General features: G+C 32.8%; 46 protein-coding genes and 2 tRNA genes (1 of these 48 cut by a window edge). 20 read left to right on the top strand and 28 right to left on the bottom strand.

Features of this window, described 5'->3' with window-relative positions:
• Both RT99_RS25725 and RT99_RS15780 read left to right on the top strand, forming a co-directional pair.
• A partial coding sequence (locus RT99_RS25725) for a DUF6370 family protein (RefSeq protein WP_042565722.1) occupies positions 1 to 149 on the top strand: 149 nt, incomplete at its 5' end.
• A complete protein-coding gene (locus RT99_RS15780; protein ID WP_042565721.1) occupies positions 149 to 724 on the top strand; it encodes a Crp/Fnr family transcriptional regulator in 576 nt (191 codons plus the stop codon). The genes RT99_RS25725 and RT99_RS15780, both read left to right, overlap by 1 nt.
• A gap of 79 nt (positions 725 to 803) precedes the next feature.
• Here the strand turns inward: RT99_RS15780 and aceA are convergent, their stop codons facing one another.
• Positions 804 to 2,084: an isocitrate lyase gene (aceA, locus tag RT99_RS15775; protein ID WP_042565720.1), complete on the bottom strand. Its 1,281-nt coding sequence runs from the start codon at positions 2,082 to 2,084 to the stop codon at positions 804 to 806.
• A 129-nt stretch (positions 2,085 to 2,213) separates the two neighbouring features.
• Entirely contained in the window at positions 2,214 to 3,815 is a 1,602-nt protein-coding gene (aceB, locus tag RT99_RS15770; RefSeq protein ID WP_042565719.1) for a malate synthase A, read from the bottom strand.
• A 206-nt stretch (positions 3,816 to 4,021) separates the two neighbouring features.
• Here aceB and RT99_RS15765 point away from each other — a divergent pair, with 206 nt between their 5' ends.
• The 3 genes from RT99_RS15765 to RT99_RS15755 all read left to right on the top strand — a co-directional run bounded on the left by RT99_RS15765 (position 4,022) and on the right by RT99_RS15755 (position 7,383).
• Positions 4,022 to 5,503, top strand: a complete 1,482-nt coding sequence (locus RT99_RS15765) for a helix-turn-helix domain-containing protein (protein ID WP_042565718.1) — start codon at positions 4,022 to 4,024, stop codon at positions 5,501 to 5,503.
• Positions 5,504 to 5,981: 478 nt separating this feature from the next.
• Complete coding sequence (locus RT99_RS15760) at positions 5,982 to 6,698, top strand: pirin family protein (protein ID WP_042565717.1); 717 nt, start codon at positions 5,982 to 5,984, stop codon at positions 6,696 to 6,698.
• Positions 6,699 to 6,849: 151 nt separating this feature from the next.
• Positions 6,850 to 7,383 carry a YceI family protein gene (locus RT99_RS15755; protein ID WP_042565716.1) on the top strand — a complete coding sequence of 178 codons (534 nt, stop codon included), beginning with the start codon at positions 6,850 to 6,852 and terminating at the stop codon, positions 7,381 to 7,383.
• A 165-nt stretch (positions 7,384 to 7,548) separates the two neighbouring features.
• On the opposite strand, the gene RT99_RS15750 is transcribed toward RT99_RS15755, so the two are convergent.
• Complete coding sequence (locus tag RT99_RS15750; RefSeq protein WP_042565715.1) at positions 7,549 to 8,412, bottom strand: helix-turn-helix domain-containing protein; 864 nt, start codon at positions 8,410 to 8,412, stop codon at positions 7,549 to 7,551.
• A gap of 144 nt (positions 8,413 to 8,556) precedes the next feature.
• Between RT99_RS15750 and RT99_RS15745 the strand changes: the two genes are divergently transcribed.
• Together RT99_RS15745 and fabD are read left to right on the top strand one after the other, a co-directional pair.
• Positions 8,557 to 8,919, top strand: a complete 363-nt coding sequence (locus RT99_RS15745; protein ID WP_042565714.1) for a DUF983 domain-containing protein — start codon at positions 8,557 to 8,559, stop codon at positions 8,917 to 8,919.
• A gap of 73 nt (positions 8,920 to 8,992) precedes the next feature.
• Positions 8,993 to 9,868 (top strand): ACP S-malonyltransferase, encoded by an 876-nt coding sequence (gene fabD / locus RT99_RS15740; protein ID WP_035651657.1) that lies wholly within the window; start codon positions 8,993 to 8,995, stop codon positions 9,866 to 9,868.
• A gap of 102 nt (positions 9,869 to 9,970) precedes the next feature.
• Here the strand turns inward: fabD and RT99_RS15735 are convergent, their stop codons facing one another.
• The 3 genes from RT99_RS15735 to RT99_RS15725 all read right to left on the bottom strand — a co-directional run bounded on the left by RT99_RS15735 (position 9,971) and on the right by RT99_RS15725 (position 12,599).
• The gene (locus RT99_RS15735; protein ID WP_042565713.1) at positions 9,971 to 10,189 is read right to left on the bottom strand and encodes a hypothetical protein; all 219 of its coding nucleotides are present in this window, start codon (positions 10,187 to 10,189) and stop codon (positions 9,971 to 9,973) included.
• A 149-nt stretch (positions 10,190 to 10,338) separates the two neighbouring features.
• Positions 10,339 to 11,352, bottom strand: coding sequence for a UDP-glucose 4-epimerase GalE (gene galE, locus RT99_RS15730; RefSeq protein ID WP_042565712.1), 1,014 nt, complete (start codon positions 11,350 to 11,352; stop codon positions 10,339 to 10,341).
• Positions 11,353 to 11,468: 116 nt separating this feature from the next.
• Complete coding sequence (locus RT99_RS15725; protein WP_042565711.1) at positions 11,469 to 12,599, bottom strand: DegT/DnrJ/EryC1/StrS aminotransferase family protein; 1,131 nt, start codon at positions 12,597 to 12,599, stop codon at positions 11,469 to 11,471.
• Between the two features lie 137 nt (positions 12,600 to 12,736).
• Between RT99_RS15725 and RT99_RS15720 the strand changes: the two genes are divergently transcribed.
• On the top strand, positions 12,737 to 13,966 hold the full coding sequence (locus RT99_RS15720; protein WP_042565710.1) for a 3-deoxy-D-manno-octulosonic acid transferase: 1,230 nt from the start codon (positions 12,737 to 12,739) through the stop codon (positions 13,964 to 13,966).
• A 348-nt stretch (positions 13,967 to 14,314) separates the two neighbouring features.
• Positions 14,315 to 14,539 (top strand): hypothetical protein, encoded by a 225-nt coding sequence (locus tag RT99_RS15715; protein WP_042565709.1) that lies wholly within the window; start codon positions 14,315 to 14,317, stop codon positions 14,537 to 14,539.
• 211 nt (positions 14,540 to 14,750) lie between these two features.
• Here the strand turns inward: RT99_RS15715 and RT99_RS15710 are convergent, their stop codons facing one another.
• The 4 genes from RT99_RS15710 to mutS form a co-directional block, all read right to left on the bottom strand.
• Positions 14,751 to 15,128, bottom strand: coding sequence for a hypothetical protein (locus tag RT99_RS15710; protein WP_042565708.1), 378 nt, complete (start codon positions 15,126 to 15,128; stop codon positions 14,751 to 14,753).
• A gap of 164 nt (positions 15,129 to 15,292) precedes the next feature.
• A tRNA-Leu gene (locus RT99_RS15705) sits at positions 15,293 to 15,378 on the bottom strand.
• Between the two features lie 14 nt (positions 15,379 to 15,392).
• Positions 15,393 to 15,465 (bottom strand) — tRNA-Gly (locus RT99_RS15700).
• Between the two features lie 148 nt (positions 15,466 to 15,613).
• A complete protein-coding gene (gene mutS / locus RT99_RS15695) occupies positions 15,614 to 18,220 on the bottom strand; it encodes a DNA mismatch repair protein MutS (protein WP_042565707.1) in 2,607 nt (868 codons plus the stop codon).
• 155 nt (positions 18,221 to 18,375) lie between these two features.
• Here mutS and RT99_RS15690 point away from each other — a divergent pair, with 155 nt between their 5' ends.
• Positions 18,376 to 18,807 carry a DUF1573 domain-containing protein gene (locus RT99_RS15690; protein WP_042565706.1) on the top strand — a complete coding sequence of 144 codons (432 nt, stop codon included), beginning with the start codon at positions 18,376 to 18,378 and terminating at the stop codon, positions 18,805 to 18,807.
• Positions 18,808 to 18,883: 76 nt separating this feature from the next.
• Positions 18,884 to 19,414: an RNA methyltransferase gene (locus tag RT99_RS15685; RefSeq protein ID WP_042565705.1), complete on the top strand. Its 531-nt coding sequence runs from the start codon at positions 18,884 to 18,886 to the stop codon at positions 19,412 to 19,414.
• Positions 19,415 to 19,505: 91 nt separating this feature from the next.
• On the opposite strand, the gene folK is transcribed toward RT99_RS15685, so the two are convergent.
• The gene (gene folK, locus RT99_RS15680; RefSeq protein ID WP_042565704.1) at positions 19,506 to 20,639 is read right to left on the bottom strand and encodes a 2-amino-4-hydroxy-6-hydroxymethyldihydropteridine diphosphokinase; all 1,134 of its coding nucleotides are present in this window, start codon (positions 20,637 to 20,639) and stop codon (positions 19,506 to 19,508) included.
• Positions 20,640 to 20,776: 137 nt separating this feature from the next.
• Between folK and sppA the strand changes: the two genes are divergently transcribed.
• The 3 genes from sppA to RT99_RS15665 all read left to right on the top strand — a co-directional run bounded on the left by sppA (position 20,777) and on the right by RT99_RS15665 (position 26,505).
• Positions 20,777 to 22,534, top strand: coding sequence for a signal peptide peptidase SppA (sppA, locus tag RT99_RS15675; protein WP_042565703.1), 1,758 nt, complete (start codon positions 20,777 to 20,779; stop codon positions 22,532 to 22,534).
• Between the two features lie 7 nt (positions 22,535 to 22,541).
• A complete protein-coding gene (locus tag RT99_RS15670; RefSeq protein ID WP_042565702.1) occupies positions 22,542 to 23,489 on the top strand; it encodes an alpha/beta hydrolase in 948 nt (315 codons plus the stop codon).
• A 385-nt stretch (positions 23,490 to 23,874) separates the two neighbouring features.
• A complete protein-coding gene (locus RT99_RS15665) occupies positions 23,875 to 26,505 on the top strand; it encodes an AsmA-like C-terminal region-containing protein (protein ID WP_042565701.1) in 2,631 nt (876 codons plus the stop codon).
• A gap of 64 nt (positions 26,506 to 26,569) precedes the next feature.
• Here RT99_RS15665 and RT99_RS15660 read toward each other — a convergent pair whose 3' ends face one another.
• Positions 26,570 to 27,652, bottom strand: a complete 1,083-nt coding sequence (locus RT99_RS15660) for a glycosyltransferase family 9 protein (protein ID WP_042565700.1) — start codon at positions 27,650 to 27,652, stop codon at positions 26,570 to 26,572.
• A gap of 244 nt (positions 27,653 to 27,896) precedes the next feature.
• Positions 27,897 to 28,691: a DUF2797 domain-containing protein gene (locus RT99_RS15655; RefSeq protein ID WP_042565699.1), complete on the bottom strand. Its 795-nt coding sequence runs from the start codon at positions 28,689 to 28,691 to the stop codon at positions 27,897 to 27,899.
• A gap of 222 nt (positions 28,692 to 28,913) precedes the next feature.
• Between RT99_RS15655 and RT99_RS15650 the strand changes: the two genes are divergently transcribed.
• Complete coding sequence (locus tag RT99_RS15650; RefSeq protein WP_042565698.1) at positions 28,914 to 30,437, top strand: GH3 auxin-responsive promoter family protein; 1,524 nt, start codon at positions 28,914 to 28,916, stop codon at positions 30,435 to 30,437.
• A 239-nt stretch (positions 30,438 to 30,676) separates the two neighbouring features.
• On the opposite strand, the gene serB is transcribed toward RT99_RS15650, so the two are convergent.
• The 7 genes from serB to RT99_RS15615 all read right to left on the bottom strand — a co-directional run bounded on the left by serB (position 30,677) and on the right by RT99_RS15615 (position 34,845).
• Entirely contained in the window at positions 30,677 to 31,906 is a 1,230-nt protein-coding gene (gene serB / locus RT99_RS15645) for a phosphoserine phosphatase SerB (RefSeq protein WP_042565697.1), read from the bottom strand.
• Positions 31,907 to 32,132: 226 nt separating this feature from the next.
• On the bottom strand, positions 32,133 to 32,579 hold the full coding sequence (locus tag RT99_RS15640) for a VOC family protein (RefSeq protein ID WP_042565696.1): 447 nt from the start codon (positions 32,577 to 32,579) through the stop codon (positions 32,133 to 32,135).
• 48 nt (positions 32,580 to 32,627) lie between these two features.
• Complete coding sequence (locus RT99_RS15635) at positions 32,628 to 33,065, bottom strand: SRPBCC domain-containing protein (RefSeq protein ID WP_042565695.1); 438 nt, start codon at positions 33,063 to 33,065, stop codon at positions 32,628 to 32,630.
• Positions 33,066 to 33,072: 7 nt separating this feature from the next.
• Entirely contained in the window at positions 33,073 to 33,483 is a 411-nt protein-coding gene (locus tag RT99_RS15630; protein ID WP_042565728.1) for a VOC family protein, read from the bottom strand.
• 73 nt (positions 33,484 to 33,556) lie between these two features.
• The gene (locus tag RT99_RS15625; RefSeq protein WP_042565694.1) at positions 33,557 to 33,979 is read right to left on the bottom strand and encodes an SRPBCC family protein; all 423 of its coding nucleotides are present in this window, start codon (positions 33,977 to 33,979) and stop codon (positions 33,557 to 33,559) included.
• 29 nt (positions 33,980 to 34,008) lie between these two features.
• The gene (locus RT99_RS15620; RefSeq protein ID WP_042565693.1) at positions 34,009 to 34,419 is read right to left on the bottom strand and encodes an SRPBCC domain-containing protein; all 411 of its coding nucleotides are present in this window, start codon (positions 34,417 to 34,419) and stop codon (positions 34,009 to 34,011) included.
• Positions 34,420 to 34,434: 15 nt separating this feature from the next.
• Positions 34,435 to 34,845 carry a VOC family protein gene (locus RT99_RS15615; protein ID WP_042565692.1) on the bottom strand — a complete coding sequence of 137 codons (411 nt, stop codon included), beginning with the start codon at positions 34,843 to 34,845 and terminating at the stop codon, positions 34,435 to 34,437.
• Positions 34,846 to 34,975: 130 nt separating this feature from the next.
• Between RT99_RS15615 and RT99_RS15610 the strand changes: the two genes are divergently transcribed.
• Positions 34,976 to 35,941: a GlxA family transcriptional regulator gene (locus RT99_RS15610; protein ID WP_042565691.1), complete on the top strand. Its 966-nt coding sequence runs from the start codon at positions 34,976 to 34,978 to the stop codon at positions 35,939 to 35,941.
• A gap of 222 nt (positions 35,942 to 36,163) precedes the next feature.
• Here RT99_RS15610 and clpX read toward each other — a convergent pair whose 3' ends face one another.
• The 5 genes from clpX to RT99_RS15585 all read right to left on the bottom strand — a co-directional run bounded on the left by clpX (position 36,164) and on the right by RT99_RS15585 (position 41,342).
• Positions 36,164 to 37,396 (bottom strand): ATP-dependent Clp protease ATP-binding subunit ClpX, encoded by a 1,233-nt coding sequence (gene clpX, locus RT99_RS15605; protein ID WP_042565690.1) that lies wholly within the window; start codon positions 37,394 to 37,396, stop codon positions 36,164 to 36,166.
• A gap of 182 nt (positions 37,397 to 37,578) precedes the next feature.
• A complete protein-coding gene (clpP, locus tag RT99_RS15600; RefSeq protein WP_026985566.1) occupies positions 37,579 to 38,253 on the bottom strand; it encodes an ATP-dependent Clp endopeptidase proteolytic subunit ClpP in 675 nt (224 codons plus the stop codon).
• A gap of 487 nt (positions 38,254 to 38,740) precedes the next feature.
• Positions 38,741 to 40,063 carry a trigger factor gene (locus RT99_RS15595; protein WP_042565689.1) on the bottom strand — a complete coding sequence of 441 codons (1,323 nt, stop codon included), beginning with the start codon at positions 40,061 to 40,063 and terminating at the stop codon, positions 38,741 to 38,743.
• A gap of 113 nt (positions 40,064 to 40,176) precedes the next feature.
• Positions 40,177 to 40,524 (bottom strand): phage holin family protein, encoded by a 348-nt coding sequence (locus RT99_RS15590; RefSeq protein ID WP_042565688.1) that lies wholly within the window; start codon positions 40,522 to 40,524, stop codon positions 40,177 to 40,179.
• 53 nt (positions 40,525 to 40,577) lie between these two features.
• Complete coding sequence (locus RT99_RS15585; protein WP_042565687.1) at positions 40,578 to 41,342, bottom strand: alpha/beta fold hydrolase; 765 nt, start codon at positions 41,340 to 41,342, stop codon at positions 40,578 to 40,580.
• Positions 41,343 to 41,543: 201 nt separating this feature from the next.
• Here RT99_RS15585 and RT99_RS15580 point away from each other — a divergent pair, with 201 nt between their 5' ends.
• Positions 41,544 to 42,947: a hypothetical protein gene (locus RT99_RS15580; protein WP_042565686.1), complete on the top strand. Its 1,404-nt coding sequence runs from the start codon at positions 41,544 to 41,546 to the stop codon at positions 42,945 to 42,947.
• Positions 42,948 to 43,000: 53 nt separating this feature from the next.
• On the opposite strand, the gene RT99_RS15575 is transcribed toward RT99_RS15580, so the two are convergent.
• The 3 genes from RT99_RS15575 to RT99_RS15565 form a co-directional block, all read right to left on the bottom strand.
• Positions 43,001 to 43,852 (bottom strand): DUF4249 domain-containing protein, encoded by an 852-nt coding sequence (locus RT99_RS15575; protein ID WP_042565685.1) that lies wholly within the window; start codon positions 43,850 to 43,852, stop codon positions 43,001 to 43,003.
• 3 nt (positions 43,853 to 43,855) lie between these two features.
• Positions 43,856 to 46,135, bottom strand: coding sequence for a TonB-dependent siderophore receptor (locus tag RT99_RS15570; protein ID WP_042565684.1), 2,280 nt, complete (start codon positions 46,133 to 46,135; stop codon positions 43,856 to 43,858).
• A gap of 78 nt (positions 46,136 to 46,213) precedes the next feature.
• The gene (locus tag RT99_RS15565; protein WP_042565683.1) at positions 46,214 to 46,927 is read right to left on the bottom strand and encodes a pyridoxine 5'-phosphate synthase; all 714 of its coding nucleotides are present in this window, start codon (positions 46,925 to 46,927) and stop codon (positions 46,214 to 46,216) included.
• A 117-nt stretch (positions 46,928 to 47,044) separates the two neighbouring features.
• On the opposite strand from RT99_RS15565, the gene RT99_RS15560 reads away from it, so the two are divergent.
• The 3 genes from RT99_RS15560 to RT99_RS15550 all read left to right on the top strand — a co-directional run.
• A complete protein-coding gene (locus RT99_RS15560) occupies positions 47,045 to 47,704 on the top strand; it encodes a CBS domain-containing protein (RefSeq protein ID WP_042565682.1) in 660 nt (219 codons plus the stop codon).
• 94 nt (positions 47,705 to 47,798) lie between these two features.
• Complete coding sequence (locus RT99_RS15555; protein WP_042565681.1) at positions 47,799 to 48,686, top strand: NAD kinase; 888 nt, start codon at positions 47,799 to 47,801, stop codon at positions 48,684 to 48,686.
• A 173-nt stretch (positions 48,687 to 48,859) separates the two neighbouring features.
• On the top strand, positions 48,860 to 48,894 hold the start of the coding sequence (locus tag RT99_RS15550; RefSeq protein ID WP_042565680.1) for a DUF6089 family protein. It continues 649 nt past the right edge of the window; the window shows 35 of its 684 coding nt (coding positions 1-35); the start codon lies at positions 48,860 to 48,862; its stop codon lies beyond the right edge, outside the window.

Genomic DNA, 48,894 nt, shown 5'->3' with positions numbered 1-48,894 from the left:
ATTTTGTTGACGGAACAACAATTCATGATCACGGCGACGCACATGCTGAAGACGGATTTTGTAATGCTATTACAAAAGCTTCTGTAACGGGAACAATCGAAAAAAACCGTTTTAAAGCAACTTCATTCACTTTGATAAAAGAAAAATAATGGAGTTGATTCTTGAAAACATTGCTAAGCATGTTTCTTTAACAGCAGAGGAACAAGCGCTTTTTTTATCCAAATTAGAAACAAACATTTACAAACCTAAAACTATCTTATTGAATGCCGGCGAAATCTGCAAACATTCGTATTTTGTAAATTCAGGGATTTTAAGAAGTTTCAATATTAATGACAATATTGTTGAACATGTTTTATCATTTGCCTGCGAAGGCTGGTGGATGAGCGATATGTACAGCTTTTTTTCGCAAAAACCAGGACAGCTATTTATTGAAGTTTTAGAAGAAGCTGAAGTAGTTTCTTTATCCAAGGAAAATCAGGAACAATTGTATCTGGAGATTCCAAAACTGGAACGTTTTTTCAGGATTTTAATTGAAAACTCATTAGTTGCCAATCAGCAAAGATTAATGGACAACTTAAGTTTACCAGCCGAAGAAAGGTTTGAAAAGTTTTGTACTAAATACGGAACATTGGTTCACAAAGTTCCCCAAAAACAAATTGCTTCTTTTATTGGTGTAACGCCCGAATTTTTCAGTAAAATGAAAGCCAGGCTTTTGAAGAAATAAGATTTTCCGCCACAAATTCACGAATTATTTTTTTACAATCTTTAAGAATAAAAATTCGTGAATTCGTGGCGGAAAAAAATTAAAATTGCTCAACCTCCGTAGAATGTTTCATTGCTGTTGTTGTTGATTTTCCAATTGTTACGGTGTTTTGAACCGCATCAAAATAAGAAGTTCCCACAAAAGCCTGATGTTTTACAGCTCTGAATCCGTTTTTCTGCAAAGCAAATTCTCTTTCCTGCAATTCAGAATATCCTGCCATGCCGCGTTCTTTGTAGGCTTTAGACAATTCAAACATACTGGTGTTTAAAGCATGGAATCCCGCCAAAGTAATGAACTGGAATTTATATCCCATTGCCGCCAAGTCTTCTCTAAAAGTCTCCATTTCTGCAACAGATAATTTTGCAGCCCAATTAAAAGATGGAGAGCAATTGTAAGCCAGCATTTTATCCGGAAATTCTTTTTTCATGGCATCCGCAAACTTTTTAGCATAAACCAAATCGGGATTGCTGGTTTCCATCCAAATCAAATCAGCGTAAGGAGCATAGCTTAAACCTCTTGCAATTCCCTGATCGATTCCATTTTTTACATAAAAGAAGCCTTCGTTGGTTTTTTCACCCGTAATAAATTTAGCATCTCTCGGGTCTGCATCGCTCGTTAATAAATTAGCCGCATCAGCATCTGTTCTGGCAACTATTAAAGTTGAAACACCCATAACATCCGAAGCTAAACGTGCCGCAATCAATTTGTTAATCGCTTCTTGTGTTGGCACCAAAACTTTTCCGCCCAAATGCCCGCATTTTTTAGCAGAGCTTAATTGGTCTTCAAAATGAACTCCAGATGCTCCGGCTTCAATCATTGATTTCATCAATTCGAAAGCATTCAGATTTCCACCAAAACCAGCTTCGGCGTCGGCCACAATCGGAACCAGATAATCTTTTTTATCTTTAACCTCATTTACAACCTGAATCTGATCAGCGCGCAATAAGGCATTATTAATTTTTTTTACTACAATTGGCACACTATTTACCGGATAAAGCGATTGATCCGGATACATTTCTCCCGCCAAATTTGCATCTGCCGCAACCTGCCAGCCACTTAAATAAATGGCTTCAAGGCCTGCATCAACTTCCTGAATCGCCTGATTTCCTGTTAAAGCACCCAACCCAGCTACATAATCCTGACTTTTTAACTTTTTCCATAATTTTTGCGCTCCCATTTTGGCAATAGAATGCTCAATTTGATAAGAACCCTGAAGCGTCACTACTTCTGTCGCAGTATATGGGCGTTCAACACCTTTCCATCTTGGGTTCGTAATCCAATCGTTAATCAATTCCTGAATTCTGTCTTCTGTTGTTTTCATAAATAATATAGTTAAGTTGGTTAGTAAAGCATTTCATTCAAATTAAAAATTCAGAATTAATTTTTTTTTTTCACGCAGATTTAGCAGATAGTGCAGATTTTTAATTTTTAATTCCAAATTTTTAATTATCTAAAGGTATTTGTAACACGGAATAGTCAAAAAGTCAACAAAATCAGTATTTACAACTAATCTTTCCAATACTTTTTCAGCTAAAGGAAATTGACGTTTTTCGTAATTTTCTTCTCCTAGTTCCGATTTAATTTTCTGATATTCATCTAAAGCCAATTCGTGATAATAAGCCAGATTCAAAATTTTGCCATTATCTAAAGTCACTTTATTCTGAAGCCATTGCCACAATTGCGATCTCGAAATCTCTGCCGTTGCTGCGTCTTCCATCAAGTTATGCAAAGCCGCTGCGCCTTGTCCATTCAGCCATGAAGCCAAGTACAAAACCCCTACATTGATATTTTTTCGAACGCCGTTTTCTGTAATGATCCCGATTGGCGGTTCCAGCAAATCTTCTTCCGTAATTTTTCGATATTCTCTTTTAATATGAATTTGATTTGGAGTTGGCATTCCGGCATCAAAAACTGATTTTGCTAAAGAAACTAAATCCGGATGTGCCACCCAGGTTCCGTCGTGACCATTTTTTACCTCGCGTTCTTTATCTGTTTTTACTTTTGCAAAAGCAACGGCATTCGCTTCTTCATCATTTTTAATCGGAATTTGAGCTGCCATTCCGCCAATCGCGTGAATTCCTCTTTTATGACATCTCTGAATTACCAAATTTGAATAGGCATTCATAAAAGGAGAAGTCATATTTACCTGATCGCGATCCGGAACAATGAATTTTGGGTTCTTACCGAATTTCTTGATGTAAGAGAAAATATAATCCCAACGACCGCAATTCAAGCCAACAATATGTTCTTTCAATTCGTAGATAATTTCATCCAATTGAAAACTGGCTGTTATCGTTTCAATTAAAACCGTCACTTTTATAGTTCCTCTTTTCAGTCTTAAATAATTCTCGGTAAAATCAATTACGTTATTCCACCAGCGTGCTTCCAAATAATGCTCCAATTTTGGAATATAGAAATACGGTCCGGAATTGTTCTCCAATAATTTTTTATGATTATGGAAAACGTACAGCCCAAAATCTACCAAAGAACCCGAAACTTCTTTTCCATCAATTAAAAGATGCTTTTCAGGCAAATGCAATCCTCTTGGACGAACGATCAGCGTTGCGATTTTTTCATTTAACTGATAAGATTTATTTTTAACCGAATCTGTATAAGAAATCGTTTTATTGACAGCATCAATTAAATTCATTTGACCTTCCATCAAATTTTGCCAGGTTGGCGAAGTACTATCTTCAAAATCAGCCATAAAAGTCTTTGCTCCCGAATTCAGCGCATTGATAATCATTTTACGATCAACCGGACCGGTGATTTCTACTCTTCTGTCCAACAAATCCTTCGGAATTTCTCCAGCCACCCAATTACTTTCTCTGACGGTTTTGGTATCTGAAGGAAAAGAAGGCATAATACCCAGATTCAAAGCGACTTGTTTTTGGTCACGTTGTAATAACAACAATTTACGTTGCGCTTCAAATTTTCGATGCAATTCTGTTATAAAAACAATTGCTTCTTCTTTCCAAATTGTTGGATAAGAAAACTTTTTTTCGGCTAAAAATTCCATTGCCGTCTCGGTAATTTCTAATTGGTTTTTCATAGCTGTGGATTTTATTTTATTAGTGAAAATCAAAATCGTTATTCAAATTATATTCTCTTCAAAAAAACATTCACGATAACAATCTGATATCTAATAATTTCTACACCACAATATTAGAAAAAAGTTTTTTACAAAACAAGCGAACGTTCGCTAAATGTTAAAAATAATATTTTGGCGATTATTTTTTAAATAACTATATTTGATTCATGAATATCGAAAAAGACTACATAAAGCTGATATTTGGGCTCAAACTGAAACAGGTTCGAACCCAAAAAAATCTTTCCCTTTTTGGCTTAGCCAAATTGACAAATCTTTCAAAATCGTATTTAAACGAAATTGAAAAGGGAAAAAAATATCCAAAAACAGATAAAATCTTACTGCTTTGTAAACATCTTGACGTTTCATATGATCAAATGATATCTTTAAAACTCGATAACAACCTCGCTCCTATTGGCGAAATCTTAAAATCCGGAATTTTAAAAGAGATTCCGCTAGAACTTTTTGGAATCCAGGAAGCTGATTTAATTGATATTATTGCCAATGCACCGGCAAAAGTCAATGCGTTTATAAGTACCATTATCGAAATTGCACAGCATTATAATTTAAGCAGAGAAAGTTTTTTCCTGGCTGCGTTACGTTCATATCAGGAAGCACACAGTAATTATTTTGAAGATTTAGAGGAAAAGGTAATTGCTTTTTCAAAATCCTTTCAAATTAACCTAGATTCTAAAATTACTATCGAAGAATTAGAAGCGATTCTTAAAGAAGAATACGAATATACTATAGAAGAAATTGCTTTTACAGATCAGGAAGCTTTAGAAGATTTACGTTCTATTTATGTTCCGAAAAGTAAAACTCTATTGCTTTCAACAGAAATTGATAATCCACAAAAAGCCTTTATTTTAGCTAAAGAAATCGCCTACAATTACCTAAAAATATCAGATCGTTTACTGACTTTCAGCTGGATCAAATTTGATAATTTTGATCAGGTTTTGCATAATTTTTATGCTTCTTATTTTGCCGGAGCTTTATTATTACCAAGACAATTGATTGTAGATAAAATCAATGATTTTCTTTTAAACGAAAAACCAAATCCGGAAGAATTTGTTGCTTTGATCGAAAGTTTTGAAGTTTCTCCCGAGTCTTTTTATCAAAGATTAACCAATTTATTGCCAAAAGATTTTCATCTGAAGAACTTATTCTTTTTAAGAATGTCACATAAAATTGGTTCTGATTTTTATCAAATCAAAAAAGAATTACACATTACGAATCAGCAGGAACCTCACGCGAACGAAACCAATGAGCATTATTGCAGAAGATGGGTTTCGGTAAAAACCATAGACGAAGCTATCAAACAAAACAAACCTCATTTTTTTGATGCGCAGATTTCAAGCTACGTTCATAGCGGAAATGAATATCTGGTTTTTTCATCAGCCACAAAAGATCCTTTTATAAAAGACAACATTCGCAGTATTTCTGTTGGAATTTTAATTAATCCGACAATGAAAAAGAAATTCAAATTCATTGAAGGAAAACCGCTTGTAAAAAGAATTGTAGGCGTTACCTGCGAAACATGCGACGTAAAAAATTGTCTTGAAAGAGCCGCACCGCCAATTGCATTGGAAAAGAAAAAGCGTCATGAGAATACAGATGTTGTTGTTCAGCAGTTTATTAGTCAATATAGCTGATTTTAGATTATTAGATATTAGACTTCTAAGATTATAAACTTTAGATCTTCACACAATCTTGTCATTCCGAGGAACGAGGAATCTTCACAAGGAGCTCGACAAAAGATTGGTGATATTGTTCGCGGAGTTTCTAGCGGAGATTCCTCGTTCCTCGGAATGACAAGATTGTGGTTACCATACGTAAAATGGATTAAAATCCATCCCTTTACAACACCAAAGCTCCAGCGGAGCGATATTTCCTATATTAACATTTCGCTCCGCTGGAGCTTGGTGATTCGTTTCAATAATTCCTATAAATATTCTGTCCCGCTGGGACTTTTTTTTATTTCAATCATATTTTCGATCAAGATAAAAACCTTAGAATCTTAGTCCCTTAGAAACTCAGAACCTTCAAAAAAACTTTCTTAATCTACATTAAGTGTGTTTCATTTACCTTGGTAGTATCTTTGTACTATAAAAATAACAAACAGATAAGGTCATGGAAAATATAGTATTACATAAAGCAGAAACAAGAGGAAATGCAAATCACGGTTGGTTAAACGCTTATCACAGTTTTAGTTTTGCAAGCTGGTACAATCCCGATAGAATTCAGTTTGGAGCGCTTCGTGTTTTGAATGACGACACAATTGCAGGCGGAATGGGTTTTGGTACACATCCTCACGATAATATGGAAATTATTACCATTCCGTTAGAAGGAGATTTAGCACATAAAGACAGTATGGGAAATACTGAAATCATCAAAAATGGTGATATTCAGGTTATGAGTGCCGGAACTGGTGTTCAACACAGTGAGTTTAACCCAAATGAAGATCAGCAAACTAAATTGTTGCAAATCTGGTTGTTCCCAAATAAAAGAAATGTAACACCACGTTACCAACAAATAACTTTGAATGTTGCTGACAGACACAATAAATTGTCTCAAATTTTATCTCCAAATGCAGATGATGAAGGAGTTTGGATTCATCAGGATGCCTGGTTTAATATGGGTAATTTTGACTCAGGTGTATCTAATGAATACACAATCAAAAAAGAAGGAAACGGAGTTTACGCTTTCATTTTAAAAGGAAACGTAACTATTAACGGGCAGGAATTAAACACTCGTGATGCCATTGGTATTTCAGGAACTGATGTTTTGAATATAAAAGCAAATACTGATGCTGAATTTTTATTAATGGATATTCCGATGAACTATTAATTCAGGACTTCTTTTCAAACAATAAACAAAACAAATTGGATTCAAAAATACTTCGTTATTTATTTCTTAATCTAGGTTAAGTACTTAATGAAGACGCTCGAAGTAACTTTGTCCTATCAAAATGAAATTAATATTTTAAAAAATAAAAATTATGGCAACTACAAAATGGTCAATTGACCCAACTCACTCAGAAATTGGTTTTAAAGTTAAACACATGATGTTTACAAATGTTTCAGGAAAATTTGGAACTTACGATGCTTCAATCACTACAGAAGGAAATGATTTTGAAAACGCAGCAATCGAATTTTCAGGCGATATTGCGTCTATCGATACTGCAAATGCAGACAGAGACGGTCACTTAAGAAGTGCTGATTTCTTTGATGCTGAAAACAATCCAAAATTAACTTTCAAAGCTTCTTCATTCAAAAAAATTGATGATGGAGATTATGAAATTACTGGAGACCTAAACATTAAAGGTGTTTCTAAATCAGTAACTTTTCCTGTAGATTTTAGCGGAATCATGACTGATCCTTGGGGAAATACTAAAGTTGGTTTAAGCATTGAAGGAAAAATTAATCGTAAAGATTGGGGTTTAAACTGGAACTCTGCTCTAGAAACTGGGGGAGTTTTGGTTGGAGAAGAAGTTCGTTTAAACATTGAATTACAATTTGTAAAACAAGCTTAATCTTGTAATAAATAGGTTTTAATTTGGTTGGTTAAAAACCCTGTACTTTTTAGAAAGTGCAGGGTTTTTTCTTTTTGAAATAAAGGAAAAATCGCCACGAATTCACGAATTATATTTTTCCAAACTTTGCGCTATAAAAATTCGTGAATTCGTGGCGGAAAAAAATTATCGCACTGTACTTCGAAACTCCGTTGGAGACATTCCTGTTTGTTTTTTAAAAAATCTCGAGAAATACGAGTAATCTTCGTAGCCAACAGCAAATGCAATTTCGTTTATAGACAATTGTTTATCGATTAACATTCGTTTGATTTCGAGAATCACACGATCCATAATAACTTCGGTTGCTGTTTTCTGCAGAATTTCATTGCAGATTCTATTCAAATGTTTTAAAGTGATATTTAATTTCTCTGCATAAAAAGAAGGCAGCTTTGCTTGTCTGAAATATTGCTCCAAAAGCCTTTCAAACGTATTGATTTTAATATTATAAGAATGTGTTTGATGCGAATACGTTTCACTGTATTTTCTTGAAATTTCAATATGAATACAATCTAATAAATTCAACATTTTATCTAATTGCAATTTATTATCCTGATTGTTTTCCTGAATTAATAAATCAAAATAAGGCTGGATTTTTAGAATTTCTGTTTCTTCAAAAACCATTTCCGGCCTGTTGTGAATGGAATGATAAAAATTATAATCGTTTATGTTTTTTTGTCCGAAATACAAATTATAAAGTTCTTGCGAAAAGATAATCACAAAGCCTTCAATATCTTCGGATAAACTCCAATGATGCATTTGACCGGGCTGAAGAACGAATAAACTTCCTCTTTTTATTTCGAACTGATCAAAATCGACTTCGTGCAATCCGGAACCATTTGTAAAAAAAACCATCAGATAGGAATCGTGACGATGTGGTTCTTCGACAAAACTGTGACTTTTTAAATGTTCTGTAAAAGTATTGACGTAAAAATCGCGATGAACATCGTTACAACTAAAATTCTGAACACTATAAATTGGATACTTTTTCATACGCGATTAGATTGTAGATTTTGGAATTTAAAATTTGGAATTTCCAGAACAAAATGTCTTTATTGTGCTATAAGTAGCGAAGATATAAAAAAGACTTTTATCCTACTCTGAATTACCTTTGTATAAATAAAAAACATCAAGATCATGTCACATGCATTAACTCATATTTTAAGTAACGAATGTCCTGTTTGTCATAAAGGAAAAGTATTTAAAGATAAAAGTATTTTTTTGACTTTTGGTCTTCCAAAAATGAACGAATATTGCAGTCATTGTAATTATAAATTTCAAAAAGAGCCTGGTTATTTTTTTGGCGCAATGTATGTAAATTACGGATTAACTGTTGCGCAAGGCATTGCTACTTATTGTATTGCACAGTTTTTCTTTGATCAAACATTTGATTTAAGAATCATTCCCATCATTGCTGTTGTAATTACTTTACTCACTTCTTTCAATCTTCGATTTTCAAGATTAGCATGGATTTATATGTTTAAGGATTATACGAGCTAAAAAAATACTACTTTTGCCTTTCAATTGAAACTAATTTTCAATTCTAAAAAAAAATAAAAATTAAATTAGACAAATGAAAGCATACGTATTTCCAGGTCAGGGCGCACAGTTTACAGGAATGGGCAAAGACTTATATGAATCATCGGCTTTAGCCAAAGAATTATTCGAAAAAGCTAATGAAATCTTAGGTTTTAGAATTACAGATATTATGTTCGAAGGTACTGCCGAAGAACTAAAAGAAACTAAAGTTACACAGCCGGCCGTATTTTTACACTCTGTTATTTTAGCCAAAACTTTAGGCGAAGATTTTAAGCCTGAAATGGTTGCAGGACATTCTTTAGGAGAATTTTCAGCATTGGTTGCAAACGGAACTTTATCTTTTGAAGATGGTTTGAAATTAGTTTCTCAACGTGCTTTGGCAATGCAAAAAGCTTGCGAAATTACACCATCTACAATGGCTGCGGTTTTAGGTCTTGCTGATAATATTGTTGAAGAAGTTTGTGCTTCTATCGACGGAATTGTGGTTGCTGCAAACTACAACTGCCCGGGACAATTGGTAATTTCAGGAGAAACTTCTGCTGTTGAAAAAGCTTGTGAAGCCATGAAAGCTGCCGGAGCAAAACGTGCCTTAATTTTACCTGTTGGAGGAGCATTTCACTCTCCAATGATGGAACCTGCAAGAGAAGAATTGGCTGCTGCAATCGAAGCAACTACTTTCTCTACTCCTATTTGTCCGGTTTACCAAAACGTAACGGCAAATGCAGTTTCTGATGCAAACGAAATCAAAAAGAATTTAATTATACAATTGACTGCTCCCGTAAAATGGACACAATCTGTACAACAAATGATCGCTGACGGCGCTACTTTGTTTACTGAAGTTGGTCCAGGAAAAGTATTAGCAGGTTTGATCAATAAAATTGATAAAGAAGCAGTTACGGCGAATGCTTAATTAGTATTCCGTTTTCGGTCGCAGTTTTCAGTTTAAAACTAAACATAAAAAATCCTCATAAATGAAATGTTTATGAGGATTTTTGTTTTTATGTCTTGAAACTTATTTCCACGGATATGCTTTTATTCTTTTAGACATTTCAGCTTTAAACTCCTCTGGAGTTAAACCTCTTTTAAACTTTGTGTCAAAGTCTGAGCTTTTTCCCCACCATTCTCTTATTCTTCTAATCGATTCTGCTTTTGCTTCTTCAGGCGTTAATCCTTTTGCAAACTCAGCATCAAAGTCAAAAATATTCTCTTTATTTTCCTTTTTTAAATTCATTATTCTTACATTTTAATCTTACAAAATTAAAAAATAAATCAAATGAAAAATCCCAAATAATCTAGATTAATTTGGATTTTTAATATCGGATGTTAGACGCACTGCTGTGCATCTCTACCTGAAAACCGAGACCGAGACTGAATACTAAATTAAGAACGAACTTTCTGTTCCCACTTCCAGGCGCTTGCCATTGCTTCGTCAAGGCTTAATTCTGCTTTCCAGCCTAAAACATTGTTTGCTTTATCTGTGTTGGCGTATGCTTCGGTGATATCACCTTCGCGGCGCGGCATGATTTTGTATGGTAATTTTTTATCGCTTACTTTTTCAAAACTATGAATAACTTCAAGAACAGAACTTCCTGTTCCTGTTCCCAAATTAAAAGTTTCTACTTTTTGTACATTCTTTTTATTTAACAAACGCTGTAATGCAATTACGTGTGCCTTTGCTAAATCTACAACGTGAATGTAATCACGAACAGCCGTACCGTCAGGCGTTGGGTAATCATTACCAAAAACAGATAATTCCTGACGTAATCCCATTCCGGTTTGTGTAATAAATGGAACCAGATTTTGAGGAACTCCTAAAGGTAATTCACCAATTTCTGTACTTGGGTGCGCTCCAACCGGGTTGAAATAACGTAACAAAATAGCACTTATATTGGTAACTTTTGCAGTATCATTGATGATTTCTTCTCCGATTTGTTTGGTATTTCCGTAAGGAGACATTGCTGCCTGAACAGGCGCATCTTCTGTAATTGGCATTTTTTCGGCTTGACCGTAAACCGTACAAGACGAACTAAAAATAAAACTTGCCTCAGGTTTTTCTTTTAATTCCTGCAACAAATAAACTAAACTACTAATATTGTTCTCGTAGTATAATAACGGATTTTCAACACTTTCGCCAACTGCTTTTGAAGCTGCAAAATGAATTACGCCCGCAACGTCATTATATTTTTTAAAGAAATCCTTTACTGCGGCTTTTTCTCTTAAATCTATTTTTTCAAACAGAGGTTTTTTTCCGGTAATATTTACGATTCCCTGTACAACATCTTCTGAAGCATTAGAAAGATCATCAATTATAACAACTTCAAAGCCTTCATTTTGCAATTCGACTACGGTATGTGAACCTATAAACCCTAATCCTCCGGTTACTAATATTTTCATTTTTTTTTAGATTACAGAAAATAGAATAAAGAAGATAGATTATATAAGTTTTTCTATTCTCTTTTTCTATTGTCTTTTATGTTCTTTTTTCTATTCTCTTTACTCTACATTCTTTCTTATTTCAAAAATTCAATTACGCTATCGGTAATAAATTTAATCTGCTCATCATCTAATTCTGTATGCATTGGCAAAGCAATCACTTCTTTCACTAATTGATTGGTAACCGGAAATTGCTCTTCTTTATAACGAACATCAACATAAGCTTTTTGAGAATGCAAAGGAATTGGATAATAAATTGCACACGGAATTCCTTTGTCTAATAAATGCTGCATTAAGGCGTTACGATCTGCATCGATAATTCTCAATACATATTGATGAAAAACGTGATCATTTTCGTTTGCATCAAACTCAGGCGTGATAATGTTTTTGTGACCTGCAAAAGCTGCATTATATTTTGTCGCTGCACGACGGCGCGCCTTATTATATTCATCTAACAAAGGTAATTTTGCATTTAAAACCCCTGCCTGAATACTATCTAAACGAGAATTAACCCCTACAACATCATGATGATAACGCTCATACATTCCATGATTTACGATTCCTCGAATAACATGCGCTAATTTATCATCATTTGTAAAAATTGCTCCACCATCTCCATAACAACCTAGGTTTTTTGAAGGAAAAAATGATGTTGCAGCAACATGTCCAATTACACCAACCTTAGTTTTTTCGCCAGTTTTAGAAACATAATCAGCTCCAATAGCTTGTGCATTATCTTCTATTACATATAAATTATGTTCGGCAGCGATTTCCATAATAGCATCCATATTTGCAGCGCGGCCAAATAAATGTACCGGAACAATTGCTTTTGTTTTTGGAGTAATTGCTTTTTTAATGGCATCGATATCAATATTCATATTTGTGATATCAACATCAACCAAAACCGGAGTAAGCTGCAATAAAGCGATAACCTCAACAGTAGCTGCAAAAGTAAAATCGGCAGTAATCACCTCATCACCAGGTTTTAAATCCAATCCCATCATGGCAATTTGCAAAGCATCTGTACCATTTGCACATGGTATTACGTGTTTTGCCCCTAGATAGTCTTCAAGATTTTTTTGAAATTGATGAACCAATGGTCCGTTTATATAAGTATTTGTATCTAAAACTTCTTGAATTGAAGCATCAACAGTGGCTTTTATTTTTTCATATTGACTCTTTAAGTCAACCATTTGAATTTTTTTCATTTATCTTTTTATTTATTTAAAACTTAAGATTTGATTTTGAAACCAAATCTCTAAACGAAGCACAAAAATAGTTATTTAATACCTTCGAACAATGAAAATAATCGAAAGAAGCGTAATTTAGCGCCAAAAATATATCTATGCTTTTTCTGTACAATTTAGTTATTTCCATTGCCGGTTTTTTTCTTAAAATTGTGGCGCTTTTTAGTCCTAAAATCAAACTTTTTATTGACGGAAGAAAAAATGTTTTTTCCATCTTAGAAGAAAAAATAAAAGCCACAGACAAAACTATCTGGTTCCATTCGGCCTCACTTGGCGAATACGAACAAGGCTTACCTGTAATCGAAAAAATAAAAGAAAAATATCCTTCGCACAAAATTGTTGTTACTTTTTTTTCCCCTTCCGGATACGAAGTGCGTAAAAATAACACAGTTGCAGATGTTACCATATACCTGCCATTGGATACCAAAAAAAATGCAAAACGATTTTTAAAACTGGTACATCCTGAAAAAGCTTTTTTTATCAAATATGAATTTTGGTTAAACTATTTAAAAGAATTAGAAACAAGCAAAACCCCAACCTATTTAATTTCCGGGATTTTTAGAGACAGCCAAATGTTTTTTAAATGGTATGGCGGTTTTTACAGAAAAGCATTAAAAGCCTTTACTTATTTTTTTGTTCAGAATGAAAGTTCGAAACAAAAAATTGAAGCCATTGGATTTAACAATGTAATTGTTTCGGGCGATACTCGTTTTGATCGTGTAAATGCCATTTTAGAAAGAGATAATTCCCTTGATTATATTGAAAAATTTAAAAATAACCAAACCACAATTGTTATTGGAAGTTCCTGGCCAAAAGACGAAAGTCTAATAGCTGAATATATAAATCAGGCTCCGGATAATGTGAAGTTTATTATTGCTCCGCATAATATTAAGACAGAACAAATTTCAAATCTTAAATCTCAAATAACAAAATCAAGTGTTTTATTTTCAGAGAAGAACAATCTTGATTTATCAAATTATTCCGTTTTTATAATTGACACAATTGGCTTATTAACTAAAATCTATAGCTACGGAACAATCGCTTATGTGGGCGGAGGTTTTGGAAATCCTGGTATTCACAATATTCTGGAACCGGCCACGTTTGGAATTCCGATTATAATTGGACCCAATTTCTCCAATTTTGCCGAAGCTGTTGAACTGGTTAAACTTAAAGGATGCACTATAATATCGAATAGCGATGAATTAAAAAACAGTTTTGATCAATTGATTAATGATGAAAATTTTCTAAAAGAAAAAGGGCAAATTTGCAAGTCTTATATCCAGGATAATACAGGAGCAACAAACAGCATTATGAAAATCGTTTCTTAAGCTTTTTAACACAGTTAAAGCTGGTTTCGTATCATTGTCATGAAAAAGAAGGCTTAAAAGCGTTCTTTTTGGCTTTTAGAGCTTGCAGAATAATTAGTCAAAAGCAAAATAAACTGCAATGAAGTGAATCAAAATAGCCAATTCTATTATTGAATATTTAATGAAAAATAATTTATACAAAAAATACAATAATATAATAAATTTTTACTAATTTGGCACTATCTTTGATAAATAAGATAATCGTGAGCAATGAAAATATTTTAAAAAAAAAATAAAAAAATATTTTACATATTAAAAAATTTATATCTTTGCCACGAATTAATAATTAACCTTTTATAATAAAGTAAGATGAAAAAAGTATTTTTAAGTTTAGCTGTTGTTGCTGTTTTAACTGTTGTTTCTTGTAAAAAAGCTGATGCTGCTGCAACTGAGTCTGTTGACTCTACTGCTGTTGCTGTTGATTCTGCTGCTGCTGTAGTTGATTCTGCTGCTGCAACTGTTGATTCTGCTGCTGCAAAAGTTGACTCTGCTGCTACTGAAGCTACTAAAGCTGCTGAAGAAGTAAAAAAATAATTAGAACCTAAGTTCTAAAGATTTTAAAACCATCCATTGTGATGGTTTTTTTTATGCTAAATTTTTAGTGTAAAATCCCAATATCAAAAATCCCAAATTCCAAAACACTCTGTTTCTGAAATTTGGGATTTTTATATTATTACACTTTATTTACAAACCAAACACCAAACCATTGTTATTTTGAATCTTCAAAATATTGAGACTTTATTCATTATTCTACTTCTTCTTCCTCAACAACTTCCTCATCTTCAAAAATCGACTCATTCGACGAGAAATCTAAAATTTCCGATTTTGAAGAATAAGTAACGATTTCTTTTATTCCTTTCTGTAAAAGCAATTCTGTAGTGTATTTTCGGCTTGTCGCAAAATGAACCTCACCCAACATTAATTTAAAAAAATATTTTCCTCCAGAACCTTTAAATTTTAAAAATTTAGCCTGATCTACATTTAGTTTAAATTTTTCAATATCTTCCTCACATTCAAATTTCAACTCATAACTTAAACTTGTAAATATTACTTTCCCTTTTCGGGAAGTAAATACAAATTTATATTCATCGTTAAATCTTCTACTAATTACGAATGCACCCATTTAGAAATTTTAGATTTTACTGATTTAGATTGATGATTTAGATTGATGATTTAGATCTTAGACTAATAACTCCAGAATCCTGATAAGCTTACTGCGTAAATTTATCATTTTAAACTTTGACTTTACACAATAAAAAAAGCCTCTTCAAAAAGAAGAGGCTTTAGTACTCAGAGCGGGACTTGAACCCGCACGAACATTGCTGTTCACTGGATTTTAAGTCCAGCGTGTCTACCAATTTCACCATCCGAGCATTATATGGTTTTGAGCGAAAAACGGGGCTCGAACCCGCGACCTCGACCTTGGCAAGGTCGCGCTCTACCAACTGAGCTATTTTCGCGTTTCAAATTTTTATAAGAACTACAATACTCAACTTGTTTCGTATTGCGAGTGCAAATTTAGGACATTTATTCAATTACACAAGCGTTTTTTGAAAAAAAATTACACTTATTTTATAACTTTCTGATAACCTAAACTTTAAATCTGAATTATTTTCCAACCAGCATTCTTTTAATTTCATTAAGCTTCATTAATGCTTCAACAGGTGTGATCGCATTTATATCAAGACTCATGATCTCTTGTTTTATTTCTTCCAGCAAAGGATCATCCAAATTAAAGAAACTCATTTGCATTTCATCATTCGCAGATTTGATTCCGTTTAAGGCATCACTGGAATGATTTTTTTCTAACTTTTTTAATAGTTTCTGAGCTTTCAAAATTACAAGTTGAGGCATTCCGGCCATCTTTGCAACATGAATTCCAAAACTATGCGCACTTCCCCCTTTTACGAGTTTACGAATAAACAGCACCGTATCTTTTAATTCTTTTACCGCAACATTATAATTTTGGATTCTTGGCAACGATTCTGTCATTTCATTTAATTCATGATAATGCGTTGCAAATAAAGTTTTGGCTTTTGATGGATGTTCGTGCAGAAATTCGGCAATAGCCCAGGCAATCGAAATTCCGTCATAGGTACTGGTTCCTCTTCCAATTTCATCTAATAAAACCAAACTACGATCTGAGATATTATTCAAAATTGAAGCTGTTTCATTCATCTCGACCATAAAAGTAGATTCTCCCATCGAAATATTATCAGACGCTCCTACTCTGGTAAATATTTTATCTACAATTCCCATTCTTACACTATCCGCAGGAACAAAACTTCCCATTTGAGCCAGCAATACAATTAGTGCCGTTTGTCTCAAAATAGCCGATTTACCAGACATATTCGGACCTGTGATCATAATAATCTGCTGTGTTTCTCTGTCTAAATAAACATCATTAGCGATGTAAGGAGTTCCAACAGGCAATTGTTTTTCGATAACAGGGTGTCTTCCGTTTTTAATTTCAAGCTCGAAAGTTTCATCAATTTCCGGACACACATATTGGTTTTCGACAGCCAATTGTGTAAACGAACATAAACAGTCTAATTGTGCTACTAAATTGGCATTCATTTGAACCGGTTTGATATACGTCGCAATCCAGACCACTAATTGCTCGAAAAGATCAGATTCTATCTTATAGATTTTTTCTTCAGCACCTAAAATCTTGGTTTCGTATTCTTTTAATTCTTCGGTTATGTATCTTTCTGCATTTACCAAAGTCTGTTTACGAATCCATTCTTCCGGAACTTTATCTTTATGTGTATTCCGAACTTCTATATAATAACCAAAAACATTATTGAATGATATTTTCAAAGATGAAATTCCGGTTCTTTCTGATTCTCTTTTTTCAATACCTTCCAGATATTCTTTTCCAGAAGTTGAAATGGCACGTAAATCATCCAGTTCTTCGCTAATTCCTTTTGCAATCGCATTTCCTTTTGCAATCGCAACCGGCGCATCCTGATTTAAGGTTGTTTTTATTTTTTCTCTTAATAAATCACAGGCATGTAAACTGTCTCCAATAACTTTCACTGCTTCCTGCGGACTTTGAAGCGCTAAGGTTTTTATTGGAATAATAGCATCCAAAGATTCTTTTAAATAAACAATTTCACGCGGAGAAACTTTTCCGGCAGCGATTTTAGAAATCAAACGTTCTAAATCTGAAATTTGCTTGATTTGGTATTGAATATTATGTAAAACTTCTGAATTTGATTTCAAATACGAAACTACATCATGACGCCCTTTTATTTTATTACTGTCTTTTAATGGAAGTGCCAGCCAACGTTTTAACAAGCGCCCTCCCATTGGCGAAAGCGTTCTGTCAATTACATCTAAAAGCGTTACTGCATTTGGATTGTAACTGTGGTATAATTCTAAATTTCTAATGGTAAAACGATCCATCCAGACATAAGCATCTTCTGCAATACGCTGGATTGCCGTAATGTGCTGCACACGATTATGCTGTGTTTCAGATAAATAATATAAAATTGCTCCTGAAGCAATAATTCCTTCTGTTAATTCTTCAATTCCAAAACCTTTTAAAGAAACGGTTTGAAAATGTTTTGTAAGGGTTTCTAAAGCATAATCTTCTTTATAGATCCAGTCTTCCAGATAAAAACTATGGAAATCCTCTCCAAAAGCATCTTTAAAATTACCTTTATTATTCTTTGGAACCAAAACCTCACTTGGGTTAAAATTCTGCAATAATTTATCTATATATTCGGCATTTCCCTGAGCAGTTAAAAACTCTCCGGTCGAAACATCCAGAAAAGAAATTCCGATACTTTTATTAGCAAAATAAACAGACGCTAAAAAGTTATTTGATTTAGATTGTAAAACTTCATCATTTAAGGAAACTCCCGGAGTTACAAGTTCTGTAACGCCACGCTTAACGATAGTTTTAGTCATTTTAGGATCTTCAAGCTGATCGCAGATTGCAACACGAAGCCCGGCTTTTACCAATTTTGGCAAATAGGTATTTATAGAATGATGCGGAAAACCGGCCAAAGCTGTTTCAGTTTCAGATCCCGCCCCTCTTTTGGTCAATGTAATTCCAAGAATTTTAGAAGCTCTGATGGCGTCTTCTCCAAAGGTTTCATAAAAATCTCCTACTCTGAAAAGCAGACATGCATCAGGATATTTTCTCTTGATTTCGTTGTACTGTTTCATCAAAGGTGTTTCTTTCACCACTTTCTCTTTAGTTGCCAAATTATTGTTTTTTTAAATGAAAATTAAGACAGCGAATTTATAATATTTTGAAGGAATATCGAAGTGCTATAAAAATTAAAATATTTTAAGAATATTTTAAGTTCAGATATAAGAATTTTATATAGATTTGTCATAATTAAAAAGACTCTTAAAAGATGAAAAAAATAATTTTATTCGCTATGTTGGCTGTAGTTGGAATTACTGCTTCTAACGCTCAAAGTACTAAGAAAGCTAAAGCTGCTAAAGTTGCTAAAATTGAAGGAGCCGGAATGGCTTTTGAAACTGAAACTATTGATTACGGAACTATCGCTCACAATGCTGATGGAAAACGTGAGTTTGTTTTCGTAAACAACGGAACTAAACCATTAATCATTACAAATACACAAGGATCTTGTGGTTGTACTGTACCAACTACACCAAAAGAGCCAATTGCTCCGGGTGCTAAAGGTATTATTGGTGTAAAATATGCTACTGACAGAGTTGGTGCTTTTACAAAAACTGTAACTGTTACTTCTAATGCAGAAGGACAACCAACAAAAGTGCTTACTATTAAAGGTACTGTTTTACCAGATCCAGTAAAAAGCTAATCTGAAAAACAAATAAAATAAATCGAAAAAGCTTCCTTATCTTTGGAAGCTTTTTTTATGACCAGAATTCAACACAATGAGAAAACTTGAAAATAGTGAGCTAGACCGTAAATCTATCGAAGATTTTAAAAAATCAGACAAAACCCCTTTAATTTTAGTTTTGGATGATATTCGCAGCTTACACAATATTGGTTCTGTATTTAGAACCGCCGATGCTTTTTTGATCGAAAAAATAATTTTGTGCGGTATTACAGCAACTCCTCCAAATAAAGAAATTCATAAAACCGCTCTTGGCGCAACCGAAACCGTTGCCTGGGAACATCATGAAAATGTTTTGGAAGTAATTGAAAATCTAAAAAAAGAAAACGTTATGACTCTTGCTATCGAACAAGTTGAAAGCGCTATTTTTCTTCAGGATTTTAAAGTCGAAAAAAATCAAAAATATGCTCTAGTTTTTGGTAATGAAGTTTATGGGGTTTCTCAGGAAGCAGTTGCTATTTGTGATGGCTGTATTGAAATTCCGCAATTAGGCACCAAACATTCCTTAAATATTTCTGTAAGTGCCGGAATTGTTGTTTGGGATTTGTTTCAAAAACTAAATTTTTAATTAGATAATGAGAAAATGTGTCAATTAGATAATTTATACATAAGACCTTCATTATCTAATTATCTAATTCCCAAATTGGCACATTACCATATTAATTCAATTTCTTCTGAATTTCGTTTAAAATAAAAAGGTAATCTTCGTGGTTTTTTACAAAATCACGATTAGAGACATCGATAATTAAAACATTTAAATCAGTTTGAGATTTGATGTATTCCAGATATCCGTTATTGATTTTATCCAGATAATCTCCTTCTATATTTTGTTCGTAAGCACGTCCGCGTTTTTTGATGTTTTCCAATAAACGCCCGGTGTTTTGGTACAAATAAATATACAAATCAGGTTTTGGCATTTCCTTATAGATAATATCGAATAAATTTCGGTACAAACGATATTCATCTTCCTGCAAGGTAATTTTAGCAAAAATCAATGATTTAAAAATATGATAATCGGCTACGATAAAATCTTTGAATAAATCAAATTGAGCCAAATCGTCTGATAATTGCTGATATCTGTCGGCTAAAAAAGACATTTCGAGCGGAAAAGCGTACCTGTTTTGATCTTTATAAAATTTAGGCAAAAACGGATTATCTGCAAAACGCTCTAAAACGGTTTTAGCATTAAAATCTTCAGCAATTTTGTGTACCAAAGTTGTTTTCCCCGCTCCGATATTTCCTTCAAAAGCAATATAATTATAATTCTCTAAAGGTATTTCCCGTAAAGGACTTTTCAAATCCTGAACCACAGTACAAGAGCTGTCATCCGGAGTATTGGCAATTAATTCATTTATGTTTTTATGAAAAACAGGATGTTTCCAATCTAATTTTAAATCGCGCATGGGCAGTAATACAAAATTTCGGTTTTGCATTAATGGATGCGGAATGGTAAGTTTTTCAGATTCGATAATTTCATTATCAAAAACAATCAAATCAATATCAATAATTCTTGACTGATATCCTTCTTGATTTAAACGAATTCTGCCTAATTGTTTTTCGACTTTTAAAACCTGATTTAATATTTTTTGTGCCGATAAGTTACTGTGTAAAAGCAAGGCACAATTGTAAAAAGCATCACTTTCAAATCCCCAGGCGGGTGTTTCATATAGTTTTGAAACCTCGATTACGGTTCCCACTTCCTGATGTATTAACGCAATACAACTTTCGATGTTTGCCAACCGGTTTCCCTGATTACTGCCTATAGATAAAACGACCTGATGCTGTGATTTCATAATTAATGCAAATTAACTAAATCTATTTTAGAATTAACAATATATTTGTGAAACGAGTTCTGAATTTAATTGTGAATTTGTGCATTAAAATTTGTAACTTCTTACTCTTTTTTGCTACATATTAAAAAATATATTTTATGAAATTTCTAGGAAATGTAATTGCCAATGTTATTGGTATTTTTGTTTTTATCATGTTATTCTTTTTTGGGGTAATTCTTATTGGTGCTATTTTTGGAGGAGAAGACAGCGTTTCAGTCAAAGCTGATTCTGTGATAGAATTAGATTTGAAAAAAATTAATAATGACTACGCCGGAAAATATAAAGATCCCTGGGTAACGGTTTTCTCTGATAAAAAGGAAGTTGGTTTAAGCGATGTAATCAATGCTATTGAGGCTGCAAAAACAGACGACAACATTAAAGGAATTTCTATTTTAAATGATGAATCTTCGTTAGGATTGGCTCAATATAAAGATTTACGAAATGCATTGGAAAGCTTTAAAAAATCAGGAAAATTTGTTTGGGCTTATGCCAATTCATTTTCTCAAAAAGAGTATTATTTAAATTCTGTTGCCAATACTATTTATCTAAATCCTGCAGGCGATCTTGATTTTAAAGGTCTTTCATCTGAAGTGATGTTTTTTAAGGATTTTCAGGACAAATCGGGCATTCATATGGAAGTAATTCGTCACGGGAAATACAAAAGTGCTGTTGAACCGTTTTTAGAAAACAAAATGAGTGACGCCAACAGAGAACAAATAACTGCGCTTTTAAATTCTATCTGGACAAATGTATCTGAAGATATTTCGAAAAGTAGAAATATTCCCGTTGCCAAATTAAATGAAATTGCAAACGGTTTATTGGCCAGAACACCTGAAATGGCAAAAAGAGAAAATCTAGTAGATATTGTAGCTTATGAAGATGTTTATCATAATGCCATTAAAAAACAATTGAAAGTAACGGGAGACGACGATTATAATAAAATTTCGATTTTAGATTATACACAAAATAATATCACAACTGCTTTAACCAATACATCAAGTGATCAAATTGCCATTATTTATGCTCAGGGAGAAATCGAAAGTGGTGAAGGCGATGTAACCGTAATTGGCGAAGGCGCAATGCGTCGTTCTTTGCAGGAAGCGCGCAAAGATGAAGATGTAAAAGCAATCGTACTTCGAATTGACAGTCCGGGCGGAAGCGCTTTGACTTCTGATTTGATTTGGAGAGAAATTGAAATTACCAAAAAAGTAAAACCCGTTGTTGTTTCTATGGGTAATTATGCGGCTTCCGGTGGTTATTACATTGCTTGTAATGCCAATAAAATTTTTGCAGAAAAAAATACTATTACCGGTTCTATTGGAGTTTTCGGAATTCTGCCAAACTTTAGTCCGCTAGCCAATAAACTCGGAATTAATACTGAGCAAGTAAAAACACACGAAAACTCAGCAAATTACAGCCCGTTTGTTCCTGTGGATGAAAAGTTTAAAGCTTTTACATTAGAAGGAGTAGAAAAAATTTACAACACTTTTGTAACTCATGTGGCGCAAGGCCGAAAAATGACTTTTGCACAGGTAGATTCTATTGCACAAGGAAGAGTATGGTCTGGATCTCAGGCAATAAAAATTGGTTTAGTAGATAAAATCGGTGGTTTGGATGACGCTATCGCCGAAGCTGCAAGAATTTCCAAAACAAAATCATACAGTACACAAAACTATCCTGAATACGAAAAAACATTCAACGATGTATTATCTGGTTTGCCTTTTGCAAAATCTAAAGAAGCTTTTATAAAAGAAGAAATTGGTGCCGAAAACTATATGCTGATCGAACAGGTAAAAAGACTTCAAAAACAAAAAGGGGTTCAGGCAATGATGCCTTTTGGATTAAATATTAAATAATTCAACAATGAAAAAAATAGTCGCCGTTTTATTTGTTGTTTTTGTAAATTTCATAAATGCCCAAAGCAAAAGTGAAACAAAATTTACGGAAAGCAATCTTGTTTTAAAAATCAATAAAGATGAGATTTACGGAACTTTAACCACGCCGGATTTAACTAAAAAATATCCTGTTGCCTTAATTATTTCAGGTTCGGGACCAACGGACAGAAACGGAAATAATCCGATGATGAAAAACAATTCCTTAAAAATGCTGGCAGAAGCGTTGGCAAAAAACGGAATTGCATCATTACGATTTGATAAACGCGGAATTGGCGAAAGCAAAGCAGCTGCCGGTCCTGAATCAAGTTTGGTATTTGAACATTATACCGAAGATGCAAAAAGCTGGATTAATTTATTAAAACAAGACAAACGTTTCTCAAAATTAACTGTCATTGGGCATAGTGAAGGCTCGTTAATTGGAATGATTGCGGGCACAAAAGCTGATAAATTCATTTCTATTGCAGGCTCTGGAGAATCTGCAGACAAACTTATCAAAACGCAAATTGCATCTAAATCAAATAAGCAAATTGAAGAAATGACCTTTCCAATTATTGATAGTCTGAAAAACGGAAATAAAGTAAAAAAGGTTGATCCAATGCTAAATTCACTTTTCAGACCAAGCATTCAGCCTTATATAATTTCGTGGTTTAAATACGATCCTTCGGTAGAAATTAAAAAATTAAATGTTCCTATTTTAATTCTGCAGGGAAATAAGGATTTACAAGTAACAGTAAAAGATGCCGAAAATTTATCGCAGGCCAGCAAAAATTCAGAACTTTTGATAATTGAAAAAATGAATCATATCATGAAAATTATCGAAGGTGACCAACAGGAAAATTTTTCAAGCTACAGCAACGAAACCTTGCCAATTTCAGAAGAAATGGTGAATAAAATTGTTTCTTTTATTCAAAAATAAATCAACGATCTGGATACAAAAATCCGTTTGAATAACTTCAAACGGATTTTTTCTTTTTATCAAAACAATTTCTTAGCATACATAACACTAAATTCTGTTTTAATTAACTCAAAGTTAATTTCTACTTAACAGCTTTTGCGGGCTGTACCGATTATTTTAGCAAAAAATTACAGGATCAGATAAATCAGAATACATATCATAAAGTTTTAAAAATATTTAAGAATAATTTATTTTTTTTTGATAGCTTGCCCATAATCGAAATTCGATTACGGCAGGCTATTGTTTTTTATGATAAATTTGAAATATATTTTACATTAAAAGTTTATTTTTGCAAGAATAATATGTATAAATTAAGAACCCTAAAACCTCAAATCTATAATTAATTATGTTAAAGAAAATTTTAAAAATCACCGCGATTGTTTTTGTGGTCATCATTGCCGCACTATTTGCCATTCCTTATCTTTTTAAGGATCAGATCAAAGCAAAAATTACAGAAGCCATTAATGAAAGTGTAGATGCAAAAGTGAGTTTTGCTGACGCTGATTTAAGTTTGTTTAAAAACTTCCCAAATGCTACTGTTGGAATCGAGAAATTGGTTATCATCAACAAAGCTCCTTTTGAAGGCGATACTTTAGTTTCGTTAGGAGAATTGAACTTAAAGATGAGTATTAAAGAACTTTTTAAAGGAAAAGATGAACCTATGAGCATTGAGGGAATCAGTTCTACAAATGGTTTAATCAATATCATTTTTAATAAAGATGGTGTTGGAAACTTCGATATCGCTTTAAAAGATAAAAAAGACGAAACAAAAACAGACGAAGCAAGCAAACCGCTTTCTTTAAAGATCCAGAACTACAAAATCGAGAATTTTACTTTTAGATATATTGATCAGGGTTCTAAAATAAAAATGGTAATTGACAGTTTAAATCACGAAGGAACGGGAGATTTTACCAATTCTAAGCTTGATTTAACAACAAAATCTACAGCCAATGTTTCTTTGGATATGGATAAGATGAATTACATGAAAAATGTAAAACTGACTTTAGATGCTGTTTTAGGGATCGATCTGGAAAAAAGCAAATATACATTTAAAGAAAACAAAGCTTTAATCAATCAATTGCCTTTAGAATTTGACGGATTTATCCAAATGGTAGAAAAAGGTCAGATTTATGACTTGAAATTTAAAACGCCAACTTCGTCATTTACTAACTTCCTGGGCTTAATTCCTTCGGCTTATTCTTCAAGCTTAGAAGGTGTTAAAACTACCGGAGATTTTACTGTTGTTGGTTTTGCAAAAGGAGAATTAACAGATACAACTGTACCAAAATTCAATATTGCCATTGCTTCTAACAATTCTTCTTTTCAATATCCGAATCTGCCAAAATCAGTTCAGAATATTGTAATTGATACTAAAATCATCAACGAAACGGGTATTTTAAATGATACTTACGTTAATCTGGATAAACTTTCGTTTAAAATTGATCAGGATGTTTTTAGCGCTAAAGCAAATGTGAGAAACATAACTGTTAATCCGTTGGTAAAAGCGGCATTAAAAGGAACAATTAATTTGGCAAACCTTTCAAAAGCATATCCTGTAAAATTGGATAAACCTTTGGCGGGTATTTTAAAAGCTGATGTTACAACAGAATTTGATATGGCTTCTGTAGAAAAAAGTCAATATCAAAACATCAAAAATGCCGGAACTATGAGTTTATCAGGATTTAAATATACTGATGAAAACAATAAATCGATGAATATCAGTACGGCTTTGGTTGAATTTAATACGAGTACAATCAATCTGAAAAAATTTGATGCTACTACAGGAAAAAGTGATATTAGCATTAATGGAGTTTTAGAAAATTTCTATGGTTTTATGTTTAAAAAACAAGAACTAAAAGGAAATTTCAACATGAGCTCAAATCAATTAGCTGTTGATGATTTTATGACTTCCGGAGAACCTGCTAAACCTGCAACTAAAGCTGGAGCAGAAACTGAAACAAAAGCTACATCGGCAAAACCTGCTGAAGCAATGAAGATTCCTGCGTTTTTAAACTGTACTTTGAATGCAAAAGCAAATACTGTTTTGTATGACAATTTAAAATTAAAAGATGTTTCAGGAAAGTTGATTATTAAAGACGAAAAAGCACTTTTAGAGAACTTTAAAACCTCAATTTTTGGCGGAACAATTGGTTTAACCGGAGCTGTTTCGACAAAAGCAAAAGTACCAACATTTGATATGAATTTAGGTTTCAATCAGGTTGATATTGCGCAGACTTTTACACAATTAGACATGATGAAAAAAATTGCTCCTTTGGCAGGAATTATCAATGGAAAATTGAATTCGACTATCAAATTAAACGGAAATCTTGATGCAAATGAGTTAACTCCTGATTTAAAATCGCTTTCGGGAGATTTAATAGGTCAATTGCTTTCAACCACGGTAAATGCAAAAAATTCAACAGTTTTAAACTCATTGACATCAAATATTAAGTTTCTTGATATGAGTAAATTAAACCTAAATGATGTAAAAATGGCTTTGACTTTTGATGATGGAAAAGTTAACGTAAAACCATTTGACATTAAATATCAGGATATTAAAGTTACAGTTGGAGGAACACACGGTTTTGACCAAACGATGAGTTACAACTTAAAATTAGATGTTCCGGCTAAATATTTAGGAACTGAAGCAAATGCATTCCTGGCTAAATTATCTCCTGCAGATGCTGCAAAACTGGATAACATTCCTATTAATGCATTGATTACAGGTAATTTCTCAAACCCAAAAGTATCAACAGATATGAAAAGCGCTGTTAGCAGTTTAGCTTCTCAGGTTGCTAATCAGCAAAAAGAGAAATTAACTCAAAAAGGAGCATCAGCACTTTCTGATTTGATTAATAAAAACACAAAAGCAAAAGACACTACGCAAGCCGCAGCAACCGAGAAAGAAAAAAATACTCAGGAAGCTACTAAAAAAGCCAGTGACTTACTAAATGGTTTATTTAAAAAGAAAAAATAAAGGATTTAAAATAGAAAGGCCAATCGTAATGATTGGCCTTTTTTTATGCTGTACATTTTAGAATTTAAACAGCTCTTGAATATGTTTTTAATCTTCCGTTATTCAGGATGCCATTTATTATTTTAAAATAATCATTTTTCGAACAATTTTCAACTTCAACCCCAATGCTGCAATTATCGTAAGGCTCATATTTTTTAAGGTTTGAAACTGAAAATAACCCCACAGTTGGTGTTTGAACTGAACTTGCCAAATGCATCATTCCGCTATCAGCTCCTATAAATATTTCAGTATTGGCTATTAGCGAACCAATTTCTCTAATATCATTACTATAAAAAGTTGGTGCTTTAAAAGCTATTTGAGATACATTTTCTATAGGTAATATTTCAATAATATTGTAATCTGTATATTGATTTTTTAGTGAAGCATAAAAATTCTCCCACCAATCTTCAGACAAACATTTTGTTCCTGTCGCAAATGTAAATATGCAAATCGTTTTTTTAGAATTATTGCTATTTAATGTGCTTAATATCTTTTTACCTTCTGACAACTCAAAAGGAGTTAATTTAAGATCTATAGGCTCCACTATTTTATTGCTTTCCTTTAATCCTAATTTTGTTAAATAGTGTCTGAAATTATAAACAGGGTATTTTGCAATATGTTCATAATCAGATTTAGTTTGTTGACGGTCATTTTCTAAATCTCCGTAGAATTTATATTTTGCTTTAGAAAAACGTACAGCCAAACGGCCTGATGAAGAATTTTGATCGACATTTATTGCCATATCGTAAGGCTGTTTTGTTATCGAAATCCAAACTTTTATATATTCTAATAAGTTTTTAAAAGGTTTTTTGGGTAAATGAATTGTTTTGTAAACAACATCATAATTTTCAAAAATAATAGGCGCAAGTGGTCCTTTAACAAATAAATCAATTTTACAATTTGGAAATGTTTCAGCAACTTCTTTTACGAGTGGTGAGATCAATAAAAGATTTCCTAATCTTGCATTTGGTCTACAAATTAAGACTCTTTTAATTTCAGTTTTATCCACTAAAATTATTCCTGATTCGCTTTTTGGTTTTCCAATGTTCTTTGTCAGATTACGCATTAAGCCTCTTCTGAAAACATTAATTTTGTTTAAAACACCCATTTATTAAATAATTTAAAAATTATAAAACTTACTTAAATTTTAAAAAGAACCTGTTAACTTGAATTACTTCAAATCTAGTCTCTTTTTTTTTCTAAAAGTAATTTCTTTCAATAAGCAATTATTACAAAATTGTAACCAAATGTATCATTTTTCACACATGGTATCTTATTAAAATATAATTTAAAATTACAAAACTTTTTATGTAACGACAAATGAATCAGACGAATAGCTAAAAAGTATCGACCTACAAGTCGATTGTCACGACATATCCTTCGGAACCACGGACGTTAAAAACAGTACCGTCTTCAAAAATTAAATATTGCCCTTTTATACCAATAAGTTTTCCTTGAAATGAAGGTGTTTTGTCTAAATTTAAGCTTGCCACTTTTGCAGGATAATTCAAAACAGGATAGTTTAATTCGAATAAATCATTCTTTTGAGCGTAAAAATATTCTCGTGCTTCAGCCGGAATCAATTCTTCAATTTTTACTTTTTCGGCAATCAAATCAAAAACCGCAGTTGGATTTTGAAGCATTTTTCTCCAATTGGTTTTATCTGTATAATGACTTTTTAAAGCGACTTCGGTAATTCCGGCCAAATATCTGTTAGGAACCTCAACTACGGCAATTGCCTGGCTGGCTCCCTGATCAATCCATCTGGTTGGTACTTGTGTTTTGCGGGTTACGCCCACTTTTATTTCGCTTGCCACAGCCAAATACACAACATGAGGCTGCAATTGTACTTTTTGTTCGTATTCTAAATCACGATCTGCGATTCCTAAATGCGCCGTACTCAATTCCGGCCTCATAATCCAATCTCCTACAGCAGGACTTGAGTAAAAACAATCATAACAAAAACCTTGTCTGAATATCTTTTTCTTTTTACAGCAATTCAAACATTGAAAACCTGCAAAATTAATTTCAATTTCTTTATCTAATAATTGATTCATACTGAGAAAGCTATCTTCAAAAACCAAATAATACTGAATTGGATTTCCGATTTCTGTTTGCATTTTTGTAAGTACGCCTTGATATGTCATTATATTTTAGATTGTTGATTTTAGATTTTAGATTGCTTCTCTAGCGCAGAATTTTAATTTTTAAAATTCATTTTTAGTAAAAAATAGAATGTTTTTATTACAAAAAAAACAGTATTTTTGATACAACGACAAAGTTAATGTTTGTCCGGTGATATTTCAAATCTTATATTTTGACTTTTTGCAAAAAGTATAAAATCTAAAATCTAAAATCTAAAATTTCTCATGCCCTTATCAATTATCAACTCGTTCGCCTCCTGGGTTCTGAAACAAAGAATTCACCAAATAGAACTCTTTCTGAAATACCCTAATGAAGTTCAGGAAGAACTGTTGCACAATTTATTAATGGCATCTGAAAATACTGTTGTAGGAAAACAGTATGATTTTGCTTCAATCAACTCTTATCAGACTTTTGCGGAAAGAGTTCCGATTGCGAGCTATGAAGAATTACAACCTTTGATTGAACGCACACGTCAGGGCGAACAAGGCGTTTTTTGGGAAACTCCTATCAAATGGTTTGCAAAATCGAGCGGAACAACCAATGCTAAAAGCAAATTTATTCCTGTTAGTAACGAAGCTCTCGAAGATTGTCATTATAAAGGAAGTAAAGATTTGCTTTGTCTTTATTTGAATAATAATGAAGATTCTGAATTGTTTTTGGGAAAAAGTCTTCGCTTAGGCGGAAGTTCTCAGATTTACGAAAACAACAATACTTATTTTGGAGATTTATCGGCTATATTGATTGAAAACATGCCAATTTGGGCTGAATTTAGCAGTACGCCAAGTAATAAAACTTCGTTGATGAGCGAATGGGAATCTAAAATCACTGCTATTATAAATGAAACTAAAGTCGAAAATGTAACCAGTTTTGCCGGAGTTCCGTCCTGGATGCTGGTTTTAATGAATAAAGTTTTAGAGAATACCGGTAAGGAAAGTTTATTGGAAATCTGGCCAAATCTTGAGGTTTATTTTCATGGTGGCGTGAGTTTTTCTCCATACAAAGAACAATACAAAAAAATCTTGCCTAGCAAAGATTTTAAATATTACGAAATATACAATGCTTCTGAAGGCTTTTTTGCGATTCAGGATCTAAATAATTCCAGTGATTTATTGCTAATGCTGGATTACGGCATTTTCTACGAATTTATTCCGATGGATACTTTTGGGACTTCAAACCAAAAAGTTATTTGTTTGGCCGATGTAGAACTGAATAAAAATTACGCGCTCGTTATTACGACCAATTCAGGTTTATGGCGTTATTTAATTGGCGATACAGTTCGTTTTACTTCATTAAATCCGTACAGAATTAGAGTTACAGGAAGAACAAAACATCATATTAATGTTTTTGGCGAAGAATTAATGGTCGAAAATACAGATCAGGCCATTGCCAAAGCTTGTCAGATTACCCAAACTGAAGTTATAGATTATACGGTTGCTCCTATTTTTATGCAGGACAAAGAAAAAGGCGCACACGAATGGATGATCGAATTCAAGAAAAAACCGGCTGATGTTGGGCTTTTCCAGAAAGTTCTTGATGAAACTTTACAGACTTTAAACTCTGATTACGAAGCTAAACGCTACAATAATATGACGCTGAATCCTTTGGTGATTAATGTAGCCCGTGAAAACTTATTCTACGATTGGCTGAAAGAAAGAGATAAACTTGGCGGACAACATAAAATCCCGAGACTTTCGAATGAGAGAGATTATTTGGAGCAATTGAAGGAGATGTGTGTGCTTAAACACTAATTTCACGAATTTTCACGAATTGATTTGTTGCTAAAATGCAATTAAAAAACGCTAATTCCACTAAATTGCATGAGGGATAGAAGTGGAAATCCTTTTTGTCCGCCGCGGCGGACAAAAAGATTGAAACGGATAGCCCGACCCGGAGGGACATGCCCATAAAAAAACCTTAATTCTGATTTGAACTAAGGTTTTATATTTTAAGTACTATTTGTATTTTCTCCTTCGAAATAACAAAAAAACTACATCATATCAATATAACGGTCGTGATATCCTAAAAGGTATAAAACACCGTCAAGACCTAAACTTGAAATTGAATTTGAAGCACTTTCTTTTACTTTTGGTTTGGCGTGAAAAGCTATTCCCAGGCCAGCTAAATTGATCATTGGTAAATCGTTAGCCCCGTCACCTACTGCAATTGTTTGGTTGATGTGAATTCCTTCTTTAGCAGCAATAGCTGTAAGATATTCGGCTTTCTTTAAACCATCTACAATATCGCCTATATATTTACCAGTTAATTTTCCGTCTTTTATTTCTAACTGGTTGGCGTGAACGTAATCGATACCTAATTCTTTTTGCAGATATTCGCCAAAATAAGTGAATCCTCCGGATAAAATTGCGGTTTTGTAACCGTAATATTTTAAGGCTTTCATTAAACGATGCGCTCCTTTTGTTATAGGTAGATTTTCGGCTACTTTTTGTAAAACTTCTTCACTTAAACCTTCTAACAAAGCCATTCGCTGTTTGAAGCTTTCGTTAAAATCGATTTCTCCGTTCATGGCAGATTCTGTGATTGCTTTTACTTGTGCACCTACTCCGTTAAGTTCTGCTAATTCGTCTATAACTTCGGCCTGAATTAAAGTCGAATCCATATCGAAACAAACCAAACGGCGGTTTCTTCTGTAAATATTGTCTTCCTGAAAAGAAATATCGACATTTAAAGTTCTTGAAATTGCCATAAAATTGGCAGTCATTTCAATCTTATTTACTATTTCGCCGGTTACAGATAATTGTATGCAGGAACGCGGATATTCTTCTTTTTCGACAACAGAAGTTCTTCCGGTCAATCTTATAATGGAATCAATATTTAAATTTTGATCTGATAATATTTTGGTTACCGCAGCAAGCTGTGCAGCAGTTAGTTTTTCGCCCAAAACATTTATAATATAGCGTTGTCTGGATTGAGATTTAACCCAGGTTTCGTAATCATCTATAGAAATAGGAATGAATTTTACTTTAACTTCTAATTCGTAAGCTTTAAAAAGCAAATCCTTAAGCACTGGACCAGAACTTGAGCCTGCTTCTATTTCGAACAAAATCCCTAAAGACAATGTATCGTGAATATCCGCCTGGCCTATATCAAGGATAATAGCATCGTAAGCAGCTAATACCGAAGTTAATCCGGCTGTTACACCCGGTTTGTCATGCCCTGAAACTTTAAGTAAAATAATTTCTTTGTCTTCTGTTGCCATTTTATGCTTATTGATTTTCGAAGCGACAAAAATCGGCAATCTATTTATGATAAAAAAGTATATTCTTTGTTTTTTTGTAGAGAAAAAACACAAATCAACATGTAAGTTTTAAGTAATTTAACATTTAACAAAAGTTAATTGTAATGTTTTTTCCGCCACGAATTCAGGAATCATTTTTAGAGTTTTATTTGAATAAAAATTTGTGAACTCGTGGCGGATAAACTAATTATTTATTTGGTTCGTTTACATCGAAATTTACCATCCAGCCTACGCCGAATTTATCTGTGAACATTCCGAAATAAGCGCCCCAGAAAGTATTATCCATAGGCATAAAAGCATTTCCTCCTGCTGAAAGTCCGTTGAATATTCTGTCTGCTTCTTCTTTGCTTTCTACATTGATTGAAACTGAAAAGTTTCCGCCAAATGTTACATCTCCCGATTGTTCGTTACTGTCGCTTCCCATTAAAATGGTGTTTCCAATTGGCAAAGACACGTGCATTATTCTGTTAGCATCTTTTTCTGAAAATTCTGCACAGCCTCCGTCTTCGGCAGCCGGCATATCTTTAAATTTTCCGATATACGGAAATTCACCTCCAAAAACTGATTTGTAAAATAGAAATGCTTCTTCACAATTTCCATTAAATATTAAATAAGGGTTTACTGATGTTGCCATGATATTTTTGTTTTTTGTTTGTTATTATAATCTTCTATTTTCTTATCTCTATTTTTCAGAAAGTTCTTTTACTGTTTGTAATCCTTTCGGAAACGCTTCTTTAAAATAATCGATATATTTCTCTACTACGTCAACCTGAGCTACCAAATCTGTAAACTCGTCATCTTGCGTTAAACGATACGTTTCCATTGCGCCGGTCCATTTTTTCGTCTCTTCATCAATAGGCAGTTCTTTAAAGTCTTTTATTTCTCCTATATGTTTGAAAGCCATATATTCATTTGGAATTTTCTTTTCGATAATACTATTCATTCCTTCTCCGTTTGGAGACATAAAATGAATTTTATCACCTTCGTTCCAATCACTTACTGCATACGAGCCTTCGCAAAAAGCTCCTGTCCATTTTTTATAGGTTTCTTCATTCCATAAAACAGCCCAAACGGTTTCTACCGGAGCTTTAATTCTGATTTTAAATTCTAATGTTTCCATATCTAATTTATTTAGGCATTTTACTAAAATCCATATATAAGATATTCCAGCGATGACCATCTAAATCTGCGAAAGCGCTGCCATACATCCAGCCTTGGCTTTCTGCAGGCTTGCTAAAAACGTTTCCGCCGGCTTCTTTTACTTTTTCTGTGAATTGATCCACTTCTTCCTTACTTTCTGCATCAATCGAAATCAATATTTCCGAACTTGATTTTGTATCTGTCAGCTTATTTTGAGAAAAACTGGCAAACAAAGATTCTTCAAAAAGCATTACTGCAAATTTTCCTTCGCCAACAATCATACAGGTTGAGCTTGGCGTATCGTGTTTTTCATTAAAAGAGAAACCTATTTTTGAGAAAAAAGCTTTCGATTTTGCCACCTCTTTTACCGGCAAATTCAGCCAAATTTGTTTCGTCATCTTTTCTGTTTTTGTGTTTAAACGTTTTTTTGCCACGAAGGCACTAAGACACAAAGTTTTTTTATTCGTTTTCTTAGTGACTTTGCGACTTTGTGGCAACTTCTGCGTAACTTTTAAAATTATCTAAAATTGCCTGCCAGCCGCCGCGTTGCATTTCTTCGGGGTTTTGTGTCTCAGGATCAAAACTTTCCGTTACTTCTACTCCATTTGAAGTTGCTGCAAAACTAATCTCAACCTTTCTCCCATCAGCCATTACATATTCAATGGTTTTATTTTTTTCTACCAATGTATATTCGCCTTCAAAATCAAAACTCATACTGCCGTCTTTTGCGGCCATCGTCGATTTAAATTTTCCGCCTTCTCTCAAATCGTTTTCCGCATAAGGTGTATGCCAATCCGGTGAGGCGAAACTCCATTTTGTAATGTGTTCAGGTAATGTCCAGAATTTCCAAACCTTGTCTATTGATGCATTTATTGTACTTTTTACTGTTATCATTATTTTTTATTTAATAATTATAAATTGACTTACTCTTTAAAATCTTCAACGTACTTTTTAAAATTTTGAATAATTGCAGTACAAAATTGTTCTTCCATATCTGCCGAATCTTTTGTTGTGGGCTCAAATGTTTCGGTGAGCTTTACATGATCGTTACCATTTTCAAAACGAACATTTGCCGTTCTGTTATCAAAAAGTTTATACTCTATTACTGAAAACTTTTCGACATTTGTATAAACGCCTTCAAAATCAAACCCATCGCTTCCATCTTTAAGAGCCATTGTAAATTTGAATTTTCCTCCTGCTTTCAAATCATTTTCTACATAGGGTGTATGCCAGTCTGTAGAAGCATTATTCCAATTCATAATATGTTCTGGCAATGTCCACAGATCCCAAACTTTTTCTATTGAGGCATTTATTTTATTTTGAACTTGTATCATATTACTGGCTTTAATTTATACTTCGCTTGGTATTTTACTTTCATCCATATAGAAAATCTCCCAATGATGCCCGTCTATATCCAGAAAAGTACGTTGGTACATCCACCCATAATCCTTCGTTTCCACATATTCTGTTCCTCCTGATCGAATAGCTTTTTCCATTATTTCATCTACTTTTTCGCGAGTTTCAAAAGATACAGCAATAAGAACTTCGCTTGTTGTCTCTGCATTGCAAATTTCTTTGTTGGTAAATGTTGCATAAAACTCTTCAACTAAAAGCATTGCATTTATATTTTCGCCAATAATTAAACAAGTTCCTTTGTTATTTGTAAATTGTGGATTGAACGAAAAACCCAACTCAGTAAAAAATGAAATGGATCGATTTAAATCTTTTACCGGAAGATTTATGAAAATTTTTGTTGCCATGATATATAAAATTACAAATTATCAAAACAAATTTAAAGTTAAATAACAAGGCTTGCATTACAAAAAAAGTCATCTTTAGGGGCATTTAAGACAATTTTTCTATTTTTGTAATAACCATAAATGAAATACCATGACTAAGAAAACAGCTTTAATTGTACCTCACTACTATAAATTATTAAGTATAGCAGCTATTTTAGAAGTTTTTGAAACTGCTAATAAATTAAGTAATGGTCCGGAAAAGCCTTTTGAAATTATGGTTTTTCAATCGGCGGAACAAATCAAAGAAAAAATTTTATTTGGTTATGAAGTAAATTCAATCGAAGATTCTGATAAACTTTTAGATCTCATTTTAATTCCGGCTTTTACCACGGATGATATGAGTGAGATGATCGCAAAAAATAAAAATTTTATTCCGTGGCTGCAAAAACAGCATCAGGCCGGAGCCGAATTAGCCAGTTTTTGTACGGGTGCTTTTTTGTTTGCGGCTTCGGGTTTACTTAACGAAAAACTGGCAACAACACATGTCGACGCCTGCAGTGCTTTTACGAAAGCTTTTCCGTTGGTTAAATTAAAATCTGAAGAAACTTTAACGGCCGATGGAAGTTTATACACAAGCGGAGGTTCGACTTCATCTTTCCATCTATTGATTCTTTTGGTTCAGAAATATTGCGGAAACGAAATTGCTGTTCAAATCGCCAAGATTTTCTCTATTGATTTAAACCGTTACAAACAAAGTTATTTTAGTACCTTCAGACCCAATCATTTACACAACGATTCTTTAGTTGCCATGCTGCAGCAAAAAATAGAAAGCCAATATCATTCTATTGAAAAGTTGGAAGAGATTACAAAAGACATTCCAACAAGTGCCAGAAACATGACACGCCGATTTAAACAAGTAACCGGAATTCCGCCAATTGAATATTTGCAAAATATACGCGTAGAAAGTTCTAAGAAATATTTAGAACAAACGCAGCTTTCAATTTCTGAGATTATCGAAAAAACAGGTTATAATGATCCAAAAGCTTTTAGAAAAGTGTTTTTTAAAATGGTGGGCATGAAACCAATTGAATATCGAGAGAAGTTTAGGGTTCAGTAATTTTTTCAGAAGCAGAAAATTTTAAACACGAATTTCACGAATTTGCACAAATTTCAATCGTTAATTAACTTTGTGAAATTAATTTCACAAACGAATTAGTGACAATTAGTGAAATTCATGTTTGTTTTTATAATTTTCAAAAAAAAACCTGCTCAAATAAATGAACAGGTTTGATATTAATCTTTGTCAAAGTTTAAAACTTGAAAAAGCTGTATTTAGAATTTACGAAGCAATTTCCATTCTCTTCAATAAATTTTTACTTAAAGTATGTTCTGCGTAATCTTTATCAATTGTCAAAATTTTATCGTCTGAACTTGGTAATTCGTACATAGCATCTGTTAGAATTGCCTCGCATAACGAACGCAATCCACGAGCACCTAATTTGTATTCTAAAGCTTTATCAACAATAAAATCTAAGGCTTCATCAGAAATACTGAATTCTACTTCGTCCATCATAAACAATTTTTGATATTGTTTGATTAATGCATTTTTTGGCTGTGTTAAGATCGCGCGCAAAGTTTCTCTGTCAAGAGGATCCATGTGTGTTAAAACTGGTAAACGACCAATAATCTCCGGAATCAAACCAAAATCTTTAATGTCTTTTGGAATAATATATTGTAACAAATTGTCTTTGTCGATATTGTCTACATTTTTAGAAGTAGAATATCCAACTGCCTGACGGTTTAAACGTTTTGAAATAATTCGTTCTACTCCATCAAAAGCTCCACCTGCAATAAACAGGATGTTTTGGGTATTTACCTCAACAAATTTCTGGTCCGGGTGTTTACGTCCTCCTTTTGGTGGCACGTTTACAACTGTTCCTTCTAATAATTTCAATAATGCCTGTTGAACTCCTTCTCCAGAAACGTCACGTGTTATAGATGGATTATCGCTTTTACGGGCGATTTTATCAATTTCATCAATAAATACGATTCCTCTTTCTGCTTTGGTTACATCATAATCAGCAGCTTGAAGTAAACGTGTCAAAATACTTTCAACATCTTCACCCACATAACCTGCTTCTGTAAGTACTGTCGCATCTACGATTGCCAAAGGAACGTCTAACATTTTTGCGATAGTTTTTGCTACCAATGTTTTTCCTGTTCCGGTTTGACCAACCATAATGATGTTACTTTTTTCAATCTCTACTTCGTCGTCTAATTGCTGTTGCATTAAACGTTTGTAGTGATTGTAAACAGCAACTGACATTACTTTTTTAGTCTGATCCTGTCCAATAACATATTGATCTAAGAAAGCTCTGATCTCTTTTGGTTTCTTTAAAATTAAGTCACCAACAAGTTTCGCACTTCCGCTTGATTTTAATTCTTCTATTACAATTCCGTGTGCCTGTTCAATACACTTATCACAAATGTGTGCATTAATACCTGCAATCAATAAATTGGTTTCTGGCTTTTTTCTTCCACAAAACGAACATTCTAATACTACTTTAGCCATTCTTTTTTTATTACTAAGCTGCAAAGTTACTAAGTTTCTGAGAGTTTTCAATAAAACCTTTAAAACTTAGTAACTTATTAACTTATATTTTTGTTTCAAGTTTTAAAAAGGTTTCAAATTTCAGGTTTCAAGTTGCTATTGTTAACTTGAAACCTGAAACTTGAAACATAATAAACTAATTTTTAGCTTCTTCTTAAAACTTCATCAATCATTCCGTATTCTTTTGCTTCGTCAGCTTTCATCCAATAATCGCGCTCACTGTCTTTGTGCACTTTATCAAAAGTTTGTCCTGAATGTTGAGAGATAATATGATATAATTCATCTTTTAGTTTCAACATTTCGCGTAAGTTGATTTCCATATCTGTTGCAACACCTTGTGCTCCTCCAGATGGCTGGTGAATCATTACTCTTGAATGTGGTAAAGCCGAACGTTTTCCTGCTGCTCCTGCACATAATAATACAGCTCCCATTGAGGCTGCCATACCTGTACAAATTGTCGCTACATCTGGTTTGATGTATTGCATAGTGTCATAAATTCCTAAACCTGCGTAAACGCTTCCTCCTGGAGAATTTAGATAAATTTGAATATCTTTTGAAGCATCGGCACTTTCTAAGAATAATAATTGTGCCTGAACGATATTTGCGATTTGATCGTCGATACCAGTTCCTAAAAAGATAATTCTGTCCATCATTAATCTTGAAAACACGTCTAATTGAGAAACGTTCAACTGGCGCTCTTCGATAATGTATGGAGTCATGTTTGTTGGGTTCATTGCCGCTACGATTTTATCGTAGTACATTGCGTTTACTCCCTGGTGCTTTGTAGCAAATTTTTTAAATTCTTTACCGTAGTTCATATTTTATGTGTCTAAGTTTTACTTAATTTTTGGTATTATATTTTTATTTCCCACAAAGGTCATACCCTTTTATAAAGAATGTCAATATGTCTTATTTTTTAAAATTTGTTTCAGGTTTCAGGTTTCAGGTTTCAGGTTTCAGGTTTATTGGATCAACACTAAAATATTGTGGAGAAACATTAAAAATTTTACATTCCATAATTATTTTTTAACGCAGAGAACGCAAAGTTTTTTCGCTGAGTTCACTAAGATTTGAGTTGTGTTTACACAATCTAAGCCCGCAAAGCTTTGTGTTTCAATAAACTTAGCATAATTAAAAAGCTTGTGCTCTCCGTGATACTTTTTTCTCTCTCCACCCTTTTTCGCAATCCTTCGGTTTATTGAAGTTCACAAATTTTAAACTTGAAACAAAATTAAACTTGAAACAAAAAAATAAGCGTCAGGAAAAAAATCTCCTGACGCTCAAATATACTTATTTTTTTAGAAATTATTCTCCGTAAGACGCAGCAATAAATTCTTCGTAAGTTACTTCTTTAGTTGTTGGATTTGCTTTTTCTTTAAACACTTCTAACAATTTTTCAGCTACAACCTGCTCAGAAAGTCTTTTCACTTCTTCCTGGTTAGATAAAACTCTAGCCACGATTCCTTGTACTTCTTCGTCAGTTGGATTTGTTTGTCCAAATTGAGCCATTTGTTGTCTGATAGCGTTTGTTGTAAAAGCTTTCAAATCTTCAAATGTAATTTGGATATTGCTTTGTGCCATTGCTTTTCCTTCAATTAATTGAAAACGTAATCCTTTTTCAGATCTTGCGTATTCAACTTCAGCTTCTTCTGCAGAAAGTTTTTTCTCTCCAACAGTTTGTAACCATTTTTTAAGGAATTCTGCCGGTAAATCAAATTTTGTGTTTTCGATCAGGAAATCCTGAACGTCTAACAATAATTTTTGATCTGCCTGCTGTGCAAATTGAGCTTCAGCATCTTCTTTAATTTTAGCTTTTAAATCTTCAAGAGAAGCTACTTTTCCTTCACCAAAAAGTTTATCAAATAACTCTTGGTTTAATTCTGCCAATTCTGCTCCGTTGATAGCTTCGATAGTAAAGTTTACTTCAACATCTAAACCGTGAACATCATCATGAGATACTTTTAAGTAATCCATTAATTGGTGGTCATCTGCAAATAAACCTTTTGTGCTTACAGTAACAACATCTCCAACTTTTTTACCGATGAATTTGTCACCTGCTTTTTTGTTGAATGTAGAAACTGAAATTGTAGTTGTATTGTCGATACCTTTTTCTTCATTAGAGAAAGTTCCTGTCAAATCAGAATCAGCATCTACTTTATCTTGTGGAATTGCTTTTCCGAATTGTTTTTGGATACGCTCAACTTGTCCGTCGATTAATTTATCATCAGCTGTAACGATATATTTTACGATATTGTTTTTAGCTTCTAAGTCAATTTCGAAGTTTGGTACTAAACCAATTTCGTATTCGAAAGTTAGTTCTTCAGCATCCCAATCAAAGTTTTCGTTTTCTTTAGCAAGAGGAGTTCCTAAAAGATTTAATCTTTCAGATTGAACAAAACGCTCTAAAGCCAAATCAACTACTTTTTTAACTTCTTCCTGCTTAATTGCTTTTCCGTATTGTTTTTCAACAAGGTCTTTAGGAACTTGTCCTTTTCTAAAACCTTTAACGGTAGCCAAAGGCATTTTTTCGTTTATTCTTTTTGCTACTTGACCTTTGTAATCCATGTGAACAACTGTCATTACAATTGTTTCATTCACAGCGTCTGTTGCTACTCTTTTAATATCCATCTTCTTCTTTAATTTACGTAATAAAATTGGGTTGCAAAATTATAAAATTTTTGCAACCCAGCCAAGTTTTTAATCTATTGTATTTGAAGACGTTTTAAACGTCATTTCTATTTTTATTTTTTATCGTCTCCCAGAATTTTGTAAGTAATAGACTGAAGAATAGACAATATGACACTAAAGATTAATGCTGTCCAAAAAGAATCTACCGCAAAACCTCCAACTATATTGGTACACAATAAAATAATGATCGCATTTATAACCAGTAAAAACAAACCTAAAGTAATCACCGTTACCGGTAAAGTCAGGATAACTAAAATTGGTTTTATAAAAAGATTAAGCAATCCTAAAACCACTGCAACAATTACAGCTGTACCAAAACTTGCCACATGTACGCCTGTCAAAAGATTAGCAAGTAATAGAACCAAGGCTGCAGTAACTAGAAGTCTAAGTAATAATTTCATATTTATTTTAATTTAAAATTTTAATAAAAGTAATAAAATATTTGCCAAAATGACTATTCCTTTAAAAAGGCAGTTGTTAATTCAAAAAACATTTTAGGGTTTTCGGCATGAAGCCAATGACCGGCATTTGGAATTGTTTCTACTTTTAAATCGGGGAAGTGTGTACGAATCTGATCAAGATCGGCATCCTGAACATAACCGGAATTTCCTCCACGTATAAATAATGTCGGCTTTTCGAAAACCAAATCATCTGCCAGAGCTTTTCCGATTGCATCCAGATTATTATTGAAAACTTCGAGATTGAATCTAAACGCCAATTGTCCAGGTTCTTTCCAGTATAAATTTTTCAACAAAAACTGACGTGTTCCAAAATCAGAAACATATTGTGCTACAATTTCCTCAACATCGTTTCGACTTGGTTTTACGGAAAAATCAACTGCATTTAATCCTGCTAAAATATCCTGATGATGTTGTTTATAAAACTTCGGACCAATATCTGCCACAATCAGCTTATCTACAATTTCAGGGTGTGTTGTTGCAAAAAGCATAGCAACTTTCCCTCCCATCGAATGTCCTAAAATATCTATTTTACTTAATTGATTGGCCTGGCAATATTCGAAAACATCCTGAACCATAGCTTCGTAACTCCATTCATCTGAATGAAAACTGCGTCCGTGGTTTCTTAAATCTAAAATATGAACCTGAAATCCAGCTTCTACATATTGCCCGGCAAGTGTTTTCCAGTTATCAGACATTCCGAGAAATCCGTGCATGATGATGAAAGGTTTTCCTTCACCTTCTATTTTTGAGTATAACATTTATATTAATTTTTTACTTATTACAAAGTTAAAAAACTTATCTAGCAATATAAGCACAATAATTTTGAAGAAATCATTTTATTTTAAAAAATCTCGAGCTTTACGGTTTCCCGTAAACAAAAAACAATTTGAAAGTGTATATTCGCGCTCAGAAATCAAACCCAAAATTTGATCCAAATCATTTAATTAAATACCACTCCTATGATTAAAAAATTCCTTTTATTATCATTAGTTGCTTCTCAACTTATGATTTCATGTTCTAGTGATGACAGTTCGGAAACAACTGATCCTGTTGTAACTGACCCAACTAAAGAATTAACTTTAGAAGAAGAGATCGCTCTTATAGTTAAACAACCTTATTCAAGCTTAACTCCGGCACAGCAAAAAGTAAAATTAGAAGCTGAAGCTAATGAAATGTTAGTTCAATTAGACAAAACAAAAAATTTAAGTGCAATTGAAACAATTGAAAACTTAAACAGATTATTAGACATTAGTCCCGTTGATATCTTCAACGAAAAAAATGGTAATGGAGTAGAAGACATTTTACAAGTGTCAGGTGTTTATGGTATTTATACTTGGAATAACACTGAAAAAATCTGGGTAAAGACTACTTCATCAACTGAATTAAAATTTGTTTTCCCTGCAAAAGAATCGCAAACTACAAACAATGCAGCACTTTCTGCTAAAAGTATTTCTTCAGACATTAAAGTAGATTTTACAGATACTTCTGGACATTGGTACTACGATAATGATATTAATGAATATGTAAATGTTCCTGGTGTATACGATAAAATCTTTTTACCAACATCTGCAGATGCAACTTTAACAATTGACAATACAGCTGTAGCTACATTTACGCAAACTGCAAAATATTCTAATGGAAAAGAAACTCCTAATGAATTTGCATACAAAATGACATTAAGCGATGGTTATACATGGGAAATGAGTGGTGTAAAAGCTGTGAAAAATACTTCGAAAGCTACCCTTACTTACAATGGAAAAAATTTACTTTCATTTAATTCCGGAAGCACCGCTGACATTGATGCTTTAATAACAAATGATGAATTAGTACAATATAGAGGAAAAGCAAACGGATTAGTACAAATCCTTGACAATTTTGTAATTCTTGCTGATACTGATTTAGCTACTTCTGCTACTGATGATGCTACATTAGACAAAACTGTAGTTTATCCTAAAGACCCAGAATATAATGATCCAAATGCCAATTTTAAAGCATATTATACAGCTGTAAATACATACCGCCAAAAATATTCTGCCGGAACTGCTGCAAATTTTAACAAGAACTCCAAATTAATTTTAGTTTCTAAAAAAGATGGTACTAAAATAGCTGATATTGTTGTGCATTCAGAAAAATCAACTGATTCTTACACTTTTTACTTACCTGAATGGTATGCTTATGGAGATGGTACTGGTTTCTGGCAATCGACTGATGAAGGAGAGCAATTTACTGAAGCATATTACGACGAAGTATATTACTTAAAATTCAACGATAATACAGAAGTAGAAATGAGCGTTTATTTCTCTGAAGGCTTCAGCTCTTTCGAAGCTAAATTTGAAGAATTTATCAAAGCTTTTGAGAACTAATTATTTCTTTAAAGTCTAACATAAATCCGGTTTGAAATAATTTCAAACCGGATTTATTTTTTTGGAGGTGTTTTAACAATTATAGTACTTTGCCCATATCCTGCCCAAATACCAATTCCGCCTTTTATATTGGATTTTAAACTTGTATTGGATGGATAAATTGGGTTTTTACTGTTTACAATTTCATTTTGCCAACTGTTCCAAAAATCCAAAGCCTCTTTGTTTTGCGTTCTTAGTTTCACATAAATTAAATCTCCATCAGCAAAATAAGGCGTGAATTTTGTTTTAGGAAAAAGCAAAATCCCTCTGTTTATTTGTATTGAAACTGATGGTTCTGTAAAATTTTTATCATCCAGATTTCCGTAAAATGCAGGAACAAAAACAGGTTCTTCGGTATCGATTTTTGTAGCAACCTGATAATAGTTTTTATCTTCTAAAGGATCATCAAATTTCACAAAAACATAACCTGTTGTATCTGTAACATTCTTTTTTACATACTCTGCACTTTTAAGCTCCACAGTTTTAGGTATAGTGGTTATAGCTTCAACAACACGATTTAAATATTCTATTTTTAACGAGTACTCTTTTCCAGCTTCACCTTTTAAAGTTGTTCCGTAGTATACAAAAGGTGGCACTCTATTTTTATCATTTTTTACTCTTAAAACTTCTGAAGTCTGACCATCAGAAATTGTGATTTTTGCCGATCGAATAACATGATTCAAAACATTTGTAGAATCAATTACATCTGTAACCGGAATACTGCTTGAAAGCAAAACCTGAGCATAATCTCCTTCTTCTATCCAACCTTCTACAACAATTTTAGATTCGATACTTTGTTCGCTAAAATCATCTTTAGAGCAACTCATTATTATTAAAGCAAAAAGAAATAATAAATATTTTTTCATCTTTTAAAATTTAAATCTCCAGCTTATTGAAGGTAATATTCGATACAACACTTTTTTATCCTGTTTTACAACAACACTACTTTTATCATCAGCAACTTTAACATCTAAAACAACATAAATTGGATTATCAATATTAAAAGTATTATAGATTGAAAAGTTCAGGGCACTTTCTTTTTTATTTGTTTTAAAGAAGAAATAATTTGCAGAAAGATCCGTACGAATATAATTGGGCATTTGCGCATTATTATATTCTGAATATTCTTTGACCGGATTATTATTGATAAAATACCAGGAAGTTGGCATTGTAAATCGATTGCCGGAACTAAATATTTGGGTAACACCAAAACTCCACTTTGAATTTAAATCGTACATTCCAACTAACGACAGATTATGACGTCTGTCATATTTGGCAAAATACGTTTTTCCATTATTAAGTTCATCAAAATTTCTATCAGACCAGCTTAATGTGTAACTTAACCAGCCGGTAAATTTTCCGTTATTTTTTCGCAGCATAAATTCAAGACCATAGGCTTTTCCCTTACCCTCCAATAAATCATTTTTTAGAGTTGTGGTTTCATTAAACTGAGTTATACCATAAGGATATTCCAGTAAATCTTTCATAGAGCGATAAAATCCACCAAAAGAAGAAACCAAATTCTTTGAAATATTTTGATTTGAACCAATTGCAAACTCATCTGAAGATTGCGGTTTAATTCCGTCTGAACTGGCAATCCAGAAATCTGTCGGAATTCCAACACTTGAAGTGGTAATCAAACTCAAATATTGGTATTGTTTGTTATAAGATCCGTAAAAAGAAAGTTTTTCATTTGCAATATAACTCAACAATACACGAGGCTGAAAATGCAAATAAGAACTTTGTGATCCTGATGTATAATAATTTATCCTCAAACCCAGTTCTGCGTTTAATTTATCTGTCAGTTTTGGTTTGATGGTAGTAAAAACAGCCGCTTCATTGGCAGTAATCATACTATTTTGGGATGTATTGTTTGAACTGCTAAAGTTTTCAACATTCACTTTTTGAGGCTGTAAATCATGATAAACATATTGCAATCCAGACTCGACAGGAATATTTTTTATCCAAAAACGAAATGAATTTGTTAAACCAAAATCTTTCACATACGAAGAAACACCAAACTGAATTGTCGCCTGTTCCATACTCAAATCATTAGAATATTGGCTAAAATAAACAGCATTTGACATGCTTGTTTTTTCGGAAAGTGCAGTAGTTATAGAAGGAGAAACCGTAAAATTACTCCATTTCAGACTGGTTTTTAAAGACAAATTATCATCATTAATTTTTAATTTATCACCACTAACAAAAGCATCAACTGCAAATAGATTATTTTTAGAAATCTGAGATACAAAAGTGAAATTTCCGTCTGAAAATCCATATTTCATATTCTGAACATCATTATTTTGGGATGAAGAATTTATCAATGGTGCAATAATTTCATCGATATACGTTTTTCTTCCTGAAATATAAACTCCTGTTTTTTCTGTTACAGGAATGGCAAAATTCAATTGTGAGGCCAAAATACCAACATTTCCCTGAATACTAAATTCAGCAGGTATTTTTTTGTTCGGAATTAAAAGCGTTGTCGAACTTAATCGTCCTCCGTACTTTGCATTCGAACTTGACTTATCAAATTCCACTTCCTTAATATGATCTGCATTGTAAAAAGGAAAAATACCTAATAAATGAGACATTCCATAAACAGGCGTTCCATTATATAATATTGCATTATGTCCCGGATCGCCACCTCTTACGTATAAATATCCATTAGCATCGCCAGAATTTTGAACTCCGGGTGTTAATTGCAAAATCTTTATAATATCGGTTGTTCCTAAAACGGTCGGTAACGAAGACAATTCTTTTAAATTGAAAGATAATTTTCCTCCTGATAAAGTTGAAATACCATTTTTTTTGTCATTCTCTATAATCACTTCTTTTAAAAGTGAAATATCTTTTTCTAAAACAATTGAGATTATGGTATCTTTTACAAGATCAATATTGAGGGTTTTATTGAGATAACCCAATTGATTAATGGTAATTGTGATTTTGCCTAAAGAAATATCTTTTGAAAAATTACCAAGTGTATCACTTAGTACAGAATATTTTTGATTATTTATATCGAAAGAAATACCCGCACCAATTAAATTTTCATTTTCAGAAGATTTTACATTTCCTGTTATATTGGCTTGAGATTGCGCAAATAAACCGGAAAAACAGAATAAACAAAAAATAATAATTGATTTCGACACTAGCTTTTAATATGAAAAGTGCGAAAGTAAACAATTATAACCCAATTATATCAGGTTATAATTGTTTTAATTTTAAACTTATTTCAATTTATTTAGATACATATTCACGACATTATCCAAACCAAGATAAAGTGCTTCAGAAATCAAGGCATGCCCAATAGAAACCTCTAATAAACCGGGAATATTTTGTTTAAAAAACTGAATATTATCTAAACTTAAATCATGTCCTGCATTGATTCCCAAACCTAATTCGTTTGCCAATTCTGCAGCTTTTACATAAGGATCAATTCCGTTTTTATTTCCTAAACTATATTGATGTGCAAATGCTTCGGTATATAATTCGATTCTGTCTGTTCCTGTTTTTTTTGCTCCTTCAATCATTTCATTAATAGGATCAACAAAAATCGAAGTTCTGATTCCGTTACGTTGAAATTCCTGAATAACTTCTGTTAAATAGTCTTGATTTTTTATCGTATCCCAACCTGCAGAAGATGTTATAGCTCCAATCGCATCGGGAACCAAGGTAACCTGAGTTGGTTTGCATTCTAAAACCAAATCAATAAAATTATGCTGCGGATTTCCTTCAATATTATATTCGGTATAAACAATTGGTTTTAAATCCCTCGCATCCTGATAACGAATATGACGCTCATCCGGACGTGGATGAATGGTAATTCCCTGACCTCCAAAATTCTGAATATCGGTAGCTACTTTTAGTAAATCAGGAACATTTCCGCCTCTTGCATTACGTAAGGTTGCAATTTTATTGATATTTACACTTAACTTTGTCATATAAAATAGATAATTAATTCTAGTAACACTATATTTGTTACGACAAAAATACAAAGTAAAACGTAGCAGTTTTTGCTATTTTTTGATTATTTTGCATCAAATATCTTCAATTGATTTATGACAGAAATTACAAACTATATCACAAACGATTTTCGAGCAATTGATAGCCAGGAAACGATAGCATCGGTTCAGGACTTTTTTGCTGATTTGAATTTTTCTCATTTTCCAATTTTGGAAAATGGTATTTTCATTGGAAGTATTGCTTCTGACGATGTTGAAACTTTTGACACTGACAAAAAAGCAATTGATTACAAATATACTTTAGAACGTTTTTTTGCCAGAAAATCAATGATGTGGCTCGATGTTTTAGAAGTATTTGCAAAAAATCACACTAATACTGTTCCCGTTATTGATGAAAATAATATCTATGTAGGTTATTATGAAATGGAAGACATCATGAAATTTTTTCAGGAAACTCCATTTTTAAAAGAACAAGGAGGTATTATTATTGTTCAAAAAGGGCTTTTGGATTATTCTATGGGCCAGGTAGCACAAATAGTGGAAAGCAATAATGGAAAAATTTTAGGTTGTTTTGTTTCTGAGGCTGATTTAGAAAATGTTCAGATTACAGTAAAAATTGGTGTGGGACCAATGAATGAAATCATTCAGACATTTAGACGATATAATTATGAAATCATTTCAGAACATCAGGAAGACGCTTATATAAACAGCTTAAAAGAACGTTCTGATTATTTAGACAAATACCTTAATATATAATTAGACAATGAAGTTAATATGTCAATTAGATAATTTCTTAACTAGCTGGCTCATTATCTAATTTTCTAATTGACAAATTATCTAATTAAAAAAAATGAAAGTAGCCATTTACGGACAGTATTACCAAAACAGTACCGAACCTATTATAAAAGATATTTTTTTGTTTTTCAATACCAATAATGTTGAAATGGTAATAGAGGAAAACTTTCTAAAAATGCTTCATGAAAAGGAACTCGTAAAAAAAGAATATAAAACTTTTTCATTAAGTACTTCATTAGATAATAGTTTTGAAATGTTAATAAGTATTGGTGGCGATGGAACTATATTAAGAGCTGCAACTTTAGTCCGTAATTCCGGTGTTCCTATTTTGGGAATCAATGCAGGAAGGCTTGGTTTTTTGGCTACCGTACAAAAAGAAAATATTGACAGTTTTTTGCAGTTTGTAATTGATAAAAACTACACTATTTCTGAGAGAACCTTATTAAGCATAACCTGCGATCCAAAAAATGATGCTATTGAAGAAGATTTAAATTTTGCCATGAATGAAGTTACAGTAAGTAGAAAAGACACAACTTCGATGATTACCGTTGAAACTTATTTGAACAATGAATATTTAAATTCATATTGGGCAGATGGTTTGATTATTTCGACGCCAACGGGTTCAACCGGATATTCTTTAAGTTGTGGCGGACCATTGCTTACGCCAGAGGTAAAAAGTTTAGTAATTACGCCTATCGCACCTCATAATTTAACCGCCAGACCACTTGTTATTCCTGATGATACCGAAATTAAGTTACGGGTATCGGGAAGAGAAGATCAATATTTAGTTTCATTAGATTCCAGAATTGCTTCTGTAAAAAATGAATCTGTTTTAACGATTAAAAAAACAGATTTTAAAATAAAAATGGTTGAAATTCCTGGAGAAACTTTCTTAAAAACCTTAAGAAATAAGCTGCTTTGGGGAGAAGACAAGAGGAATTAAGCCTTTTTCTCACACGCCACTATACGATAATACCACTTTTTCTCGTTCTGCATGTATCGAATCCTCATTAAATGTCTCAAAATCATATTGCAAATTGAAAAAAAAGCACATTTAACTAAAGCGACGTTGATTCGTATCGATAATTATTATATTTGCACGCAATTCCGAATTAAATGAAGAAAATTTTTAATTTATTGTTATGTTTATT

Source organism: Flavobacterium sp. MEB061 (assembly GCF_000834715.1).
GTDB lineage: Bacteria > Bacteroidota > Bacteroidia > Flavobacteriales > Flavobacteriaceae > Flavobacterium > Flavobacterium pectinovorum.
Note: the sequence above shows the minus strand (reverse complement) of the source record. Positions and strands in the feature narration are given on the sequence as shown.

Bases quoted from the DNA above. Each gene is read 5' to 3' on its own strand.
- RT99_RS15780 (WP_042565721.1), top strand. From the start codon at position 149: ATGGAGTTGATTCTTGAAAACATTGCTAAGCATGTTTCTTTAACAGCA.
- aceA (WP_042565720.1), bottom strand. From the start codon at position 2,084: ATGAAAACAACAGAAGACAGAATTCAGGAATTGATTAACGATTGGATT.
- aceB (WP_042565719.1), bottom strand. From the start codon at position 3,815: ATGAAAAACCAATTAGAAATTACCGAGACGGCAATGGAATTTTTAGCC.
- RT99_RS15765 (WP_042565718.1), top strand. From the start codon at position 4,022: ATGAATATCGAAAAAGACTACATAAAGCTGATATTTGGGCTCAAACTG.
- RT99_RS15760 (WP_042565717.1), top strand. From the start codon at position 5,982: ATGGAAAATATAGTATTACATAAAGCAGAAACAAGAGGAAATGCAAAT.
- RT99_RS15755 (WP_042565716.1), top strand. From the start codon at position 6,850: ATGGCAACTACAAAATGGTCAATTGACCCAACTCACTCAGAAATTGGT.
- RT99_RS15750 (WP_042565715.1), bottom strand. From the start codon at position 8,412: ATGAAAAAGTATCCAATTTATAGTGTTCAGAATTTTAGTTGTAACGAT.
- RT99_RS15745 (WP_042565714.1), top strand. From the start codon at position 8,557: ATGTCACATGCATTAACTCATATTTTAAGTAACGAATGTCCTGTTTGT.
- fabD (WP_035651657.1), top strand. From the start codon at position 8,993: ATGAAAGCATACGTATTTCCAGGTCAGGGCGCACAGTTTACAGGAATG.
- RT99_RS15735 (WP_042565713.1), bottom strand. From the start codon at position 10,189: ATGAATTTAAAAAAGGAAAATAAAGAGAATATTTTTGACTTTGATGCT.
- galE (WP_042565712.1), bottom strand. From the start codon at position 11,352: ATGAAAATATTAGTAACCGGAGGATTAGGGTTTATAGGTTCACATACC.
- RT99_RS15725 (WP_042565711.1), bottom strand. From the start codon at position 12,599: ATGAAAAAAATTCAAATGGTTGACTTAAAGAGTCAATATGAAAAAATA.
- RT99_RS15720 (WP_042565710.1), top strand. From the start codon at position 12,737: ATGCTTTTTCTGTACAATTTAGTTATTTCCATTGCCGGTTTTTTTCTT.
- RT99_RS15715 (WP_042565709.1), top strand. From the start codon at position 14,315: ATGAAAAAAGTATTTTTAAGTTTAGCTGTTGTTGCTGTTTTAACTGTT.
- RT99_RS15710 (WP_042565708.1), bottom strand. From the start codon at position 15,128: ATGGGTGCATTCGTAATTAGTAGAAGATTTAACGATGAATATAAATTT.
- RT99_RS15690 (WP_042565706.1), top strand. From the start codon at position 18,376: ATGAAAAAAATAATTTTATTCGCTATGTTGGCTGTAGTTGGAATTACT.
- RT99_RS15685 (WP_042565705.1), top strand. From the start codon at position 18,884: ATGAGAAAACTTGAAAATAGTGAGCTAGACCGTAAATCTATCGAAGAT.
- folK (WP_042565704.1), bottom strand. From the start codon at position 20,639: ATGAAATCACAGCATCAGGTCGTTTTATCTATAGGCAGTAATCAGGGA.
- sppA (WP_042565703.1), top strand. From the start codon at position 20,777: ATGAAATTTCTAGGAAATGTAATTGCCAATGTTATTGGTATTTTTGTT.
- RT99_RS15670 (WP_042565702.1), top strand. From the start codon at position 22,542: ATGAAAAAAATAGTCGCCGTTTTATTTGTTGTTTTTGTAAATTTCATA.
- RT99_RS15665 (WP_042565701.1), top strand. From the start codon at position 23,875: ATGTTAAAGAAAATTTTAAAAATCACCGCGATTGTTTTTGTGGTCATC.
- RT99_RS15660 (WP_042565700.1), bottom strand. From the start codon at position 27,652: ATGGGTGTTTTAAACAAAATTAATGTTTTCAGAAGAGGCTTAATGCGT.
- RT99_RS15655 (WP_042565699.1), bottom strand. From the start codon at position 28,691: ATGACATATCAAGGCGTACTTACAAAAATGCAAACAGAAATCGGAAAT.
- RT99_RS15650 (WP_042565698.1), top strand. From the start codon at position 28,914: ATGCCCTTATCAATTATCAACTCGTTCGCCTCCTGGGTTCTGAAACAA.
- serB (WP_042565697.1), bottom strand. From the start codon at position 31,906: ATGGCAACAGAAGACAAAGAAATTATTTTACTTAAAGTTTCAGGGCAT.
- RT99_RS15640 (WP_042565696.1), bottom strand. From the start codon at position 32,579: ATGGCAACATCAGTAAACCCTTATTTAATATTTAATGGAAATTGTGAA.
- RT99_RS15635 (WP_042565695.1), bottom strand. From the start codon at position 33,065: ATGGAAACATTAGAATTTAAAATCAGAATTAAAGCTCCGGTAGAAACC.
- RT99_RS15630 (WP_042565728.1), bottom strand. From the start codon at position 33,483: ATGACGAAACAAATTTGGCTGAATTTGCCGGTAAAAGAGGTGGCAAAA.
- RT99_RS15625 (WP_042565694.1), bottom strand. From the start codon at position 33,979: ATGATAACAGTAAAAAGTACAATAAATGCATCAATAGACAAGGTTTGG.
- RT99_RS15620 (WP_042565693.1), bottom strand. From the start codon at position 34,419: ATGATACAAGTTCAAAATAAAATAAATGCCTCAATAGAAAAAGTTTGG.
- RT99_RS15615 (WP_042565692.1), bottom strand. From the start codon at position 34,845: ATGGCAACAAAAATTTTCATAAATCTTCCGGTAAAAGATTTAAATCGA.
- RT99_RS15610 (WP_042565691.1), top strand. From the start codon at position 34,976: ATGACTAAGAAAACAGCTTTAATTGTACCTCACTACTATAAATTATTA.
- clpX (WP_042565690.1), bottom strand. From the start codon at position 37,396: ATGGCTAAAGTAGTATTAGAATGTTCGTTTTGTGGAAGAAAAAAGCCA.
- clpP (WP_026985566.1), bottom strand. From the start codon at position 38,253: ATGAACTACGGTAAAGAATTTAAAAAATTTGCTACAAAGCACCAGGGA.
- RT99_RS15595 (WP_042565689.1), bottom strand. From the start codon at position 40,063: ATGGATATTAAAAGAGTAGCAACAGACGCTGTGAATGAAACAATTGTA.
- RT99_RS15590 (WP_042565688.1), bottom strand. From the start codon at position 40,524: ATGAAATTATTACTTAGACTTCTAGTTACTGCAGCCTTGGTTCTATTA.
- RT99_RS15585 (WP_042565687.1), bottom strand. From the start codon at position 41,342: ATGTTATACTCAAAAATAGAAGGTGAAGGAAAACCTTTCATCATCATG.
- RT99_RS15580 (WP_042565686.1), top strand. From the start codon at position 41,544: ATGATTAAAAAATTCCTTTTATTATCATTAGTTGCTTCTCAACTTATG.
- RT99_RS15575 (WP_042565685.1), bottom strand. From the start codon at position 43,852: ATGAAAAAATATTTATTATTTCTTTTTGCTTTAATAATAATGAGTTGC.
- RT99_RS15565 (WP_042565683.1), bottom strand. From the start codon at position 46,927: ATGACAAAGTTAAGTGTAAATATCAATAAAATTGCAACCTTACGTAAT.
- RT99_RS15560 (WP_042565682.1), top strand. From the start codon at position 47,045: ATGACAGAAATTACAAACTATATCACAAACGATTTTCGAGCAATTGAT.
- RT99_RS15555 (WP_042565681.1), top strand. From the start codon at position 47,799: ATGAAAGTAGCCATTTACGGACAGTATTACCAAAACAGTACCGAACCT.